The organism is Phenylobacterium sp. LjRoot225, from assembly GCF_964252855.1.
GTDB lineage: Bacteria > Pseudomonadota > Alphaproteobacteria > Caulobacterales > Caulobacteraceae > Phenylobacterium.
This window is the reverse complement of record NZ_CAXUPL020000001.1, coordinates 2,123,447-2,179,712: the sequence shown is the minus strand read 5'-3', so window position 1 is coordinate 2,179,712 and position 56,266 is coordinate 2,123,447. Positions and strand designations below refer to the sequence as shown.

The 56,266-nt window shown below is 69.6% G+C and carries 47 protein-coding genes and 1 tRNA gene (2 of these 48 cut by a window edge); 29 read left to right on the top strand and 19 right to left on the bottom strand.

Features of this window, described 5'->3' with window-relative positions; translation table 11 throughout:
* Window positions 1–1,534 carry the 3' portion of a PQQ-dependent sugar dehydrogenase gene (locus tag ACSQ2B_RS10155; RefSeq protein WP_436049475.1) on the top strand. 281 nt of this gene lie to the left of the window's left edge, so the window shows 1,534 of its 1,815 coding nt (coding positions 282–1,815); its start codon lies off the left edge, out of view; it ends in the stop codon at window positions 1,532–1,534.
* Between the two features lie 57 nt (window positions 1,535–1,591).
* On the opposite strand, the gene ACSQ2B_RS10150 is transcribed toward ACSQ2B_RS10155, so the two are convergent.
* The 3 genes from ACSQ2B_RS10150 to ACSQ2B_RS10140 all read right to left on the bottom strand — a co-directional run bounded on the left by ACSQ2B_RS10150 (window position 1,592) and on the right by ACSQ2B_RS10140 (window position 6,118).
* Window positions 1,592–1,666, bottom strand: a tRNA-Trp gene (locus tag ACSQ2B_RS10150).
* Between the two features lie 89 nt (window positions 1,667–1,755).
* Window positions 1,756–2,754, bottom strand: a complete 999-nt coding sequence (locus tag ACSQ2B_RS10145) for a hypothetical protein (protein ID WP_436049474.1) — start codon at window positions 2,752–2,754, stop codon at window positions 1,756–1,758.
* A 181-nt stretch (window positions 2,755–2,935) separates the two neighbouring features.
* A complete protein-coding gene (locus ACSQ2B_RS10140; protein WP_436049472.1) occupies window positions 2,936–6,118 on the bottom strand; it encodes an autotransporter outer membrane beta-barrel domain-containing protein in 3,183 nt (1,060 codons plus the stop codon).
* A gap of 252 nt (window positions 6,119–6,370) precedes the next feature.
* On the opposite strand from ACSQ2B_RS10140, the gene ACSQ2B_RS10135 reads away from it, so the two are divergent.
* Both ACSQ2B_RS10135 and ACSQ2B_RS10130 read left to right on the top strand, forming a co-directional pair.
* Complete coding sequence (locus tag ACSQ2B_RS10135) at window positions 6,371–7,093, top strand: response regulator (RefSeq protein WP_436049615.1); 723 nt, start codon at window positions 6,371–6,373, stop codon at window positions 7,091–7,093.
* A 95-nt stretch (window positions 7,094–7,188) separates the two neighbouring features.
* Complete coding sequence (locus ACSQ2B_RS10130; RefSeq protein ID WP_436049471.1) at window positions 7,189–8,295, top strand: methyl-accepting chemotaxis protein; 1,107 nt, start codon at window positions 7,189–7,191, stop codon at window positions 8,293–8,295.
* 21 nt (window positions 8,296–8,316) lie between these two features.
* On the opposite strand, the gene ACSQ2B_RS10125 is transcribed toward ACSQ2B_RS10130, so the two are convergent.
* Window positions 8,317–9,336 (bottom strand): DUF535 family protein, encoded by a 1,020-nt coding sequence (locus ACSQ2B_RS10125; protein WP_436049469.1) that lies wholly within the window; start codon window positions 9,334–9,336, stop codon window positions 8,317–8,319.
* 669 nt (window positions 9,337–10,005) lie between these two features.
* On the opposite strand from ACSQ2B_RS10125, the gene ACSQ2B_RS10120 reads away from it, so the two are divergent.
* Genes ACSQ2B_RS10120 through ACSQ2B_RS10105 form a run of 4 tightly spaced genes read left to right on the top strand, consistent with a single transcriptional unit; the run spans window position 10,006 to window position 14,076 of the window.
* Complete coding sequence (locus ACSQ2B_RS10120; RefSeq protein ID WP_436049468.1) at window positions 10,006–10,488, top strand: spore coat protein U domain-containing protein; 483 nt, start codon at window positions 10,006–10,008, stop codon at window positions 10,486–10,488.
* 27 nt (window positions 10,489–10,515) lie between these two features.
* The gene (locus ACSQ2B_RS10115) at window positions 10,516–11,235 is read left to right on the top strand and encodes a fimbrial biogenesis chaperone (RefSeq protein ID WP_436049467.1); all 720 of its coding nucleotides are present in this window, start codon (window positions 10,516–10,518) and stop codon (window positions 11,233–11,235) included.
* Complete coding sequence (locus tag ACSQ2B_RS10110) at window positions 11,219–13,573, top strand: fimbria/pilus outer membrane usher protein (protein ID WP_436049466.1); 2,355 nt, start codon at window positions 11,219–11,221, stop codon at window positions 13,571–13,573. Before ACSQ2B_RS10115 ends, ACSQ2B_RS10110 begins: the two co-directional genes overlap by 17 nt.
* A 17-nt stretch (window positions 13,574–13,590) precedes the next feature.
* Complete coding sequence (locus tag ACSQ2B_RS10105) at window positions 13,591–14,076, top strand: spore coat protein U domain-containing protein (RefSeq protein ID WP_436049464.1); 486 nt, start codon at window positions 13,591–13,593, stop codon at window positions 14,074–14,076.
* Window positions 14,077–14,102: 26 nt separating this feature from the next.
* On the opposite strand, the gene ACSQ2B_RS10100 is transcribed toward ACSQ2B_RS10105, so the two are convergent.
* Complete coding sequence (locus ACSQ2B_RS10100) at window positions 14,103–15,584, bottom strand: PLP-dependent aminotransferase family protein (protein ID WP_436049463.1); 1,482 nt, start codon at window positions 15,582–15,584, stop codon at window positions 14,103–14,105.
* A gap of 215 nt (window positions 15,585–15,799) precedes the next feature.
* Between ACSQ2B_RS10100 and ACSQ2B_RS10095 the strand changes: the two genes are divergently transcribed.
* Window positions 15,800–16,420 (top strand): FMN-binding negative transcriptional regulator, encoded by a 621-nt coding sequence (locus tag ACSQ2B_RS10095; RefSeq protein WP_436049461.1) that lies wholly within the window; start codon window positions 15,800–15,802, stop codon window positions 16,418–16,420.
* A gap of 45 nt (window positions 16,421–16,465) precedes the next feature.
* Here ACSQ2B_RS10095 and ACSQ2B_RS10090 read toward each other — a convergent pair whose 3' ends face one another.
* From ACSQ2B_RS10090 to ACSQ2B_RS10080, 3 genes are all read right to left on the bottom strand, one after another.
* Window positions 16,466–16,960: an OsmC family protein gene (locus tag ACSQ2B_RS10090; protein WP_436049460.1), complete on the bottom strand. Its 495-nt coding sequence runs from the start codon at window positions 16,958–16,960 to the stop codon at window positions 16,466–16,468.
* A gap of 12 nt (window positions 16,961–16,972) precedes the next feature.
* Window positions 16,973–17,212: a DUF2188 domain-containing protein gene (locus ACSQ2B_RS10085; protein ID WP_436049458.1), complete on the bottom strand. Its 240-nt coding sequence runs from the start codon at window positions 17,210–17,212 to the stop codon at window positions 16,973–16,975.
* 144 nt (window positions 17,213–17,356) lie between these two features.
* Window positions 17,357–17,827 (bottom strand): Lrp/AsnC ligand binding domain-containing protein, encoded by a 471-nt coding sequence (locus ACSQ2B_RS10080; RefSeq protein WP_436049457.1) that lies wholly within the window; start codon window positions 17,825–17,827, stop codon window positions 17,357–17,359.
* Window positions 17,828–17,908: 81 nt separating this feature from the next.
* Here ACSQ2B_RS10080 and putA point away from each other — a divergent pair, with 81 nt between their 5' ends.
* The gene (putA, locus tag ACSQ2B_RS10075) at window positions 17,909–21,037 is read left to right on the top strand and encodes a bifunctional proline dehydrogenase/L-glutamate gamma-semialdehyde dehydrogenase PutA (protein ID WP_436049455.1); all 3,129 of its coding nucleotides are present in this window, start codon (window positions 17,909–17,911) and stop codon (window positions 21,035–21,037) included.
* 23 nt (window positions 21,038–21,060) lie between these two features.
* On the opposite strand, the gene ACSQ2B_RS10070 is transcribed toward putA, so the two are convergent.
* Entirely contained in the window at window positions 21,061–21,336 is a 276-nt protein-coding gene (locus ACSQ2B_RS10070; protein WP_436049453.1) for a hypothetical protein, read from the bottom strand.
* Between the two features lie 419 nt (window positions 21,337–21,755).
* On the opposite strand from ACSQ2B_RS10070, the gene ACSQ2B_RS10065 reads away from it, so the two are divergent.
* The 6 genes from ACSQ2B_RS10065 to ACSQ2B_RS10040 are packed head-to-tail and all read left to right on the top strand — an operon-like array spanning window position 21,756 to window position 25,916.
* The gene (locus ACSQ2B_RS10065) at window positions 21,756–22,586 is read left to right on the top strand and encodes an MlaA family lipoprotein (protein WP_436049451.1); all 831 of its coding nucleotides are present in this window, start codon (window positions 21,756–21,758) and stop codon (window positions 22,584–22,586) included.
* Between the two features lie 25 nt (window positions 22,587–22,611).
* Complete coding sequence (locus ACSQ2B_RS10060; protein ID WP_436049449.1) at window positions 22,612–23,253, top strand: MlaC/ttg2D family ABC transporter substrate-binding protein; 642 nt, start codon at window positions 22,612–22,614, stop codon at window positions 23,251–23,253.
* Between the two features lie 30 nt (window positions 23,254–23,283).
* Entirely contained in the window at window positions 23,284–23,826 is a 543-nt protein-coding gene (gene mlaD, locus ACSQ2B_RS10055; RefSeq protein ID WP_436049447.1) for an outer membrane lipid asymmetry maintenance protein MlaD, read from the top strand.
* A 1-nt stretch (window position 23,827) separates the two neighbouring features.
* Complete coding sequence (locus tag ACSQ2B_RS10050; RefSeq protein WP_436049445.1) at window positions 23,828–24,637, top strand: MlaE family ABC transporter permease; 810 nt, start codon at window positions 23,828–23,830, stop codon at window positions 24,635–24,637.
* A complete protein-coding gene (locus ACSQ2B_RS10045) occupies window positions 24,634–25,446 on the top strand; it encodes an ABC transporter ATP-binding protein (RefSeq protein ID WP_436049443.1) in 813 nt (270 codons plus the stop codon). Before ACSQ2B_RS10050 ends, ACSQ2B_RS10045 begins: the two co-directional genes overlap by 4 nt.
* Window positions 25,443–25,916: a hypothetical protein gene (locus tag ACSQ2B_RS10040; protein ID WP_436049441.1), complete on the top strand. Its 474-nt coding sequence runs from the start codon at window positions 25,443–25,445 to the stop codon at window positions 25,914–25,916. The genes ACSQ2B_RS10045 and ACSQ2B_RS10040 overlap by 4 nt, the downstream gene beginning before the upstream one ends.
* Before the next feature lie 12 nt (window positions 25,917–25,928).
* On the opposite strand, the gene ACSQ2B_RS10035 is transcribed toward ACSQ2B_RS10040, so the two are convergent.
* The 3 genes from ACSQ2B_RS10035 to ACSQ2B_RS10025 form a co-directional block, all read right to left on the bottom strand.
* Window positions 25,929–27,188, bottom strand: coding sequence for a sugar MFS transporter (locus ACSQ2B_RS10035; protein WP_436049439.1), 1,260 nt, complete (start codon window positions 27,186–27,188; stop codon window positions 25,929–25,931).
* Window positions 27,189–27,327: 139 nt separating this feature from the next.
* Window positions 27,328–28,623 (bottom strand): L-rhamnose catabolism isomerase, encoded by a 1,296-nt coding sequence (gene rhaI, locus ACSQ2B_RS10030; protein ID WP_436049437.1) that lies wholly within the window; start codon window positions 28,621–28,623, stop codon window positions 27,328–27,330.
* A 39-nt stretch (window positions 28,624–28,662) separates the two neighbouring features.
* On the bottom strand, window positions 28,663–30,774 hold the full coding sequence (locus ACSQ2B_RS10025; RefSeq protein WP_436049435.1) for a bifunctional rhamnulose-1-phosphate aldolase/short-chain dehydrogenase: 2,112 nt from the start codon (window positions 30,772–30,774) through the stop codon (window positions 28,663–28,665).
* Window positions 30,775–30,856: 82 nt separating this feature from the next.
* Between ACSQ2B_RS10025 and ACSQ2B_RS10020 the strand changes: the two genes are divergently transcribed.
* The 3 genes from ACSQ2B_RS10020 to ACSQ2B_RS10010 all read left to right on the top strand — a co-directional run bounded on the left by ACSQ2B_RS10020 (window position 30,857) and on the right by ACSQ2B_RS10010 (window position 34,314).
* The gene (locus ACSQ2B_RS10020; protein ID WP_436049434.1) at window positions 30,857–32,284 is read left to right on the top strand and encodes an FGGY-family carbohydrate kinase; all 1,428 of its coding nucleotides are present in this window, start codon (window positions 30,857–30,859) and stop codon (window positions 32,282–32,284) included.
* Window positions 32,281–33,429, top strand: a complete 1,149-nt coding sequence (lldD, locus tag ACSQ2B_RS10015; RefSeq protein ID WP_436049433.1) for an FMN-dependent L-lactate dehydrogenase LldD — start codon at window positions 32,281–32,283, stop codon at window positions 33,427–33,429. Before ACSQ2B_RS10020 ends, lldD begins: the two co-directional genes overlap by 4 nt.
* 99 nt (window positions 33,430–33,528) lie before the next feature.
* The gene (locus ACSQ2B_RS10010) at window positions 33,529–34,314 is read left to right on the top strand and encodes a DeoR/GlpR family DNA-binding transcription regulator (protein WP_436049431.1); all 786 of its coding nucleotides are present in this window, start codon (window positions 33,529–33,531) and stop codon (window positions 34,312–34,314) included.
* A 96-nt stretch (window positions 34,315–34,410) separates the two neighbouring features.
* Here the strand turns inward: ACSQ2B_RS10010 and ACSQ2B_RS10005 are convergent, their stop codons facing one another.
* Complete coding sequence (locus ACSQ2B_RS10005; RefSeq protein WP_436049429.1) at window positions 34,411–36,705, bottom strand: TonB-dependent receptor; 2,295 nt, start codon at window positions 36,703–36,705, stop codon at window positions 34,411–34,413.
* Here ACSQ2B_RS10005 and ACSQ2B_RS10000 point away from each other — a divergent pair.
* The 6 genes from ACSQ2B_RS10000 to ACSQ2B_RS09975 all read left to right on the top strand — a co-directional run bounded on the left by ACSQ2B_RS10000 (window position 36,647) and on the right by ACSQ2B_RS09975 (window position 44,977).
* Entirely contained in the window at window positions 36,647–37,636 is a 990-nt protein-coding gene (locus ACSQ2B_RS10000) for a TetR/AcrR family transcriptional regulator (protein WP_436049428.1), read from the top strand. The two genes, ACSQ2B_RS10005 and ACSQ2B_RS10000, sit on opposite strands and share 59 nt — an antisense overlap.
* Before the next feature lie 159 nt (window positions 37,637–37,795).
* Window positions 37,796–38,095: a hypothetical protein gene (locus ACSQ2B_RS09995; RefSeq protein WP_436049426.1), complete on the top strand. Its 300-nt coding sequence runs from the start codon at window positions 37,796–37,798 to the stop codon at window positions 38,093–38,095.
* Complete coding sequence (locus tag ACSQ2B_RS09990; protein ID WP_436049424.1) at window positions 38,092–40,578, top strand: glycoside hydrolase family 2 TIM barrel-domain containing protein; 2,487 nt, start codon at window positions 38,092–38,094, stop codon at window positions 40,576–40,578. The genes ACSQ2B_RS09995 and ACSQ2B_RS09990 overlap by 4 nt, the downstream gene beginning before the upstream one ends.
* 70 nt (window positions 40,579–40,648) lie before the next feature.
* Entirely contained in the window at window positions 40,649–40,840 is a 192-nt protein-coding gene (locus ACSQ2B_RS09985) for a hypothetical protein (protein ID WP_436049422.1), read from the top strand.
* A gap of 41 nt (window positions 40,841–40,881) precedes the next feature.
* Window positions 40,882–41,214 carry a hypothetical protein gene (locus ACSQ2B_RS09980; RefSeq protein ID WP_436049421.1) on the top strand — a complete coding sequence of 111 codons (333 nt, stop codon included), beginning with the start codon at window positions 40,882–40,884 and terminating at the stop codon, window positions 41,212–41,214.
* A 397-nt stretch (window positions 41,215–41,611) separates the two neighbouring features.
* Complete coding sequence (locus tag ACSQ2B_RS09975; protein ID WP_436049419.1) at window positions 41,612–44,977, top strand: glycosyl hydrolase; 3,366 nt, start codon at window positions 41,612–41,614, stop codon at window positions 44,975–44,977.
* Between the two features lie 20 nt (window positions 44,978–44,997).
* Here the strand turns inward: ACSQ2B_RS09975 and ACSQ2B_RS09970 are convergent, their stop codons facing one another.
* Window positions 44,998–45,864, bottom strand: a complete 867-nt coding sequence (locus ACSQ2B_RS09970; RefSeq protein WP_436049417.1) for an alpha/beta fold hydrolase — start codon at window positions 45,862–45,864, stop codon at window positions 44,998–45,000.
* 235 nt (window positions 45,865–46,099) lie between these two features.
* On the opposite strand from ACSQ2B_RS09970, the gene ACSQ2B_RS09965 reads away from it, so the two are divergent.
* Genes ACSQ2B_RS09965 through ACSQ2B_RS09955 form a run of 3 tightly spaced genes read left to right on the top strand, consistent with a single transcriptional unit; the run spans window position 46,100 to window position 48,516 of the window.
* On the top strand, window positions 46,100–46,924 hold the full coding sequence (locus ACSQ2B_RS09965; protein ID WP_436049415.1) for an SDR family NAD(P)-dependent oxidoreductase: 825 nt from the start codon (window positions 46,100–46,102) through the stop codon (window positions 46,922–46,924).
* 34 nt (window positions 46,925–46,958) lie between these two features.
* On the top strand, window positions 46,959–48,125 hold the full coding sequence (locus ACSQ2B_RS09960; protein ID WP_436049413.1) for an LLM class flavin-dependent oxidoreductase: 1,167 nt from the start codon (window positions 46,959–46,961) through the stop codon (window positions 48,123–48,125).
* A gap of 31 nt (window positions 48,126–48,156) precedes the next feature.
* Window positions 48,157–48,516: a cupin domain-containing protein gene (locus ACSQ2B_RS09955; protein ID WP_436049411.1), complete on the top strand. Its 360-nt coding sequence runs from the start codon at window positions 48,157–48,159 to the stop codon at window positions 48,514–48,516.
* On the opposite strand, the gene ACSQ2B_RS09950 is transcribed toward ACSQ2B_RS09955, so the two are convergent.
* Window positions 48,513–49,400: an IclR family transcriptional regulator gene (locus ACSQ2B_RS09950; RefSeq protein WP_436049410.1), complete on the bottom strand. Its 888-nt coding sequence runs from the start codon at window positions 49,398–49,400 to the stop codon at window positions 48,513–48,515. The two genes, ACSQ2B_RS09955 and ACSQ2B_RS09950, sit on opposite strands and share 4 nt — an antisense overlap.
* 136 nt (window positions 49,401–49,536) lie before the next feature.
* On the opposite strand from ACSQ2B_RS09950, the gene ACSQ2B_RS09945 reads away from it, so the two are divergent.
* On the top strand, window positions 49,537–50,430 hold the full coding sequence (locus ACSQ2B_RS09945) for an alpha/beta hydrolase (protein ID WP_436049409.1): 894 nt from the start codon (window positions 49,537–49,539) through the stop codon (window positions 50,428–50,430).
* A gap of 55 nt (window positions 50,431–50,485) precedes the next feature.
* Here the strand turns inward: ACSQ2B_RS09945 and ACSQ2B_RS09940 are convergent, their stop codons facing one another.
* The 4 genes from ACSQ2B_RS09940 to paoA form a co-directional block, all read right to left on the bottom strand.
* A complete protein-coding gene (locus tag ACSQ2B_RS09940; protein WP_436049407.1) occupies window positions 50,486–51,469 on the bottom strand; it encodes an aldo/keto reductase in 984 nt (327 codons plus the stop codon).
* Window positions 51,470–51,630: 161 nt separating this feature from the next.
* Window positions 51,631–53,838, bottom strand: a complete 2,208-nt coding sequence (gene paoC / locus ACSQ2B_RS09935; protein WP_436049405.1) for an aldehyde oxidoreductase molybdenum-binding subunit PaoC — start codon at window positions 53,836–53,838, stop codon at window positions 51,631–51,633.
* Window positions 53,839–53,842: 4 nt separating this feature from the next.
* On the bottom strand, window positions 53,843–54,793 hold the full coding sequence (locus ACSQ2B_RS09930; protein WP_436049403.1) for an FAD binding domain-containing protein: 951 nt from the start codon (window positions 54,791–54,793) through the stop codon (window positions 53,843–53,845).
* The gene (gene paoA, locus ACSQ2B_RS09925; RefSeq protein ID WP_436049401.1) at window positions 54,790–55,452 is read right to left on the bottom strand and encodes an aldehyde dehydrogenase iron-sulfur subunit PaoA; all 663 of its coding nucleotides are present in this window, start codon (window positions 55,450–55,452) and stop codon (window positions 54,790–54,792) included. The genes ACSQ2B_RS09930 and paoA overlap by 4 nt, the downstream gene beginning before the upstream one ends.
* Window positions 55,453–55,670: 218 nt before the next feature.
* Between paoA and ACSQ2B_RS09920 the strand changes: the two genes are divergently transcribed.
* Window positions 55,671–56,266, top strand: partial view of a LysR family transcriptional regulator gene (locus tag ACSQ2B_RS09920; protein ID WP_436049399.1) — the 5' portion only. The gene runs 298 nt beyond the window's last position; only the first 596 of its 894 coding nucleotides appear in the window; its start codon is at window positions 55,671–55,673; its stop codon lies off the right edge, out of view.

Here is a 56,266-nt window from a genome sequence, read left to right as displayed (position 1 = left end):
CCTCAACACCGGCCAGTTGAACGGCGACTCCTTCCTGGATCTTCCCGACGCCAGCCTGGCGCAAGGCGGCGAACAGGGCCTGCTGGGGCTGGCGTTCCATCCGAACTATGCCGAAAACGGCCTGTTCTACGTGAACCTGACCAACGCGGCGGGCGACACCGAGGTGCGCGAGTACCGGCGGACGGACGGCGATCACGCCGATGCGGCGTCCGGCCGGCTGATCCTCGGCTATGACCAGCCGTTTGCGAACCACAACGGCGGTTGGCTGGGCTTCGGTCCGGACGGCATGCTCTACATCTCGAGCGGCGACGGCGGCTCGGCGGGCGACCCGCAAAACAACGCCCAGAACCTCGACAGCCTGCTGGGCAAGATCCTGCGGATCGATGTGAACGGCGACGCCTTCCCTGCCGACGCCAGCCGCAACTACGCCATTCCCGGCGGCAACCCGTTCGCCGGCGCAGCTGCGGGCGCCGACGAGGTCTGGGCATACGGGCTGCGCAACCCCTGGCGGGCCAGCTTCGACACCGCCACCGGCGACCTGTGGATCGGCGACGTCGGCGAGCGCGCGCGAGAGGAAGTCGACGTGATCCCGGCCGGGCAGTCCGGCCTGAACTTCGGCTGGCGTTTCAAGGAAGGCTTTCAGCCCTTCAGCGGAACAGCGCCGGCCGGCCTCACGGATCCGATCCTGGATTACGACCGTACGACGCCGCTCTACAGCGGCCAGGCGGTGACCGGCGGCTATGTCTATCACGGGCCAGGCGGCATGGACGGCCTCTATCTGTTCGCCGACGTCTACACCGCGAACTTCTGGTCGGTGCGGCGGGTGGACGGCCAAGCCCAGGATTTCCAGAACCGCAACGATCAGCTCGCCCTCTCCGCCGGGGACTTCGACCAGCTGGTCTCCTTCGCCGTGGACGGCCGCGGCCGGCTCTACGCGATCGAGCTTGACGGCGAAGTCCATCGACTGACGCCTGGCGCCTCCGCGGGCGACGGGGCGGACTTCCTGCGCGGCGAGGAGGGAAACGACCAGCTGTGGGGCGGTCTCGGGCCCGACGACCTGCAGGGCAATACGGGCGAAGACACGGCCAGCGGCGGGCTAGGCGGCGACTGGGTGGTCGGCGGCCAGGGCAATGACCAACTGTTTGGCAACGCCGGCGACGACATCGTGCTGGGCAACCTGGGCCAGGACACCTGCGCAGGCGGCGCGGGCCGCGACACCGTCCGTGGCGGCCAAGGCAATGACGTGGTGCGCGGCGGCCTGGGCGACGACTTCGTCTCGGGCGATCGCGGCGACGACACCGTGACCGGCGGTGCAGGGGCCGACGTCTTCAACAGCTTCGCCCAAGCGGGGCTGGACCGGATCGAGGACTTCAACCGCGCGGAAGGCGACCAACTGCAGCTGGAAGACGGCGCCGCCTACACCCTGGCACAAGAGGGCCTCGACGCCGTGGTGACGCTGAACGGCTCGGCGCGCGTGGTCCTCGTGGGCGTCCAGGCGGCGAGCCTCGCCGGAGACTGGATCCTGGTGGGCTAGTTTTCGCCGCCGGACCCGTCAGAGGGCTCGCTCTGGCGGGCCGCCGACCGCGGCGATTGGTGGACGGGGCAGGGATCGAACCTACGGCTTCCGTGATTGGACCACGGCACTCTACATCTGAGTTACCCGTCCGTCGTCTTGCAGGGTGACGCGCCTTGACGCCCTCGCCGCGCCAAATGGTTGTCGCGCGCACCGATTGTGACGCCTCGACGAACCACCCTCTAGGTCAGGATGAAGTCCGCTGAGTGAAGCTGGTTCAAGCCGACGTTCCGCACGAGGACGCCGTTGTCGGCGTCGAAGCTGATCAGCACGCCATCGGGAGTGCTCTGGAAGTGCGTGGCGAGAGCCTGGAAGTCGCTGAAGCCGAAGCCGTCGAGCTGGATGAGATCCTTCCCCGGCTGAAAATCCATGATCTGGTCATCGCCGTTCTGCGGTGCGAAAACGTAGCGGTCGGCGCCTGTTGTCGCGTGAGGCCCCACCACGGCGGCGTCGCCCCACATCTGGTCATTCGCACGCTGTCCGCTGATCAGCACATCGTCGCCGCCTCGCGCGCGACCGGCCAGTGTTTGGCCGTCGCCGTACATGAACGCCACGGCGAAGGAGGGCGTCGACGACGGGGCCGTGAGGGTGTCGTCGCCGCCTTGAGCCCGGTCCGTCAGGGTCTCTGCGTCCCCGTAGATGGCCGCCCCGAAGCCGTTGACGCTGAGCAGGTCATCGCCGCCTCGGGCGCTGCCGCTCATCGTCGCGGCGTCACCGAAGGAGCGACCCGCGAAATCGCCGCTGAAATTGGTGATCGTGTCATCGCCGCCGTGGCCTTGGTCGGTGATCAGGTAGGCGTCGCCATAGCCAAATCCGGACGCCAGGACTTGGTCGTCGCCGCCCCACCCCCGTCCGGAGATGGTCCTGGCGTCGCCGATGGCGGTGGCCGGTCCAGGCGCGCTCGCCGACACCACATCGTCGCCCCCGCGCGCGCAATCCGTAATGGTGAAGGCGTCGCCCACAGCTTCTGCGAAGAGGGCGGTGGCGGTCACCGTGTCGTTCCCGCCTGTCGCCTGTCGCAACAGCGAATCGGCGTCGCCGACGGCGACGACACTGAGAATGTCGCCGCTGCCTGTGACGGTGAGGACGTCGGCATCGCCGCGGGTGCGGCCGGAAAGATTTCCGCTCGTATTGCCGTAAGTAATCGCAGAAAATTGATCGATGTACACAGTAACTGGCATCGTATTTCCCCTTCTGGTTGAGTTTTGCGCTCACCAGGAGGGTCCGGCGACCCCTCATCTGGGGTAGCCGCGTAGAAAACTTTGCCGTCGCGGCGGCGAACGTCTGGCGCGGGTCGCCGACCGGCCCTTCATCCCTGCCGGGAGGCGGGCACTGGGGAACGTCAGGCCGCCGCGACCTCGCTCAGAAGCTGAAGTGGCCGGCGATCTTGGCGTCGAAGACGGTCAGGCCGTCGCGCCTCTCGGCGCCGCCCTCGAAGGAGAAGGCGGTCGGTCCGCTCTCGCTTTTCAGGGCGAACCGCGCGACCAGCCCCTGGTCGCCGTAGTCCACCGGCCCGACGGTGAAGGTCTCGCCCGAGCTGAAGGCCGCGGTGGTCGAGCCGCCGCTGCGGCTGAGCACGTTGCGATATCCAATCAGCAGCTCAGGACTCCAGAACGAGGCGTCGTCGCCGATGATGGCGCCGAGGGTGATCCCGGCGAAGCTGGTCAGCTCGGAGGTGTCTCGGGACTCCACCTTGAGATCCAGCGCGTCGCTGCCGCCCTCCTGGTAGCCGCCCTCACGCAGCTTCAGATAGTCGAGCCCGACCTGCGGACGCAGGTAGAGATTGCGCCAGCTTCCCTCATAGGCGACCCGCATCCGCGAGGTGACGCCCCAGCCGGACCAGTGGCCGCTGGCGGTCTCGGAGAACAGGGTCTGGTCGTCGCTGATGAGGTCGACGGCGCGCCGGCTGGTGGCGTTCAGATAGTCCAGGCCCAGCCGGGCGTTGGCGGAAAACCGCCCGTAGGAGGCGCGCCAGTAGCCGCCGGCGTCCACCAGATTGGTGCTGACCTGGGTCGAGGCCGAGGTCTCGTGCGGGCGCATCTGCGTCGACAGGACCCCGAGCGACACGCCGAACACCCCGGCCCGGGTCGCCGGGAGCTCGTAGCCGCCGACCAGGCCGACTCCCCAGCTGCGGTAGCCGAGCATGTCGCCCTTGTCGTCGGCCAGGGCGGCGTAGTTGACCTCCTGCAGCCAGCCGCCGCCGTCCCCGCCGCCCTGCCGTTCGTCGAGCGGCCGGCCAAAGGATTCGACCCCGGCCGAGACCATCCGGAACACCCCGCCGGAGTGCTCCGGCAGGAGCTGGTTGTAGACCGAGATGAAGCTGGCGCGGTCGGTCTGGGCGAGCACCGCGGCGCTCAGGCCGGCGTTGGCGCTGGCCGCGGCGATCACCGGCTCGTAGCCGCCGGAGAGGGCGGCCGGCAGGGCGAGCTCGCTGGCCGTCTTGCGCGCCAGGTCGAGGGAGACCGTGCCCGCCGCGGCGTCGGTCGAGATGCTGGCCGAGTAGATGTAGGGCGAGCTGCCGAGCAGGCTGCCGTCGACGCCGGAGGCGGTCAGCTGGTCGGCGCGGATCAGGGTGTAGGAGGCGGCGCCCGTGGCGAAGGAGGCCAGCCGGACGTCGATCTTGGCCCCGCTGGCGATGGTCGCCGCGCCGGCGACGTCGAACTGGGTCGCCGACCCCGACGCCGGATCGGCGGTGAAGACGACGGACGAGCCCGCGCCGAGGTTCAGGCTGGTCAGGTTGACGAAGCTGGTGCTGGTGATGGTCAGCGAGCCGTCGTCCACCGACAGCGCCAGGGTCCCGCCGTCGGCGGTCAGCCCGCCCGCGACCGTCGCGCCGCCGGCGATCGTCAGGGTGTTGGCCCCGGCGCCGAAGGCGAGGTCGCCGGTGAGCGAGCCCGCCTCCATGTCGACGCTGTCGTTTCCCGAGCCCATCAGCACCGAGCCGTTGATGGTCGCCGCCGTGGTCGCGCCGCTCGGCAGGTAGTTCAGCAGCGAGAAGCCGGTGGTGTTGGCCGAGACGTCGATGGCGACGGTCGAGCCGGTCGGCGTAGTGGTCGATCCGCTCGCCGCAGCGGTCTGCGCGTTGATCGTCCCGATGTTCTCCAGGCGGACGAGCGTCCCGGACTTGTCGACGATGGCCGCCGCATCGCCGGTGGAGCCCACCACCACGGCGTTGATCGTCGCGGCGTTCTGGATCACCGGCAGCGAGGCGCCGGCTTCGATGACGATCGCTTGCGCCGACTGGGCGCCTTCGCCGGTCATCGCCGCGCTGATCACGCCGGTGTTGTAGAGCGACGCCACGTTCGCCCCGGAATAGAGGTGCAGGGTGGAGGCGTCGCCGCCGTAGGCGACGGCCGACAACGTGCCGCTGACGTGGACGCCATGGCTGATCGTCACGGCGCCGCCGCCGTCGACCCCGATCTGCAGGCCGGCGGCGGAGATCCCGTCGCGCAGACCCTGACCCGAGACCGTCCCGCCGATGACGACGCCGTAGGCGCTGTCGCCCGTGCCGACGTCGCCCAGGGAGATGTCGCGCCCGACCGCGCCCAGCTGGATGGCCGACGCGCTTCCGTAAGAGATCACTGAGCCGGTGGTCTCGCTGGCGTCGGCGATCCCGTCGCCGTTGACGTCGGTGACCGTGGACGAAAGGGTGCTCGGCGGGGCGGAGATCAGCAGGCCGCCGCCGAGGCTGCCAGCCACGCTGATCGCCGGCCCGCCCTGGGCGATGTCGCTGGCGTTCTGGTCGGCCAGGACGCTCGCCGTCGTCGACCGGCTTGCCGTGTGGTAGCCGGTCGAGGTCACCGTGCTCTCGACGATCAGGCCGCCGCCGACGTCGCCGCCGATGGCCACGGCCTGGGCGCCTTCGCCGGAAGCCGACACCGAACTGGCGAGGGTCACCGCGCCGCCCACCGCGCCCGTCGTGTGGATCCCGTAGCTGCGTGAGCCCGCCACGGCGATGGCCCCGGAACTGGTGATTGAGCCGCTGAGGGCCGATTCCAGCGAAATGCCCGCCGAATCCTCGCCCTGCACCGAGATGGTTCCGGTGTTGATGATGTCGCCGGTGAGGGTCCCGGCGCCGGTGACGCGGACGCCGTAACGGTTCGAGCCGGTGGCGAAGGGGCCGGTCACCACGCCGGTCGAGGTGGTGGTCGTCGTGGTCGCGCTCTCGCTGATGCTGATCGCGCCGCTGTTGGTGATCGTGCCGGTGTGGCCGGCCTGGGCCAGGACGCCGGTGACGTCGCTGACGTCCTTGAGCTGGATCGTCCCGCTGTTGGTGACGGAGTTGTCGCTGTCGAGGGTGATCGCCGCGCCGGAGGTGACGCTGAGCGTGCCCGTCTGCACGATGTCGTCGGCCGAGCCGGACGCCGCGGTCGAGGTCGCCACCGCCGTCGAGCCGCCCGAGACCGTGGTCGCCGCCCAGGCCGGGCCGGTCGAGACCAGCGCCGCCAGGGTCGCCGCCGAGGCGCTCAGGGCGAGGGCCGATTTGCGGCGCAGTCGGGCGTCGCGACCCGTCGTCGTGGCGCGGGCGCCGGCAAGAACAGACATTGCAATCCCCAGGACAAGCTCAGCTGGTCCGGTGCGACTCCAATGTGGTTCGGCAAGGGCCGCTTCCTATCGGCAAGGTATCGAACCTTGCGCCTTTGTATCGAGGGCCTGGGGGCGGCGGCAAACCTTCGTCTGCTCCTGACGCCGGAAGTGCGCCCGAGCTCCGTTCAACGAAGCGTCGCCGCCACATTCGTCAGGCCCGAAGGTCGTCGGGCCCAGAAATCATCAGGCAAGGAACAGGCCGTGATTCCGATGCAAAGCTTCCTGCCCGCCCGCCAGATCCTGGTCGTCGACGACGACGCGGGCCTGCGCGAACAGATCGCCGGCTACCTGCGGGAGCATGGCTATGTGCTGCACCTCGCCGGCGACGCCCGGGCCATGGAGGCGGTCCTCGCCGCGAGGTCGATCGACCTGATCATTCTCGACCTGATGCTGCCCGGCGAGGACGGCCTGTCGATCTGTCGCCGCGTCGCCGGCGCCGGCGGACCGGCGATCGTCATGATGAGCGCCATGGGCGACGAAGTGGATCGCGTGCTGGGCCTGGAGCTCGGCGCCGACGACTATCTGTCCAAGCCCTGCAGTCCGCGCGAGCTGTTGGCCCGGGTGCGCGCGGTGATCCGGCGGCTGGACGAGGCGCGCAGCGGCGCGCCGGGGCGGGCCAAGGTCTATGAGTTCCTCGGCTTCATGGTGGACGCCCACCGCCGCCATGTCCGCACGCCGAGCGGCACGACCGTCCTGCTGACCGCAGGCGAATTCGCCCTGCTTCAGGCCTTTCTCGACAACCCCCAGCGGATCCTCTCCCGCGACCAGCTGCTCGAACACGCGCACGGCGGCGAGCCCGATCCCGCCGGCCGCGCCGTCGATGTCCAGATCAGCCGGCTCCGGCGCAAGCTGCACGCCGAGGCCGACGGCGAAATCATCCGCACCATGCGCGGCGCCGGCTACATGCTCGACGCCAAGGTGAGCCGCGCCTGACGGCGGCCCGAATTGGGCAAGTATTTGTAAAGCAATTCCTTACGGATCGGGCGGACCATAACCCGAGAAACGGGCATCGATTCGGGGAAACAACCGTGGCGGAAGCCGAGACCGACCCGCGGCCGGAAAGGATACTGGAGCTCTCCGAGCGGCTCAGCAAAGTGGCGGGGCTGCGCATTGGCGAGATCTCCACCGTCAACCGCATGGCCAAGATGCTGTCGGTCAACGCCCTGATCGTCGCGGCGCGAGCTGGCGAAGCCGGCAAGCCGTTCGCGGTCGTCGCCGAGGAATTCAAGAAGATCTCAAACGAGATCGACGTCATCGCCGCCTCGATGGAAAGCGAGGTCGCCGCGGACCTGGCCGAGCTGACGGCGGTCGGCGGGGGGATACTGGAGCATCTGCGCGGCCAGCGTTTCGTCGACCTGGCGCTCAACGCCATCGAGATCGTCGACCGCAACCTCTACGAACGGACCTGCGACGTGCGGTGGTGGGCCACCGACGCGGCTGTCGTCGAATGCCTGCAGAGTCCGTCGCCCGAGAAGGCCAAGCACGCCAGCAAACGCCTCGGAATCATCCTGGACGCCTACACGGTCTATCTCGACCTGTGGATCTGCGACGCCGCCGGCAAGGTGGTGGCGACCGGGCGTCCGACCCGCTACCCGAAGACCGCCCAGCTGTCCGCAGCCCAGGCCCCGTGGTTCCTGCAGGCGATGCGCACGGCCTCCGGCGCGGACTTCGCCGCCTGCGACATCCAGCAGGAGCCGGCGCTGAACGATGCGCCGGTGGCGACCTATGCGACCGCGATCCGCACCGGCGGCGACGCCGACGGCAAGGTCATCGGCGTCCTGGGCATCCACTTCGACTGGCGGCCGCAGGCCCAGGCGGTGGTCGACGGCGTGCGGCTGAGCGACAGCGAGAAAGCGCGGTCGCGCGTCCTGATCCTCGACCAGGCGCATCGGGTGCTGGCCGCCTCGGACGGACGCGGGGTGCTGACGGAGACCGTCCGCCTGGATGTCTCGGCCGGCCCGATGGGCTGCTACACCGACAAGGGCCAGACGATCGGCTACGCCCTGACGCCGGGCTACGAAACCTACGCCGGCATGGGCTGGTACGGCTGCGTGCAGCAGCTGGCCGAGCCCGCCGTCGGCGCGGAGCCGGAAGCGGTCCCGGTGGTTGTCTCGCGAACCGACCGCGCCGCCTAGACCTGCGAGCGTCCCGCGCGTTCAGGCGGGTTCGAGGATCTCGGCCTCGACGCTTGCGGCAGGCTGAGTCGGGAGCCATGTCGGGATCGCGTCGTTCGGCTGAGCCCAGGCGTCGGCGAAGGCCGGCTCCGCGTGCCGCGGCGCGGCGGGAGCGGCCTGCGGCGCAAAGTCCGGCAGGCTCTTCATGACGGCGTCGAGCCGGCTCTCCCAAAGGTTCAGCAGCAGATATCGCGACGCATAGAGCTTGCGCTTCTTGGCCGGGATCTCGGCGGAGGCGCGACGCCGGGCGGCGACCGGAAGCTCGAAAAAGGCCGTCGAGATCTGAAAGCCGCCCCGTTCCAGCCAGGCGTCGTTGTAGCGGAGGCGAGGCGCCTCGGCGGAGACGGGCGAATTGCGCCGCGCATAATCGCTCGTGAGCGAGTGGCGCTCGTCGCTGACAGCCTTGATCAGCGCGACGCCGAGCTGGCGGCACAGGGCGCAGAAGAGCTCGAAGAGGAGATCCCGCGGCCGCAGGCCGTAGGCCGCCTTGGTGATCTCCCGATAGTGCTCGAGGGCCGCGGGGCTGTGCAGGCCTTGCAGCCCGCCGACATAGCCGACCAGACCTTCGTCTTCGCCGACGAGGCTGAAGGACAGCGAGAACAGGCGTTGGCTTCCGTCGAAGAGGCTGAGCGTGAGCGGTCCTTCGCGCAGCATCCATCCGACCTGGTGCAGCACGAGACGGCAGGAGGGGCCGAGCTCCTCGAGCCGCATCAACTCGACCTCGGTCTCCACCGCCTGCGAAAGCATCGCAGGCAGCTGGTCCACGCGCCGACAGTGCTCGACGAGGGTGCTGATCCGCTGGGGAACGGTCCAGTCGGCGCAGACGAACGGGGTGACGGCCATGCCCCACAGCTCGGGGCGGGCGCGCAGCTGGCGGCCCAGCGTGCTGTCCCGCGGGGCGAGGAAGAACGGAAGGAAGTCGGGCGCGTGCGCAGCGACACCGGCCAGGCTGAGCGCCTTCTTCTGAAGGGCTCGGAAGATCTTCGTCGTCGAGGTTCGCATGGGAGGTCCGGGAAGCCTTGCGTTGATCCAGTTGCGCGTCCGAATTGAACCAATCCGGGGCCGACAACCTCGAGTGTCGCAAGGCCTGTACCAATGCGCCGGATTTGGAGGCGGCAAGGTCGTTCCAACGCCGAACCACAGCGATGAGATGTCTCTGATTTTACCGGAAAAAGAGGCGTCTTGGGCCGTCTTTGCGGCCTGGCGCGTAGATCCGTAGAACCACCTCGTTGAACGATTGTGGCACGCACCAAATGCGGACATCAGCGAAGTCCGCGCCGGGGCTGGCCCGCTTTTCCGCGCGGGCCGGCTGGGGCGCCGGCCATCCCGCCATCGACCCGCTGGCGATCCCCCCAGCTACTCGGCCCGAGCTCGCCGAGCGGACCCGCTGCGCGTCGGGCCGGTCCGTGGCGTAAGATTTCAATGCTCGCTTCGACGAATCCAGCTGGATATCTGGGGAGCTAGGCAGTTGTTGAAACGCTATATTTGACCGATTTGCGTAGAACGGCAGAGGTTGAAATCGAACTTAAATAATAAATAATCCCAATCGTCAACTTATAGGTGTATACTATTCGATATTGAGTGGATGCAAAGGCGGTCATTGGCGGAAATTACCGTCGATAATAAGTATTCAAGGCCCTGCGTCACAATGTCCGCTCAAAAGGTAATTCGATGAAAATCGCGCTTCTTCTTGCGACCACCGTCCTTGGCGTGGCGGCCGCCCAGGCCGCCTCGGCGGCGACTGCGACATCCAACATGAGCGCCAGCGCCAGCGTGTCCAGCGTCTGCACCATGGATTCCACTCCGCTGGCGTTCGGCGAAGTCGCGCTCACCGGGGCCACGCCCGGGACGGCCACTATCAACGTGACCTGCACCGGCGGCGGCGGCTACACCGTCGGCCTGGGCAACGGCCTGCACAATGTGGCGGCCCAGCGCAATCTGGTGAGCGGGTCCAATATCCTGGCCTATGACCTCTTCAAGGAGGTCGGTCGCACCACGCGCTGGGGCGATGCTGGCGCGGGCCTGGTTTCCGGCACCGGAACGGCGGTGCAGCAGACCTTGACGGTGTACGGAGAGGTCACCACCGGCCAGACCCTCGTTTCCGGCAATGGGACCCCCTACACCGACACGGTTCTGGTCACGCTCACCTACTGAGGCCGTCGGCGCCGAAGGAGACGCGTGATGCGACCTATGCCTGTCCTGGCGGCGCTGCTGTCCGTGGGGCGCCTGCTCTCCGGAACGGCCCAGGCGGCCGTTCTGGAGATCTCGCCCGTCACCATCAGCCTCGCTGACGGCCCAAGCGCAGCGACAATGGAGATCAGGAACCGCGGCGACACGCCCGCCGCGGTTCAGGTCCGCGCCTATGCCTGGGCGCAGGCCGGGGACGAGGACGTCCTGACGCCCACCCGCGACCTCATCCTGTCGCCGCCGGTTTTCACAATTCCTGCGGGCGCGTCTCAGACCTTGAGACTGTTGTCGCGCGGCGGGACCTCGACCGCGAACGAGCGCAGCTACCGGCTGCTGGTCGATGAGGTCCCGACCGCAAGCCCACGTGATCAGCAGATCGTCATCGCGATGCGCGCCTCGCTGCCGGTCATTGTCGCGGCGGCGGCGCCGACCCCCAACGGGCTCCAATGGCGGGTCGATCGCGCGCCCGGCGGGGAAATCGTACTGTCGGCGACCAATGCCGGACGGGGCTACGACGCCGTGCAGGCGATCGTGGTGACTCTGGCCGACGGCAGTCGCCGGTCCGCGGTGGCTCGCGGCACGAATCCGTACGTCCTGGCCGGCGCCGAGCGCCATTGGGTCGTCGATGGCGGCCGTGCGCCGGCGGGCGCGCTGCGCCTCAACGTCACCACCCGCAATGGCAAGAGCGAGCAAACGCTTGCGCTGGCGCCTTGAGCCGAAGGTCGGCCTGGGCGCCGTCGCCCTGCTCGCAGCCCTGCTGGCGGCAGACGCGGCGTTGGGCGCCGAGCGCACCCTGGTCCTGGAGGTGGTGATGAATGGTCGCGCGACGGGCCGGGTCGGCGAGTTCATCGACCGCGATGGCGCGCTCTACGCCAGACCCTCGGAATTGCGTGAGCTTGGCTTCGTTGTCCCGCGGGGCGTCCCGGCGGACAGCGCGCCGATCCCGCTCACCTCGCTTCCCAATGTCCGCGCAAAGGTGAATGAGGCGCAGCAGACGCTGGTGGTGGTGGCCGGCGACTCCGCCCTGCAGCCCGCCGAGCTTCGCGGCCGAACGCCGCCGCCTCTGGCGCCGCTGTCGCGCCCTGACTACGGCGCGGTGCTCAACTACGACGTCGTCGGAACGTTCAGCTGGGCGCGGGCCACTGGCGGCGCCCTGCTCGACGGGCGCGCCTTCAGCCCGTACGGACTGTTTCAGAGCACGGGTTTCGTCAACGTCGCACCGAACGCTGGCGAGAAGCACGTCGTGCGCCTCGAGACCACCTACACGAACACCCAATCTGACAAGCTGCGCCGGTGGCGAGTCGGCGACGTCGTGTCGGGAGCCCTGCCGTGGACGCGGGCCGTGCGGCTCGGCGGCGCCCAGGTGGCCAGCGACTTCGGCCTGCGCCCCGACCTGATCACCTATCCCCTGCCGCAGATCAGCTCTACTGCCGCGGTGCCCTCAACCGTCAACGTCTTGGTGAACGGGGTTCGCCAGCTTAGCGAGTCTGTGCAGGCCGGTCCCTTCAACGTGCGGACGCTCCCCGTGGTGACGGGCGCAGGCGAGGTGGCGGTCACGGTCGTGGACGTGCTCGGCCGGGAAACCCTCATCAGCCTACCCTTCTACGCCAGCACCGCGCTTCTGGCCCGAGGGCTGGGCAGCTATTCCGTCGAATCCGGCGGCGTGCGGCGAAATTTCGGCCAGGCCGGTGATCGGTATTCGGGATGGGCCGCGAACGGATCGGCCCGCTACGGCCTGACCGAATGGCTGACGCTGGAAGGCCATGGCGAGGCCACGGGCGAATTGGCGCTGCTCGGCGGGGGCGTCACCTCGCTGATCGGAACGCTCGGCGTGGTCAACGTGGCGACGGCAGGCAGTGTCGGCGGAAAACCCGGCTCCGCAAGGCCGGGCGGCGCCATGGGGTGGGCGAGCGTGCAACGGGTTTCGCGACGCGCCAGCTTCGGCGTCAGCGGCGGGTTTTCCACCTCAGGTTACCAGGACATCGCTGCTGAGAACGGGTCTCCGACGGCGAAATCGACGCTGGACGCGAACCTTGGCTATCGGCTCGGAGGGTGGGGAAATATCGGCGTCGCCTACAGCCGCCGAACCTCGCGAATCCAGCCGGCGAGGTCTGGGCAGGGGCGACTCGACGAAGGCGTGGTCGCCCATCAACGGGTCGAGATCATTACGGCGAGCTACAGCGCAAGTGTCGGTCAAGCTTCCCTCTACGCCACCGGCTTCAAGGATCTTCGCGATACGCGGGCCTTCGGCGTGGGCATCGGCGTCAGCTTCCCGTTCGGCGGCTCGACCTACGGGTCGGTCGAGGCTTCGCAGGAGGGCGGGCGTTCCAGATTATCGGCGAACGTCGCCAGGTCCGCCCAGAGATCGGGTGACTACGGTTACCGGCTGCAGGCCTCGGAAGGCGCCGCCGCTCGACTGTTGGCGGAAGGGGAGTTGCTTCGCGGCTGGGGTCGCCTGTCGGCCGGCCTTGACCGGTCCGCCGGACAGGTCGCCGGTCGCGCCGGCGTCAGGGGCGCGCTTGTCCTGGCCGGCGGCCGCGTGTTCGCCAGCGATCAGATTTTCGACAGCTTCGCCGTGGTCAGCACCGGCGACATCGCGGGCGTACCTGTGCTGTACGCGAACCGGCCTGTGGGCAGGACCGATGCGCACGGGAAGCTCCTGGTTCCTTCGCTGCTCTCCTACCAGAACAATCGGCTCGCGGTCGACGTCACCCGACTGCCTCCAGACATTGAGGTCGGACGAACCTTCGTGCTGGTGCGTCCTGCCGACCGATCCGGCGTGATGGTCGATTTTCACGTACGAAAGGTGGCCGCGGCCCTGCTGACGCTGCAGGACCGCGCGGGTCATCCGTTGCCCCTAGGCTCGGTCGCCAGGGTAGATGGCGCGGAACCCGAACCGGTGGGCTATGACGGCGCGGCCTATGTGACCGGCCTGCAGCCGAAAAACCGCATGAAGGTGGTTTTGCCGGACGGAGCGACCTGTGGCGTGGTCTTCGACTACAAGCCGGTGAAGGGGGATATTCCGCTCATCGGCCCGCTGGTGTGCCAGTGACGCTTCAGCGCCGGTCAATGCGTGTTCGACTTGCCTGGCTGACGGTTCTGGGGCTGTCGACGGCGCTGGCCGCTGCGCCGGGCCCGGCCGAGGCCAGTGCAGTTTGCACCCTCTCCGCCACGCCGCTCATGTTCGGCCAATACGGGCCCTACGAGGATGCGCCGACGGACTCCACCGCGACGATCACCGTGACCTGCACCAGTTCCAACGGGGTTCCTGTCGTAATCAACGGATCGATCAGCTTGACCGGGCCAGGCGCCCCCTCCGACCGCGAACTCACCGATGGGCCAAACGGTCTACTCTATCAGCTGTTTCTGGATCCTTCGAGAACGACCCTTTGGGGGGACGGCGGCAGCGGCGGCGCCAAATCCATCGCCGGGACCGCCAGCCTCGCCGGCTCCTTCCAGGAAACGGTCACCGTCTACGGGCGCATCCTGGCGCGGCAGTCCGGAGCCATGGTGGGCGCCTACACCGCTCAGATCGGGGTCGTCCTGGACTACTGAGTCAGAAGCCGCTCCAAGAACGCCGGTTACTCCGTGCAGGCGGGTTCGCGCGCCGCCGCCTGGGCCATCAGCTTGAGGGCGGCGTCGGCCTCGGCCTCGCGCAGGCTGGCGAAGCCGATCCTCAGGCCCCGCACGGCGTCGTCGCTGGCGGCGAAGGAGCGTGAATCGGCCATGCGCAGGCCAAGGCCCGGCGCGCGCGCCTCGATCCGGTCGAGGTCGGCCGTGTCGCGGAAGCGCAGCCAGAAGGCGAGGCCGCCGTCCGGCATGCGCATGTCGATCATCGCGCCCAGATGCCGCTGCAGCGCCTCGGCGAAGGCCAGCCGGCGTCGGCCATAGATCTGGGCGACTTTGCGCGCGTGGCGGCGCAGCTCGCCGCTGTCGAGCAGCTCGGCGGCCGCCTCCTCGGTGATGGTGTTGCCCATGCCGTCGGTCACCGAGACGTTGTGGGCCACGGCGTCGATGAAGCGGGCGGGGGCTGCGATATAGCCGATGCGCAGGGCCGGCAGCAGCAGCTTCGACAGAGAGCCCACATAGATCACCCGCTCCGGCGCGTAGCTGGCCATCGGCAGCAGCGGCTGGGACTCGAAGTGGAACTCGTGGTCGTAGTCGTCCTCGATCACCGCGAAGTCGAACTGCCGGGCGAGCAGCAGCAGGCGCAGCCGCCGGTCGGGCCGCAGCGACACCGTGGTGGGGAACTGGTGGTGCGGCGTCAGGAAGATGGCGCGCACGCGGTGGGCGCGGCACTGGCGCTCGACATCCTCCACGTCGATCCCCTGGTCGCCGGTCCGGACCGAGACCACCCGGGCTCCGCAGGCCTGGAAGGCCGCTGCCGCGGGCTCGTAGGTGAGGCTCTCGACGAGCACGGCGTCGCCGGGCGAGAGCAGGGTGCGCGCGGCCAGAAAGATGGCGTTCTGGCTGCCGCGGGTGACGCAGATGTTTTCCGTCCCGACGCTCAGGCCCCGCTCGGCGGCGAGCATGGCGGCGAGGCTGCGGCGCAGGCCGGGCGCGCCGCGCGGGTCGCCATAGAGCAGGCGGTTGCCCCGCGAGGCCTGCTGCACCGCCGTGCGATAGGCCCGCGCCAGTATGTCCTCCGGAAACAGCCGGCCGTCGGGGGAGCCTTCGTCCAGGCGGATGCGTGCGTCCGAGGGCAGGGCGAGCGGCCGTTCCGGCGGGGCGTGGAAGCGGTAGGCCGGCGCCTTGTCGGTCATCGGCGTCGGCGCGGCCGGCCTGCCGCGGGCGGCCGGCAGCTGGTCCGAGACCATGGTGCCGCGCGTGCTGCCGGAGGTCAGCCAGCCCTGGGCGATCAGGTCCTCGTAGGCCAGAACGACCGTCTTGCGGTTGACGCCCAGGAGGTTGGCCAGGTCGCGGCTGCTCGGCAGGTAGGCGCCCGAGACCAGCCGTCCGCGCTCGATCTCATGGATCAGGGCGTGGGCGATCTGCAGATAGACCGGAGTGGCGCGGGCGGGATCGATCATTCCGCCGAGAGACAGCTTCCACGGTCGCGGCATTGGTCCCGTTCCTGGGCTTTCAAGGTCTAGGTTGGCCGGGCCAAGGTAGCGGGCCGCGCCACGGCCGCAATGGCCGGCGCCTTGGCCCCATGGGTTTGTCGGTATTGGCGCTTGTCGCTCGCAGGCGGCGGACCGATCCTGCCGGGAGAAAGCAGATGGATGGCCGCGGTGCTGCGTGAAGATCGAGGACCGCCGGTGGCGTCGAGGACCAGCCGGTGAGCGCGTCGGCGCCCGGGTCGCCCTTCGAGACCTACCTCCCCGAGGACGTCGCCCAACTGATCGCGGAATTTCCGCTGGCCTGGGTGTGCCCGCGCGCCAGCGGGGCCGAGCCGCCGGCCCTGCTGCCGTTGCTGGCCGACGTCGATACGGCGGGCCAGGTCACGGCCCTGGTCGGACACATGTCCCGGCGCAATCCGCTGATGGCCGCGCTGCAGGCGTCGCCGGAGGCCGTGATCCTGTTCACCGGGCCGCAGGCCTATGTCTCCCCGGCCCGGGTCTCGGAGGCCAACTGGGCGCCGACCTGGAACTACGCCCAGGTGCGCATCGAGGCGCGCCTCCGCTTCGAGCCGGAGGTCAGCGGCGCCTTGGGCCGGCTGGTCGCGGCCATGGAGACCGCGGAGCCGACGGGCTGGACCTCCGAGCGGCTGGGCGCCCGCTACGCCCCGATGGAGGCGGCGATCATCGGCTTCCGCGCCGAGGCGCTGGCGGTGCACGCCCGCTTCAAACTGGGACAGGACGAGCGCGTCGCAGCCCTGCGCGAGATCCTCGAGCGCCACCCGGATCCCGCCCTGGTGCGCTGGATGCGTCGGATGAACGCCGCGCGCCTAAGCGCCTGAAGTTCGCGCGTTGCCCAGCCGCCCCGCGGGGGCGGCGATGCGCTCTCAGTCCTGGCAGGCCTCGATCATGTCGTTGGCATGGTCGGTGGGCTCCGGGTCCAGGCGGCCGGGAAGGGGCTGTTCGGCCAGGACGGTGATCACGTCGACCCCCCGCGTCAGGGTCTGGTGGACCGGACAGCGGTTGGCGATCTCCAGGATCCGGAGCCGCTGGTCCGGCGTGAGATCGCCGTCCAGCACGATTTCGCGCGCCAGACGATCTTTCGCCTCCAGTCCGTCCCGGCGGTGCAGCACGCGGACCGTCACTGCGTCGAGGGGCCACTGTTTCCGCGTCGCATAGAGCCTGACCGTCATCGCCGTGCAGGCGCCGAGCGCCGAGGCGATCAGGTCATAGGGGGTGGGGCCGGAGCCCAGGCCGCCGACCGCAGCCGGTTCGTCGGCGAGGAAGGTCACGCCGCCGGCGCGGACCTCCACCTGGAACTTGCCCCCGCCGGTCTCCCGGACTTCGACGCCTTCGGCGACTCTCTCATCCTGACTCGACATTCGCGGCTCCGTTCAGTCGTCGACCCTGGTGTCGGGGCGGTCGTCGCCGGAGTCGATTTCGGCGTGCCAGCGGCCGGAGGCGTCCTCGTAGACGATGTCGGCGGTCTCGCCCGGCTGGCGCTGCTCGGCTGCGGCGCGGACGGCCGCGCGGTGCGCCGCCTCATGCGTCGGGAAGGTCTCCGAGAAGGAGCCGTCGACCTTGTAGGCCCAACCGCCGTCATGCTCGACGACCTGATAGACGACTTCCGTCATGCGCGGGTTCCCTGAATTCAACCGCTGGCGGAGCGCTGCAGCGGCATGGGCGACGACGATCCCCAGCTCGAGGATGGCCTCGTCTGCATAGCACCATCCGCAAGGTCGTGGGACGACTCCGCTGCCTGGGAGCTGCTAAGCGTCTCAGATCGGCAGGGCGGCGCCGGCCTTGATCTCCTCCAGGACGGCGTAGGTGCGGGTCTCGCGCACGCCCGGCATCTGCACCAGCACCTCGCCCAGGAAGGCGCGATAGGCCTCCATGTCGCGGACGCGGGCCTTGATCAGATAGTCGAAGCCGCCGGCCACCATGTAGCACTCGAGCACGTCGGGCGCGCGCCGGGCGGCGGCGGCGAAGGCGTCGAACACGTCGGCGGTGGTGCGGTCGAGGACGACCTCCACGAAGATCAGCAGAGAGCGGCCGATCTTCGCCGGATCGACGAGGGCGGCGAAGCCTGTGATGTAGCCCTGCTCGCGCAGCCGCCGGACCCGCTCCGAACAGGCCGAGGGCGAGAGGTTGCAGCGCTGGGCCAGCTCCTGGTTGCTGATGCGGCCGTCGGCCTGCAGGACGCGGAGCAATCGGCGGTCGGTGGCGTCCAGTCGAAGTTCGTCCGGCATAGGCGTGATTCACCCAGATATTGTGCGGCATTTGGATCATATATCCGCAGCCTATCCGGAGAAAGGTGAGGTATCCCGTAGATGCGCCGGTCAGTCGGCGTCGGGGTCGCCGCCATGTCGCTGGATCATCTGGACGCGCTGAAATTCACCGACGAGCGGGCCGCGCTGGCCCAGCTTCTCGCCGCCGAGCCCCTGTCGCCGGACGCCCGCGAGGCGGTGCGCGCCGATGCGCTGGCCCTGGTCGGCGCGGCCCGGCGCGGCGACCGCCGCCAAGGCCTGGTCGAGGATTTCCTGCAGGAATTCAGCCTTTCGACGCCCGAGGGCCTGGCGCTGATGTGCCTGGCCGAGGCCCTGCTGCGCACGCCGGACGAGGCGACCCGCGACCGGCTGATCGCCGAGAAGATCGCCTCGGCGGACTGGGCGAGCCACGTCGGCCGCTCGGGCTCGGTGCTGGTCAACGCCTCGACCTGGAGCCTGATGCTCACCGGCCGGCTGATCGATCCGGACGAACAGGCCGAGAAAGACCTGCCGGGCTTCCTGCGCCGGCTCGCGGGCCGGCTGGGCGAGCCGGTCATCCGCCACGCGGTGGGGGTGGCCGTGCGCATCATGGGCGAGCAGTTCGTGCTGGGCGCGACGGTCGAGAAGGCGCTGAGGCGGGCGGCGGCCGAGGGCTTCGTCTGCTCATTCGACATGCTGGGGGAGGGCGCTCGCACCGAAGCCGACGCCGAGCGCTACGAGGCGGCCTACGCCGTGGCGATCGCCAAGGTGGCGCTGGCGGATCCGGGCCGCGGGCCGGAGGCCGGCCACGGCGTCTCGGTCAAGCTCTCGGCGCTGTCGCCGCGCTACGAGGCGCGCGAGGCCGAGCGGGTCTGGGCCGAACTCTATCCCCGCGTCCTGCGGCTGGCCGTCCAGGCCGCCAGGGCCGACATCAACCTGACGCTGGACGCCGAGGAGGCGGACCGGCTGGTGATCTCTCTGGAACTGCTCGACCGGCTGGCCGGCGAGGCCGAACTCGGCGACTGGCGTGGCCTCGGCCTGGCGGTGCAGGCCTATCAGAAGCGAGCTCCGGAGGTGATCAACGCCGTGGCCGGGATCGCCCGGCGCCGCGGCCGGCGGCTGATGGTGCGGCTGGTCAAGGGCGCCTATTGGGACAGCGAGATCAAGCGCGCCCAGGTGGCCGGACTGCCCGGCTATCCGGTCTGGACCACCAAGGCCGCGACCGATCTCTGCTACCTGGTCTGCGCGCGGGCGCTGATCGCGGCGGCGCCGGATCTCTACGCCCAGTTCGCAACCCACAACGCCCACACCCTGGCGGCTGTCCGGCAGATGGCGCAGGCCGCCGGGCTGAAGGTCGAGCACCAGCGGCTGCACGGCATGGGCGAGGCGCTCTACGCCGCCGCCCGCGAGCGCTACGGCGCGTTTCCCTTGCGGGTCTACGCGCCGGTCGGCAGCCACGAGGACCTGCTGCCCTATTTGGTCCGGCGGCTGCTGGAGAACGGCGCCAACACCTCCTTCGTCCACGCCCTGCTGGACGAGAAGACTCCGGTGGAGAAGGTGGTCTCCGACCCGGTCGAGGCGGTGCGGGCGTCCGGCGGCGGGCCGCACCCGCGCATCCCCTTGCCGCGCGACCTCTACGGCGCGGCGCGGCGCAACAGCGAGGGGCTCGACCTCTCGATCGCCGAAACCCGCGCCCGGCTGGCGGCGGCGGTCGCCGCCCTGGACGGCGACGACCTGAGCGCCGGGCCGATCGTCGGCGGCCGCGAGACCGCCGGCCGCGCCGGCCAGCCGCGCTGCGCGCCCGCCGATCTCGGACGGGTCCTGGGCGAGGCGGGCGACGCGAGCCTGGACGACGTGAACGCCGCCTACGCCGCCGCCCAGGCCGCCCAGCCCCACTGGGACGCGCTCGGCGGAGACGGCCGGGCGCCGGTGCTGCGCGCCATGGCCGATGCGCTGGAGGCGAACCGCGACCGGCTGATCGCCCTTTGCGCCCGCGAGGCCGGCAAGACCCTGGCCGATGGGATCGCCGAGGTGCGCGAGGCCGCCGACTTCTGCCGCTACTACGCCAGCCTCGCCGAACGCCAGTTCGCCTGGCCCGAGACGATGAAGGGGCCGGTGGGTGAGACCAACCGGCTGTCGCTGCACGGCCGCGGCGTCTTCGCCTGCATCAGCCCGTGGAACTTCCCGCTGGCCATCTTCACCGGCCAGATCGCCGCCGCGCTGGCCGCCGGCAACGCGGTCCTGGTCAAGCCCGCCGAACAGACCCCTTTCATCGCCGCGGCGGCCGTGCGGCTGTTCCACGCCGCGGGGCTGGATCCGGACCTGCTGCACCTGCTGCCCGGCGAGGGGGCAAGCGTCGGCCAGGCGCTGGTGACTCATCCGGCCTGCTCCGGGGTGGCCTTCACCGGCGGCACCGAGACGGCCTGGGCGATCAACCGGGCGCTGGCGGCGCGCAACGGCCCGATCATCCCCTTCATCGCCGAGACCGGCGGGCTCAACGCCATGTTCGTCGACACCACGGCGCTCCGCGAGCAGGTGATCGACGACGTCATGACCTCGGCGATCGGCTCCGCCGGCCAGCGCTGCTCGGCGCTGCGGCTGCTGTTCGTCCCCGACGAGACCGCGGACCTCTTGATGGAAGGGCTGGTCGGGGCGATGCGCACCCTGGTCGTCGGCGATCCGGCGGATCCCGCGACCGATGTGGGTCCGGTGATCGACGAGGAGGCGCGCGCCGCACTGGAGGCGCATAGGGAGCGGCTCGGGCGCGAGGCCTGGGTGCTGGCCGAGCTCGAGGCTCCGCCGGGCGGGCATTTCTTCGGGCCGGTGATCGCGGAGATTTCCGACGCAAGCTTCCTGCAGAAGGAGGTGTTCGGGCCGATCCTGCACGTGGTGCGCTACGATCCGCAGAACCTGGACGCCGCCGCCGGGGCGTTGAAGGCGGCGGGCTATGGGCTGACGCTGGGCATCCATAGCCGCATCGAGGCCTTCGCCGAACGGGTGCGCCGCGCGGTCCCGGCCGGCAATGTCTACGTCAACCGTTCGATGACCGGCGCCGTCGTCGGCGTGCAGCCGTTCGGCGGGGAGGGGCTCTCCGGCACCGGCCCCAAGGCCGGCGGCCCGCACGCGCTCCTCCGGTACGCCGTGGAGCGGGCGGTCAGCGTCAACACCGCCGCCCAGGGCGGCGACCCGGCCCTGCTCAATCTCGGAAGCTGAGCCGGGCGGGACCGCGGCGCGACCTATTCGGCCGGCTTGTCCTTGACCGGGGTGCTCATCACGAACGGCAGGTCGGGCGAGGTGATGGTGGACTGGCGTCCGTTCTCGTGGATGACGGTCACGCGGCCGAGGGCCGGATTGACCACCACCGCCTTCAGGCCGTCGATCCATTTGTGAAGGGCCGCACGCGCGGTCTCCAGGGCCGCGCCGCCGAGGGTCGCCTCTGCGGAGGCCTCGACCTCTTCGGCCAGCTCCAGAACGCGCTCGGCGGTCGCCTTGGTGATGTCGTCTTTGCTCACAGCTGCTCCTGGATGCTCTGCTCGAAACTCGACCGAACCCATACGCTTTGCAAGGCGTCGGCGCAGCCGCCTTGCGGCGGCGGCGGAGACCCGTGCCGGAAATGCGCCACTGGGCGAAGGAGATCCCGCGCCGGGCGCCGCAAATCGGGTGAGACAGCTCCAAGCGGCGCTGTGCGAGGATAGGGGCGCCACGGATGAGACCCGTGTCCCCGCGTGCGCGTTCCTGCGGAAACTTCGGAGTAACGAGGGTGGCGAGGGCGTGACCAGGCTGATAATTCATCGGGCGCGTGAATGTGCAACCTGCAGAGCACAGGGGCCCAGGGATTTGGGCGTCGAGCGCTGGGCTGCGCTGAATACCTGACGCGTGGGCTTGATCCTGAGCACGGTATAGCTACGTGGCATCAGTCTACGGAGTGAGCATGACTCGACCCAGCAGAATGATCGAACGCCGGTTCGCGGCCTGGCGACATGTCGGCCTTGGCCTGGCGGGCGCGCTGATCGCGACTGCGGCGGCCGCACAGCCGGCGGCGGAGCCGGCGATTGCGCCGTCGGCGGCCGCAAACACGCTGACCGCCGCCAATACGCCGATCGCCTATGACCCGTGGCAGCCGGTCAACCGCGGCCTGTTCGCCGTCGGCATGGGCCTCGACCGCGTCCTGATCGGCCCGATCGCCCACGGCTACATGTACGTGACGCCGAAGGTCGTGCGCAAACGGGTCAGCTCGGTGGTCTTCAACCTCGGCGAACCCTCCACGGCGCTGGAGGACCTCCTGCAGGGACATGCCGGGCGCGCGGGCCGCACGGGGGTGCGCTTCGTCGTCAACAGCACGGTCGGCCTGCTTGGCATGTTCGACGTGGCCAGCGGCTGGGGGCTGCGCGGCCACGAGTCGGACTTCGGCCAGACCCTCGGCCGCTACGGCGCCCAGACCGGTCCCTACGTCTATCTGCCGGTGATGGGACCGTTGAACCTGCGCGACGGCGTGGGCCGGGTGGTCGATGTCGTCACCGATCCCATCGGCTTCGTCACCGGTCCGATCACCTCCACCTCGGGCGCGATCCGCACCGGCGTCACCGCCCTCGACCTGCGCGCCTCGGGCGACGCGGCGTACAGGGCGCTGGAGGACGCCACCGATCCCTATGTGACCACCCGCTCGGCCTACAGCCAGTATCGCGCGGCGGTCATCGACCGGGCGACGGGCGAAACGGCGACGCTGCCCGACTTCGACCCAACCCCAACCCCGTCTGAATGATCCGTACTTCGAAGACCTGGAATTGATGATGCCTCAACTGAAGCGGCGCACGCTGTGCGCCACCGTTTTCGCCGCCGCCGCGCTCAGCGTCATCGGCGGAGCCGCCCAAGGCGCACCCGGCGTCCGCGATCCGGGCGCAGAACAGTTCGTGCAGATCGGCGCCCAGCGGGTGATCACCGTCCTCGCCGACAACCGCATGAGCGAGTCCCAGAAGGCGGCCGTCTTCCACCGGGCGATCGACGACCTGGCCGACGTGCCGAGGATCACCAACTTCGTCCTCGGCAAATACGCCCGCACGATCACGCCGGCCCAGCGCGCCCAGTTCGCGCCGACCTTCCGCACCTATGCGGAAAGCGTCTACCGGAACCGGATCAGCGACTACCATGGCGAGACCCTGCGGGTGACCGGCTCGACCGTCCGCAAGCCCGGGGACGTGATCGTCGCCACCCAGGTGACCGGCGGCCAGCTGTCCCAGCCGGTGGTGATTTCCTGGCGGGTGCTGGGCGCCGGCGGCGCCTGGAAGGTCGTCGACGTGCAGTTCAAGGGCGTCTGGCTGGCGATCACCCAGCAGCAGGATTTCGTCTCCACCATCGACAACGCCCACGGCGACATCGACGTGCTGATCGCCCAGCTGCGGCGCGACGCGCAGCAGCCGGCGCCGCGCTGAGCCGGCTCGGACGAACGGAGGCGGTCGGAAATGCGCGAACAATGGGCTGAAACCTTGGTGGGCCTGGTGGTGGTCGCCCTGGCCGCCGTCTTCCTGGTCTATTCGCTGACGGTCGGCGGCGTGGATCGAAAGGCGGGGCAATACGAGGTCACCGCCAAGTTCGGCGAAGTGGGCGCGCTGACGCCTGGCGCGGTGGTCAGCGTCGCTGGCGTGAAGATCGGCACGGTCTCGACGATCACCCTGGATCCCAAAACATATCTGGCGGTGACGAAGCTGAGCCTCGACGAGGACGTCAAGCTGCCTTCGGACTCCACCGCCAAGGTGACCAGCGACAGCCTGCTCGGCGGGGCGCACATCGTGATCGCGCCCGGCGGGGCGATGGACGACCTCAAGCCGGGCGGCGAGATCGAGAACACCCAAGGGTCCGTCGACCTCTTCGGCCTGATCGGCCAGGTCATCCGGCCGCAGCCGTCGGTTGAAGGAAATGCGGCGGCGCCAGCCCCTGCCGCGACGACCCCGTCCTCCGGCGTCGGGGCCGCCGCCGGCGATCCCGCGGCGCTGCCGGATTTTTGAGATGACGGCTCCGACCTTGGCGTCGCCGCCCGCCGGGTTCGCCCCCGTGCGCCTGCTCGGCCGCTCGGTTCTGGCGGGGCTGCGGAAGGTGGGCTCGGTGGCGGCCTTCGCTGGCCGTGGCGTCATCGCCGTGGTGAGCCCGCCCTGGTTCCCGGGCCGGCTGCTGCGGCAGCTCGCGGCGATCGGCTACTTTTCCCTGCCGGTCGTGGGGCTGACCGCGGTCTTCACCGGGGCGGCGCTGGCGCTCAACATCTACACCGGAGGAGGGCGGTTCAACGCCGAGCAGGTGATGCCGCAGATCGTCGCTCTGGGCATCACCCGGGAGCTGGGTCCCGTGCTGGCGGCTCTGATGCTGGCGGGGCGGGTGTCGGCGGCCATCGCGGCGGAACTCGGCGCCATGCGGGCGACCGAGCAGATCGACGCCATGCAGACCCTGTCGACCGATCCGTTCCGCTACCTGGTGGCGCCGCGCCTGCTGGCCGGCGTGCTGGTCCTGCCCCTGCTGACCGCGGTCGCCGATCTACTCGGCGTGGCGGGCGGCTGGCTGGTCGCCACCCGGGTGCTGGACTTCAATCCGACCGTCTATATCCGCAATACGATGGACTTCCTGCAGGTCGGCGACGTCGGCACGGGCCTCATCAAGGCCGCCGTGTTCGGCTTCCTCGTCACCCTGATGGGCTGCTATCACGGCTACAACGCCAAGGGCGGCGCGCGCGGCGTGGGCCGCGCCACCACCCACGCCGTGGTCTCCGCCTCGGTCCTGGTGTTCGCCGCGGACTATCTGCTCACCTCGCTGTTCGCCCACACATGAGCGCACCCCCGATCAGCGCGCCCGCAACCGGCGCTCCCCCAATCGGCGCGCCGGCGAAACTCGCCTGGAAGGGCGTGGTCAAACGCTTCGGCGCGACGTCGGTCCTGGACGGCCTGGACCTCAGCGTCGAGACGGGGCGCTCATTGGTGATCATCGGCGGGTCGGGTCAGGGCAAGTCGGTCACGCTCAAGATCGCGCTCGGCCTGATGCATCCCGACGCCGGCCAGATCGCCCTCGACGGGCAGGATGTGAGCGGCCTCAGGGCCTCGGCGCGGCGCAAGCTGTTCTCGCGGTTCGGCGTCCTGTTCCAGGGCGCGGCCCTGTTCGACAGCGTCACGGTCTGGGAGAACGTCGCCTTCCGCCTGATCAACGCCGACGGCGTCGGCCGCAAGGCCGCGAAGGCCCGCGCGATCGACGCCCTGGAGCGCGTCCGCCTGGATGCGAAGGTCGCGGACCTTTTTCCGGGCGAGCTCTCCGGCGGCATGCAGAAGCGGGTCGGCCTGGCGCGCGCCATCGTGGCGACGCCGGAGATCCTGTTCTTCGACGAGCCGACCACGGGCCTGGACCCGATCACGGCCGCCGCCATCAACGACCTGATCATCGAACAGGTCCGGCGCCTGGGCTGCACGGCGGTCTCCATCACCCACGACCTGGCCTCGGCGCGGACCATCGGCGACGAGATCGCCCTGCTGCACGAGGGCAAGATCGTCTGGAGCGGCTCGCCGGCGGATCTCGACGCCACCACCGATCCGCGGGTGCGTCAGTTCGTCGACGGCCGGCCGGAAGGTCCGCTGACGGCGAACCTGTGACGCGGGCGGCGCTCATCCGGCGCGGCCTTGGGCTGGCGGCCCTGTTCGTCGCCCTGTCGGGCCAGGCGCAGGCGCAGGCCTTCGTGAATCCTCTGTGCCGGAGCTACGTGTCTCCGGCGGACCTGCGCTTCGACACCGCCGAACACGCGCGGTGGTACAAGCGGTTCTGGACCGGCGAGTGCGACCACCTGCTGGCCTGCCTCCCTGGCAAGCCGAACTGGAACGATATCGCCGCCCAGCTTGTCGCCCACGGCGGCGCCGTCGAGCGGCTGGCGCTGCAGCCGAAGGTCTGCACCCTGGGCCAGAGGATCGGCCTGGAGTGGTCTCGCGAGCACAAAGTACGGCGCGTTTCGACCGCGGACCTGCATCGCTACTACGACATGCTGCGGCGCGACGGCGACCCGTTGCACGGCGTCGAGGCGGTGGCCCGGGCGGTCGACGGGGACCTCAGGCGCCCGCCGCCGCGGTGACGTCCGCCGCGCTCATCTGACGGCGTGCGGACGCGCGGCGCCGCGCCAGCCATAGGCCGCCACGACGGCGAAGCAGGCGGCGGGCAGCAGGAAGGCGGCGGGCGTGCCGTAGGCCTCGGCGATCCGGCCCATCGGATAGGGCAAGAGAACCCCGCCGCCGATCGCCATGACCATGAGCGAGGCGCCGCGCTTGGTGGCGGCGCCGAGGTCGGCGACGCCCAGGGTGAAGATGGTCGCGAACATGGTCGACATGAAGAAGAAGACGGCGATCAGCGCCACCGCTGAGACCTTGGCGATTCCGGCGGCGACCACTAGGCAGAGCGCCAGGTTGATCAGGCCATAGGCCGTCAGCACGGCACGGGGGCGAACCCGCAGCAGCAGGGCGGTGGTGGCGAAGCGGCCGACCAGATAGGCGGCGGCGGCGATCGATAGCAGGAAGGCGCCGTCGCGCGAGGTCAGGCCAGGCCAGGTCTCGGTGACGAGGTTGATGAAGAAGGCGCCGATGCCGACCTGGGCGCCGATGTAGAGCGCCTGGGTGATCACTCCGAAGACGAAGTGCGGTTGCGCCAGCGTCGTCGGCCCGGCCGCTGCGCCCGCGGGGGCGGCGTGCAGGAGCTCGACGCCATGGTCGGCGCCCAGCTCCGGAAGGCGCGCGCGCGCCACGATGGCGGCGAAGACCAGCACGGCGATGGCGATGGCCAGATAGGTGGCCTGCACCGCCTGCTGCGCGCCGTCCGCCGCGCCCTCCCGGAAGAACAACGCGCCCCCGATCACCGGGCCGAAGAAGACCCCCAGCGCATTGAAGGACTGGGCGAGATTGAGCCTGCGCGAGGCGTGCTCCGGCGGACCCAGCACGTTGACATAGGTGTCGGCGGCGGTCTCCAGGAAGCAGAGCCCCGAGGCCATGACGAACATCGAGCCCACGAAGAAGGGAAAGCTCGCCGCCTGGGCCGAGGGGATGAACAGCAGGGCGCCTGCAGCCGTCACCACCAGGCCGAAGACGATGCCGAACTTGTAGCCGCGCGCCTGCAGCAGCATGCCGGCGGGCAGGCTCATGAGCAGATAGGCGCCGAAATAGGCTATCTGCAGCCAGGTCGACTGCGCCTTGCCGACGTTCAGCGTCTCCTGGAAGTGCTTATTGAGGACGTCGAGCAGACCATAGGCCAGGCCCCAGACCACGAAACAGGCCACCGCGAAGGCCAGCGGACCGCGTAGGCTGCGCAGGTCCGGCGGGCTCAGGCCGGGGGGCGCGGCGTCGATTTCGATGGCCATTGTGGGCTTCCTCCAGATGGCCGCGGATCAGCCGATTGTCGTTCTTCGATGGGGTGGGCCCGGCGCGATCTCGAGTCGCGCCGGGCCCCGCCGCCCGCCGACCGGGATTACGGGTGGATCGGCGGGCGGCTGTTGCGGATCAGACGATGCCGGCGCCCAGGCCGACGGGTCGGCGCTGCTGCGCCTTACGTTCGCGCCATCCGGCGTCTCGATAGGCGGCGAGCACGTCGATCGCTCCGCCGGCCTCGACCCGGGCCATGGCCAGGATCGGAGCGACGTCGACGTTGTAGGCGCGGCGCAGGGCCTGAAACGCCATCATCGTGTCGTTGGCCTCCTGGGCGGCGTGCAGGGCGTCGCGGTCGACCAGCACGGCCTTGGCGTAGGCGCCGACGATCGCCTCGGCAGAGGACAGCATGCTCTCGATCGGGTCGGTGACGTTGTGCGACTGGTCGATCATGTAGGCCGGGTCGAAGCCGTCGCGCGGGTTGAGCTCGGCTTCCACCAGCTCGTTGAACACCAGGTAGAGCTGGTGCGGATTGATCGAGCCGCTATCGAGGTCGTCGTCGCCGTACTTGCTGTCGTTGAAGTGGAAGCCGCCGAGCTTTCCGAAGCGGTGCAGCCGGGCGACGATCTGCTCGATGTTGACGTTCGGCGCATGGTGGCCGAGGTCGACCAGGCATTTGGCCTTGGGACCCAGCGTCTGGGCGGCGAGGATCGACGAGCCCCAGTCGGAGATCACCGTCGAGTAGAAGGCGGGCTCGAACATCTTGTGCTCGAGCAGCATTCGCCAGCCGTCGGGCAGGGCGGCGTAGACCTGGGCGGCGGCCTCCAGGTAGCGGTCGAGCGAGCGGGCGAAATCCTGCTGGCCGGGGAAGTTGCTCCCGTCGCCGACCCAGACGGTGAGGTCGCGGGCGCCGAGCTTCCGGCCGATCTCGATGCACTCGATGTTGTGCGCCACCGCCTGCTGGCGGGTCGCCTCGACGGTCGAGGAGAGCGAGCCGGTGGCGTAGGTCTGGGCCTGGCCCGGCTGGTCCTGGAAGGTGTTGGAGTTCACCGCGTCGAAGCCCAGGCCCAGACTCTCGGCCTCCTCGCGCAAAGCCTTGTAGTCGCTGACCTTGTCCCACGGGAAATGCGGCGAGACCCGCGGCGTCGCGCGGCTCAGCTGGTTGATGACCGCGCAGTCCTCGAGCTTCTCGTGGATGGTGGTCGGCTCGCCGGGGATCGGGAACTTGGCGAAGCGGGTGCCGCCCCGCCCGGCGCCCCAGCTGGGCACGGCCACGGTGAAGCCGGCGACCTTGGCCTTGACGGCGTCGATGTCGAGGCCGCGGCGCGCCAGCTGGCGGCCGAGGCTGGCGTAGTCGTCCTGCAGCGCGGCCATGCGCTCGGCGTTGTGCGCGTCGATCTGGTCGGTCGAGAGCGGTAGCGAGGTGGCCATGTCGTTCCTCCAGCGGCTCTGCGGCCGCTTGTGCGTGGTCTAGCGGGTAAAGGCCTGGGCGTTGCCGGCGTCGACGTTGAGCATGTTGCCGGTCGACTTGGCCGAGGCCTCCGAGGCGAAGAAGAAGACTGCCTCGGCGACGTCCTCGGGCAGCACGTCGCGCTTCAGCATCGAGCGCTTGCGGTAGTGCTCTTCAAGCTCGGCGCCAGGGTCGACGCCATGGGCGCCGGCGCGCTCCTTGCGCCAGTCGCCGTCCCAGATGCGCGAGCCGCGGATCACCGCGTCCGGATTGACGCTGTTCACCCGGATGCCCATCGGCGCGCACTCCAGCGCCAGGCAGCGGGCCAGGTGCAGGGCCGCCGCCTTGGCCGAGGCATAGGCCGCGGCGCCGGTCGCGGCGGCCAGGCCGTTCTTCGAGCCGATGAAGACGATCGAGCCGTTCTTCTGCGGCTTCATCAGCTTGATCGCCTCGCGCGAGGTCAGGAAGTAGCCGAGCGCCAGGACGTCATAGTTCTTCGTCCAGAGGGCGACCGTGGTCTCCTCGATCGGGGCCGAGGAGGCGATGCCGGCGTTGGCGACAAAGACGTCGAGGCCGCCGAACTCGCGGGCGCAGGCGGCGAAGGCGGCGATCACCTGGGCCTCGTCGGTGACGTCGCAGACCGCCGAGCGGACCAGGTCCTTGCCGTACTGCTTCTGGAAGCCGGCCTTGACCTCTTCCAGCACGCCGGCGTCGCGGTCGACCAGCATGACGCAAGCGCCGTCCGCCATCAGTCGAGCCGCGGTCGCCGCGCCGATGCCGCCGGCGCCGCCGGTGACCAGGGCCACCTTGCCGACCATCGGCTTGGGCCTGGGCATGCGCTGCAGCTTGGCCTCTTCCAGCGCCCAGTACTCGATGTCGAAGGCTTCCTGTTCGGGCAGGCCGACGTAGCCGCCGATGGCCTCGGCCCCGCGCATCACATTGATGGCGTTGCCGTAGAACTCGCCGGCCAGCCGCGCCGTGGTCTTGTCGGCCGCGAAGGTGATCCGGCCGACCCCGGGGACCAGCACCACGACTGGATTGGGGTCGCGCATCGCCGGATCGCGCGGGCCAGCGCAGCGGCTGTAGTAGCCGGCGTAGCCGTCACGGTAGTCGGCCAGGGCCTGGGCCAGATAGGCCTCGTCGTCCAGCTTCGCCGGGTCGAGCGTCAGCGGGGCGATTTTGGTGCGCAGGAAGTGGTCGGGGCAGGAGGTGCCGATGGCGGCCAACCGCAGGAAGTCTTTCGAGCCCACGAACTCCAGCGCCTCGGCGTCGTCGGAAAAGTGGCCGACCTTGCCGCGCGCGCCGGTCATCAGGCCGCGCAGGCGGGGCATCAGGCTTGCGGCGACCGCCGCGCGCTCGTCGGCCGGCAGCGGGGCGACCCGCGGGCCGCCGAAGGCCGGCTTGCCCGCCAGCCTGCCGTTCAGGTAGCGCGCCGCGTCGGCGATCAGGGCGATGGTGTTCTCGTAAGCCGCCTTGGCGTCCTCTCCCCAGCAGATGATCCCGTGGCCGGCGAGCATGACCCCGCGCAGGCCGGGGGTCTTCGCCACATAGTCGCGGATCTGCACGCCGAGCTCGAAGCCCGGACGCTTCCACGGCAGCCAGCCGATCTGCCCGCCCCAGATCTCCCGGGTCGCCGTTTCGCCACCGGCCGAGGCGGCGAGCGCAATGATGGCGTCGGGGTGCACATGATCGACATGAGCGAACGGCAGCAGCCCGTGCAGCGGGGTGTCGATCGAGGCCGCGCGCGGGTTCAGGTTGAAGGTGCAGTGCGGCAGGTAGCCGACCATCTCGTCTTCATGTTCGACGCCGCGGTAGAGGGCCTCGGTCGCACGGAACTTGTCGAGGTAGAGGGTCGCGAAGCCGTCCAGCTTCATCGAACCGATGTCGCCGCCGGAGCCCTTCACCCACAGCACCTTCACCGTTTCGCCGGTCAGCGGATCGCGCGCATCGAGCTTGGCCGAGGTGTTGCCGCCGCCGAAGTTGGTGACCGTCAGGTCCGAGCCCAGCAGGTTCGAGCGATAGAGCAGCAGGTCCTCGGGCGACTTGGCCGCGGCGTCCGTGTCCGACCAACGGCTGGTGGGAACCGCAAACAGCAGGGCGCTGGCCGTCGCCGTGGGGGACACGTCGTTCATTCGCCTTCTCTCCCGAGATGAGGTGAGCAACCCTATCCTCGGGGCTGGCGTCAATCAATCATCTTCGATAATAAATGATCAAATGAAGTCGAGCCGAGACGATCTGATTGTGGTGCTGGACGTCGGCAAGACGCTGGCGAAGCTGAGCCTGTGGACCCCCGCCGGCGAGCTGGTCGCGCGCGACGCCCGCGCCAACCAGAGGGTCGACGCCGGAGCCTATGTCGCCCTCGACGCGGCCGGGATCGAGGACTGGATCGCGGCAACCCTGAGCGACTTCGCCGGCAGGGGCCGGGTGGGCGCCATCGTGCCGGTCGGCCATGGCGCGGCGGCGGCCATCGTGCGTGACGGCGCGCTGGCGGTCCCGCCGCTCGACTACGAGGAGCCGATCCCGCCAGCCGACCGCGAAGCCTATGACGTCGGGCGCGACCCCTTCGCCCAGACGGGCTCGCCGGCCCTGCCCGACGGGCTCAATCTCGGGGCCCAGCTGGACTATCTGGAGCGGCTTCATCCGGGCCTGCTCGAGGGCGCGCAGATCCTGCCATGGCCGCAGTACTGGGCCTGGCGGCTGTCCGGCGTCGCTGCCAGCGAGGTGACCAGCCTGGGCTGTCACAGTGACCTTTGGCGGCCCAGCGCCGGCGCGCCGTCGGACCTGGCGCGCCGGCGCGGCTGGGCGGAGCGGCTGGCGCCGCTGGCCGCAGCCGGCGACGTGCTGGGCATGATCACCGAGGATTGGGCGCGCCGCACCGGATTGCCGGCGGACGTGAAGATCTACTGCGGCCTCCACGACTCCAACGCCGCCCTGCTGGCGGCCCGCGGCTTTCCGGAGATCGCGGGGAATGAGGCCACAGTGCTGTCCACCGGCACCTGGTTCGTGGCCATGCGCACACCGGCCGACGACAGCCTCGTCGAGATCGCCGACCTGCCGGAGGCGCGCGACTGCCTGGTCAATATCGACGCCTACGGCCGGCTGATCCCCAGCGCCCGCTTCATGGGCGGCCGCGAGATCGAGGTGCTGACCGGCGTCGATGCGCGCCGCATCGACATCAAGCCCGACCAGCCCGCCCTGGTGCAGGCCGTGGCCGAGGTGGCGGCGGGCGGCGTGTGCGTCCTGCCGACCTTCGCGCCCGGCGTCGGCCCCTTCCCAGGCCAGCGCGGCCACTGGATCGGCACGCCGACGGATCAGGCCGCGCGACGCGCTGCGGTCTCGCTATATGCTGCCCTGATGGCGGACGTTTCCCTCGACCTGATCGGCGCCCGATCGCGCATTCTCGTCGAGGGGCGATTCGCCGAGGCCGAGGTCTTCGTGCGCGGCCTGGCGAGCCTGAGGCCCAACGATCGGATCTACGTGTCGAACGCCCACACAGATGTCTCCTACGGCGCCCTGCGCCTGCTGAATCCCCACCTGCAGCCGACCAGCGAACTTGTGCGGGTGAAGCCGCTGGAGGTTCCGCTCACGGCCTACCGGGACGCCTGGCGCCGCGACGTCGAGCGAGCGGAGCCGTCGGCATGAAGGCGGCCTCGGCGCTCGACTACCGAGAGCTGGCGCGCCGGCGCCTGCCGCGCTTCCTGTTCGACTACATCGACGGCGGCTCCTATGCGGAGGTCACGCTGCGGCGGAACGTCGAGGATCTGGAGCGGATCGCGCTTCGTCAGCGGGTGTTGAGGGACGTGGCCTCGCTCGACCTCTCGACGGAGATCTTCGGCCAGAAGCTGGCCATGCCGGTGGCGCTTGGGCCGGTCGGTCTCTCGGGCATGTACGCACGACGCGGCGAGGTGATGGCCGCCCGGGCGGCGGAGGCTGCAGGCGTGCCCTTCTGCCTCTCCACCGTCGCGGTCTGCCCGCTGGAGGAGGTGGCCAAGGCGGTCGAGCGCCCCTTCTGGTTTCAGCTCTATATGATCCGCGACCGGGTGTTCATGCGTGACCTGCTGGCCAAGGCGCGGGAGCTCGGCTGCTCGACCCTGGTGTTCACCGTCGACATGCCCGTCGCCGGCTCGCGTTACCGGGATTTGCGCTCGGGCCTGAGCGGCGCGGACAATGTCGCCGGGTCGCTCGACCGCTTTTGGCAGGCGGCGCAGCGGCCAGGCTGGGCCTGGGATGTCGGGCTGCATGGCAGGCCGCATACGCTCGGCAACGTCGCCCCGGTGCTGTCCGGAAAATCCGGCATCGGCGATTTCTTCGCCTGGCTGGGCGCCAATTTCGATCCGGGGATCGCCTGGAAAGATCTCGATTTCATTCGCAGCGAATGGACCGGCCCGCTGGTCATCAAGGGCGTGCTCGACGTCGAGGATGCGCGCGAGGCGGTGAAGCTGGGCGCCGACGGCCTGGTGGTCTCCAACCACGGCGGCCGCCAGCTGGACGGCGTGCTCTCGACCGCCGAAGCCCTGCCGCCGATTGCGGACGCCGTCGGCGACGACCTCACCGTCCTGGTTGACGGCGGCGTGCGCTCCGGCCTGGACGTCGTGCGGATGCTGGCCCTGGGCGCCAAGGGGGTGTTGCTCGGTCGGGCCTGGGCCTATGCCCTGGCGGGGGGCGGCCAGGCCGGGGTGACGCACATGCTGCAGCTTATCGAGGCGGAGATGCGGGTCGCCATGGCCCTGACCGGCGTCACCAGCGTAGCGGGGATCGATCGCCAGGCGCTGGCGGGGCGCCCGTAGCCGGCGTCCACCTCGGCTTTGCCGGTGAGCGTTTCTGGTTGTATGTCGTCACGGCCGCGTGAAATCTGACGGCAGGTGCGGCTGGGGAGCTTCCGTTTCATGCATGCGAACGAACGCGAGCGGCTCATCGTCGAGATGATGCAGGGCCGTGGCTTCGTCTCGTTTCAGGAGCTGGATTCCCGTCTCGACGCCTCGCCGGCCACCATCCGCCGCGACCTCGAGCGCATGGCCCAGCGGGGCCAGCTCAAGCGGGTGCGCGGCGGGGCGCGGCTGGTCGCCCGCGACGAGGCGCCCGCAGGCGGCCAGGGCCATCTGAGCGGGGTCCCCTTCCACGAGAACATCGGCCGCCATCCGCTGGAGAAGTCGGCGATCGGCAAGGCCGCGGCCGCGCTGTGCCGTCCGGGCGAGGCGGTGATGATCGACGGCGGCTCGACCACCCTGCAGATGTGCCCGCACCTGGCGGGGCTCAATCTTCAGGTGCTGACCAATTCGCTGCACATCGTCAGCGCCCTCCTGCCGCAGCCTGGGACCCGGATCCTGGTGCCGGCCGGGACGGTGTTCCGCGAGCAGAACATCATTCTCTCCGCCGCCGGCGACGACAGCATGCCGCGGTTTCATGCGCCGCGGCTGTTCATGGGCGCCGCGGCGATCGGGCCGCAGGGGGTGATGCAGGCCGACGTGGTGCTGGTCGCCGCCGAGCGGCGCCTGATCGAGCGCGCCGACGAAATCATCATCCTGGTCGACAGCTCGAAGTTCAGCGGGCCCTCGGGCCACATGGTCTGCGACCTGGCCGAGATCGACACCGTGGTCACCGACCCGGGGGTCTCGCAAGCCGATCGCAAGATGCTCCGCGACCGGGGCGTCAATCTCGTCATCGCCGCGTAGCGGCGCCGACGGGGCAAGGATCCGCCGGAGTCCAAAAAAATGCGCCGGACGACGCGTGTCGTCCGGCGCCAGGAGGAAGGTTCGCGGGCTGCAGGCCTAGCGCGACCCGAAGGCGTAGCGGACGTTGACGCCGAACTCGCGCACCGGGGTGAGCCGGACGTCGCCCAGATAGGAGCTGGCCGAGTTGCCGCTGACCACGGAGGTGAAGGTCGGGGGCTGCAGCGCCTGGAACTGAGTGGTGACGACGCCATTGGCGCGGTTCAGCGTCTTCTGCGTCTTGGTGATGTTCTTGGCGTACAGCGACACGTCCCAGGCGCCGTCCTTGCTGCGAACGCCGCCGTAGAGGTTAAGCAGGCCGTAGTCGGTGACATTGTCGTAGGTGTTGTACGGGTCCTGCCTGTTCTTCGGATAGTAGGAGAGCAGGCCGCGCACATAGCCGTCGACGCTGTCCGAGATCGGCTTGGCGTACTCCGACTGCAGCACGAGGCTCCATTTCGGCGTGAACGAGATTGGGTCGCTGACCTGACACTGCGCGAGGGCTTCGCCTCCGGTCGAGGCCTGCAGCTGCGCCAGCGTCGGCGTACCGGCGTTGATGTCCGGGACGCCGTCCCGGTTGAGGTCGTTGCAGGCGACGAACTGGTTCTTGATCTTGCTCTTGGCGTAGCTGAACGCCGCGGTGATGTTGAACCCCTGGGCCACCTGGAAGGCCGCGTCGATGTCGACGCCGTCGATCTTCGCATCGACGCTGGAGCCGAAGTTCGCCGTGTTCACCCGCGGGCCGAGCTGGTTCAGGTCGATATAGGCGACCGAAGGCCCACGATAGATGAAGTTCTTGAAGTCCTGGTGGTAGGCCGCGACGTTCAGCAGGACCCGCTTGTCGAGGAAGGTCGATTTGAAGCCGAGCTCGTAGGACTTGGATTTTTCGTTCTCGAGCTCGGTGTATTTGGTGATCAGCGGCGTTGGCGGACGGAAGATGCCAATGATCGAGGGGCCCGGACGGAAGGCGCTGCCGGTGTTCGCATAGACCAGGAAGTCCTGGCTGAATTTGTGCGACAGCGAGACGTTGTAGATCGTCGCCTCGTCCTTGCTGTGCAGGTTGGACAAGGTGGCGCCGTTGACCTTCAGCAGGCCGCTGTCGTCGTACCAGATATGCCGCAGGCCGCCGGACAGTTCGGTCGCCTCGCCGATGTGCCAGGTGGCGTTGCCGAAGATCGAGCGTTCCCTGGCCTTGCTGCGCCGCTGGATCGGCGTGTCCACGACGGACACCAGCCGGCCGAAGAGGGTGATCGCGCTCTGGTTGGTCAGGTCGCTCGGCGGGTTGAAGTGGCTGAGGTAGGCGCCGACCGTATAGTCGAACTGGCCGAACAGCCGGTCTTCCGAGGCCAGGCGGATTTCGTTGGTCGCCTGCTTCGCGCGGGAATGCAGGGTCTGGCCGTATTCCCGGTCCGGGAAGGCGTTGGCGGTGTCGCCCGGTGTGAAGGCCAAGATGTCCTGTTTGCTCCAGGAGCCCACATAGCTCAGCTTCTGCCCGGCGAACCGATAGTCGACGTTGCCGGTGACGATGTCCTGCTTGGTGTGGTTGCTCAGCGGCTCGTCGGTCAGGCCGAGGCGGTCCTGGGCGTGGATGATCGGGTTCACGACCGGGGCTGAGGGATCGTTGAGCGACAGCGACTCGACCGGATTGAACGACGTCAGCTTCCGGTCGAAGTGCTGGTACATGAGGTTGACCGCGAGGTTGTCGTTCGGCTCGAACCGCACGCTCGGCCGCACGCCCCAGGACTGCTGCGAGGGGTGCAGCGGGTTGTTGAGGCTGCGGACCTGGTCGTACCTGTTGTCGTCGATGATCCCGGCGAGGCGGAAGGCGAGAACCTCCTTGATGACGGGCAGGTTGACCGCGCCGTTGAGGTTCCGCCCGTGCTGGTCGTTGACGCTCAAATTGCCGACGCCGCCGAAGTCGCTCAGATTCGGACGCTGCGTGGTGACGGTGATCGCGCCCGACGGCGAGGAGACGCCGCGCAGCGTGCCCTGCGGGCCGCGCAGCACTTCGATCTGGCCGACGTCGAACATCGACTGGAACAGGTAGCTCGACTGGATGGTGGCTTCGTTCAGGTAGAAGGCGACGGTCGGCGGGGCGCCTGACTCGACCTGGAACGAAGCGCCCCGGACGGTCGCGGCCGTGGTGTAGCCGGTGTTGCCGGAGGACAGGTTCAGGCCTGGCACGATCGCCTGGACATCTTCGAAGCGTTGGATGTTGAGCTTGGTGAGCGTCCCGCCGGTCACCGCGTTAACGGTCTGCGGAACCGCCTGCAGGCTCTCGGCCTTGCGCCGCGCGGTGACGACCACTTCGCTGAGCATCGTGTCGTCGGACGAGGTGGCGGCGGGCTGCGCCATCGCCGCTGATGCGATTGCGAACACGCTCGCGCTGGCGAGCGTGGCGGAAATAAGCGCTTTCATTGATCCCTCCCGATCCTTCTTTATTACTCTGAGTAATTCGATCGGGGTGGCGGTTTGTCAACGAAATAATACCCTATCGTATGTTTATCGGCGGCCGCGCGGCTCGGGGGCGGCGCCCTCAGGATTGATCCCGGTGCGGCGAAGCTTCTACGGTCGCCCTGCGTCGCGGATGTCCGTCTTCGCGTCCGCCAACCGTTGTCTTCAGGCCATGCCCGCGAAACGTGAAACCAGCGATCCGGTCCAGCCGCGCCGGCCCCGAGGACGGCCCAGGGCGGACGATCTGGCGGCGCTGGAGGCGCGGCTTCTGCTGGTCGCTCGCCAGCTCTTCTTCCGGCACGGATACGGCGCCACCACCATGTCCGCCGTCGCCCGCGCGGCGCGCGCGTCCAAGACCACGCTCTACGCGCGCTTTCCGTCCAAGGCGGCGCTCTTCCGAGCCATCGTCGCGGACCAGATCCGGAGCTGGGACACGGGCCTCCATCACACGCCGATGCCCGACTACGACACCCTGGGCGAGACGCTGCTGTTCTATGGTGACATCGTGCTGCGCGCCGGAATGACCGCCGACTTCCTGCAGCTCAATCGGCTCCTCTACAGCGAATCCGGACGCTTCCCGGAACTGGCCGAGATCGCCGACGCGCGCCTGCGGATGGGCATCGACTACATCGCCGATCATATCCGCCGTTTCGCCGAGCCCGAGGGCGCGCCGTGCCGTGATCCTCAGGCTGCCGCCGAGTTCTTCCTGATGACGCTGAACGGCTGGTGCATCGCGGTCATCGTCGGCGACCGCAAGGTTTCGCCGGCTGCGCGCAGGGCTTGGCTGCAGAACATGGTGCGGATCTTCATCGCCAGCCGATCGAGCTGGTAGCGCGCCCGAACCTACCTTCGTCGCCGACGGCAGAAACAGTACGAATGGGTACTATTCATTCGAAGGTGGACGCGGTAGTACGGATTCTGAAATGGCGGCGCCCAGGCGGCCTGCGCGCCGCGTTCTGGAATTCAAGCTGTCCGCAATCCGAGGTGAGCCATGGACGCCCCGACCTATCCGCCCGCGGCGGCTTATGAGCCGCCAGCCGCCGCGCCCTATGAGCTCACGGTGGCGACGGCGTCGCTCGCCGAGTTAATGAGCGCGCCTGCGGCCTGGGCGATCGTCCTCAAGCACGCGCCGATGTACAAGATGGTCGTCAGCGCGCCGCACACCAAGCCGTACCTGACCAACTTCACCGTCGACAGTTTCGTCACCTACGGGGTGATCAATCAGAAGACGATCGACGCCATCGACGCGGACCTGCGCCAGCTGCCGCGCAGCCAATGGCCGGCCCTATGAGCTCGATCTCCGACATCCGGCCGGACCGTCGCCAGATGCTTCTGACCACCGCCGGCGCCGCGGTTCTTTTCGCCTCGCCGCTCGCGGCCCCGGCGGCGAAGGCCGGGCCCGCCCTGGCGCTCGGGCGCGGCCAGGGCTTCGACCTCGGCTGGAAATTCCGTCGCGGAGAGGGGGAGGGCCTGGAGGCTCCGGGCCTCGACGACAGCGGCTGGCGCGCGGTGGACCTGCCGCACGACTGGAGCCTCGACGATCTGCCGCCCGAAGCCGGCCAGACGCGCATCGGGCCGTTCGACAAGGCTGCGGTCGGCGGCAGGGACACCGGCTTCGCCGTCGGGGGCGACGGCTGGTACCGCAAGCGCTTCCGTCTGGCGGCGCCCGCCGGCGGTCGCGTCGAGGTGCTGTTCGAAGGCGTCTACATGGCCAGCGACGTCTGGCTTAACGGTCATCACCTGGGCGCCCACCCCAACGGCTACACCCCCTTCGCCTACGACCTGACGCCCTACCTCTCGGCCGACGGCGACAACCTCATCGCCGTGCGGGTGCAGAACCGCGGGCAGAACAGCCGCTGGTATTCGGGCTCGGGCATCTATCGCCATGTCTGGCTCGACGTGCACGCCGAGCCGGCGCGGATCGCCCGCTGGGGCGTCGGCGTGGCGACGCGCCGGATCACGGACGCGGGCGCGGCCATCGAGGTCGACACCCGCCTGGAAGATGTCGGGCCGGGCCTGACGCTCGTCTCGCGCGTCAAGGACGAGACCGGGCGCACGGTCTGGCAGGCCGAGGCGCCGGCGCAAGGCGAGGTTCGCCAGGCGACGACCCTCGCCGCGCCGCGGCTCTGGTCGCCGGAAACGCCCAGCCTCTACACGCTGGAGACCGAGCTTCGGCGCGACGCCACGGTGATCGACCGCAACGCGACCCCCTTTGGCGTGCGCGTCGTCACCTTCGACACGACCCGGGGCATGACGCTCAACGACAAGCCGATCAAGCTGCGGGGCGGCTGCATCCACCACGACAACGGCCTGCTGGGCGCGGCGGCCTTCGATGCGGCGGAGGTGCGCAAGGTCGAGCTGCTGAAGGCCCGCGGCTTCAACGCCCTGCGCCCGTCGCACAATCCCTATTCGCCGGCCTTCCTGCGGGCCTGCGACCGGCTGGGGATGATGGTCATCGGCGAAGCCTTCGACGCCTGGCGGGCGCCGAAGCTGCCGCAGGACTACTCCGTTCATTTCGAGGATCACTGGCGCAGCGACCTGGCGGCCATGGTGCTCAGCGCCCGCAACCATCCCAGCGTCATCATGTGGAGCATCGGCAACGAGATCCCGGCGCGAAATCTCCCGACCGGGGTCGAGGCCCAGTGGCTGCTGGCCAACGAGGTCCACCGGCTCGACCCGACGCGGCCGGTGACGGCGGCGATCAACGACTTCCCGGGGCGACTGGTGACGGCGTCCGACAAGACCGCGCGTCCGGGCCGGGCCGGCGTTCCCGACGAGGCCAGCGCTGTCTTCCTCGACGTGGCCGGCTACAACTACAAGCTCCGCAAATACGAGGCCGACCACCAGCGCTTCCCCGACCGGATCATCTACGGCTCGGAGAGCTTCCCGAAGGACGTCTTCGCCATCTGGGAGCTGACGGACCGCTCGCCCTGGCTGCTGGGCGACTTCGTCTGGACGGCGATGGACTATCTGGGCGAGGCGGGCATCGGCGGCGTCAGCTATGGCGCGGGCGGCATGGGCGCGCTCGGCGCCTGGCCGTGGGTGGTCAGCGACTGCGGCGACATCGACCTGATCGGCGCCCAGAAGGCGGCCTCCCTGGCGCGCGACGTGGCCTGGGGGCTGAGTCCGCTGGAGATCGGCGTCCAGAAGCCGCCGCCGCAGGGCAAGAAGGAGATCGTCCGCCCGTGGGGCTGGTCGGACGAGCGGCGGAGCTGGACCTGGCCGGGCTCCGAAGGCCGGCCGCTCGCCGTGCGGGTCTATACGGTCGGCGACCGCGTCGAGCTGCGGCTGAACGGTAAGACGATCGAGAGCAGGCCGGTCACCGCGGCGGATCTCAAACAGGTCGAGTTCAAGGTCCCCTATGCGCCCGGGACGCTCGAAGTTGTCGCCTTCCTGGGCGGGGCGGAGATCGCCCGCCGCAAGCTGTCGACCGTCGGCGCGCCGGCCGCGGTGCGCCTGACGCCGGAGCGCAAGACCGGCGGCGCGGGTCGCGGCGACGTCGCCTACGTCGGGATCGAGGTCGTCGACGCCCAGGGCCGGGTCACGCCCGACCTGATGAAGCCGCTGCAGCTTTCGATCTCCGGCCCGGCCGAGCTGGCCGGCTTCGGCAGCGCCAATCCCTTGGCCGTCGGCAGCTTCCGGTCGACGTCCGCCCAGACCTGGGACGGGCGGGCGCAGGCCATCCTGCGCGGCCAGGGCCGGGCAGGGCGCGTTCGGATCGAGGCCCGCGGCGAGGGGCTGAAGGCCGGGGTCGCCACCCTGCGCCTGGCCTGACGCAGACTGCGATTTCGAGGAATGACGAAACGAACATGCGCCGCCTGAAACGAGCCCTGGCGTCGGCCTGATGGCCGGGACCTGCCTGTCGCTGTCGCCATTGACGCCCGCTGCGGAGGTGGCGCGGGAACAGGTCCGGGCAGCGCCGCCCAGCGACGCGGCGGTGCGCGCCCGCGCCAAGGCGGGCGCCATCCTCGACGTCGGGGTCGGGGGCGACTCCAGAGCCGGCCTCGCCGCCAGCTTCAAGGTCAAGGCCGCGTGAGTTCGAAGCCAACCTCAGTTCAACCCAAGGAGATCTCGTCCATGCGTTTTGTCACTCTGGCGTCCGCCCTGGCGCTCGCGATGGCCTCGACCGCCGCCTTCGCCCAGTCCGCCCCCGCCGCGAGCGCGCCCGCCGCAGCGTCCGCGGGCGAACACTACAGCGTCGCCAATACGACGATCGGGACCCTGCTGGAGGACCCCGCCGCCAAGGCCGTCCTGGTCAAGCGCCTGCCCGAGATCACCAAGAGCGACCAGATCGACATGGCGCGCGACATGACGCTCAAGGACATTCAGCAGTATGCGCCCGACATGGTGACGGACAAGGCGCTGGCCGACGTCGACGCCGACCTCGCGACGCTCACGCCGAAGAAATAGCCGGCCGGGACTGGCCCCCGATCCTCGGTCGGGGGCGGCCCACTTCGGTTGGACGGCAGGAATGCAGCCGGATCTGTCACGGCTGCGGTTCAAGGACGGAAGCATGCGAGACGCCAAGGCCTCGCAGCCAGACTCCGCCGGGTCCGGCGTCCGCCTCGACCTGCACCTGCCGCGGGAGCTCTACGACGACCGACAGCCGGCGCCGTGGGCGCGCTCGTCGCGGGCTGCACCGCCCTGGCCGGGCTGGCCGACCGCCCGGCGGCGCCTGCGGATAGATCCGCGGCCTAAACCGCTGAGGAAAGCTCAAGCAGGCAATTGACGGCGCGCGTAACTGCCCCATACTGATCGAAAATGATCAAAAGTGACGGATGGCTCGAGGGCCTGGGGAGGAAACGAGATGCAGGGGCGTAAGATGAAGGTCCTCGCCGCCGCGCTGCTGGCGAGCACGGCTTTGGCTGGCGCCGCCCGTTCCCAGGGCGCGCCCGCCGAGGCCTCGCTGCAGGCCGGCTTCCAGAACCCGCCGAACAGCGCGCGGCCGCGCGTCTGGTGGCACTGGATGAACGGCAACATCACCCAGGACGGCATCCGCAAGGACATCGAGTGGATGTCCCGCGTCGGCATCGGCGGTTTGCAGAACTTCGACGCCGAGCTGATGACGCCGAAGGTCGTCGAGACCCGGCTGGCCTATATGACGCCTGCGTGGAAGGAGGCCTTCCGCTACGCAGCGGAGCTGGCCGACCAGCACGGCCTCGAGCTCGCCATCGCCTCGTCCCCCGGCTGGAGCGAGACCGGCGGCCCCTGGGTCGCGCCCAAGGACGCGATGAAGAAGCTGGTGTGGAGCGAAACCGTCGTCGACGGCGGGCGTCGTTTCGTCGGCGTCCTCGCCCCCCTCCCGCAGGTGACGGGGCCCTTCCAGGACATGCCCCGGCTGGCCGGCATAGACGCCATGTTGGGCGGGAAAGCCGCGCCGTCGCCGACCTTCCATGGCGACGCCTCGGTCCTGGCCTACCGTCTGCCGGCCGCCCGCGCGCTTCCCACGCCCAAGTTCAGCGCCGGCGCGGGCGAGGCGCTCGACGCCAAGCTGCTCGGCGACGGGGACGTCAAGACCGTGGTGCAGGTCGCGCGCCAGTCCGCGGACCAGCCCACCGTGATCGTCCTCGACTATGCTGCGCTGCAGACGGTGCGTTCGGCCGACGTCTACATCCCCTCGGCGCAGACGCTCTTCGGCGAACCGGCCCTGGAGGCGACCCTCGAGGCGCAGGACGGCGCGGGCTGGCGCAAGGTCGCCGAGGTTCCCTTGAGCAATGTGCCCACCACGGTGAGCTTCGCGCCGGCGACGGCGGCCAGGTTCCGGCTGGTGATGAAGCCGCCGGCCGGCCCGACGCTCATGTCCTCATTCATGAACGCCGCACCAGGCGTCGCCATGGCGCTGCCCATGCCGCCGGCGCCCAAGACCGTACGCGTGGCCGACCTGCGCCTGAGCGGCGAGGCGCGGGTGAACGCCTTCGAGATGAAGGCCGGGTTCGCGGTGGCGCCGGACTACTACGCCCTCGACGGCGATGCAGGACCCGAGATCGCAGGCGTCGCCCCGACCTCGATCGTCGATCTCACCGGCAAGATCGGGCCGGACGGCAAGCTCGATTGGACGCCGCCGCCGGGTCGCTGGAAGGTGCTTCGCTTCGGCTATTCCCTGGTGGGCACGACGAACCATCCGGCGACGGCCGAAGCCACCGGCCTGGAGGTCGACAAGTACGACGGCGAGGCGGTGCGCCGGTACATGGAGACCTATATCGCCAGCTATGCGGCCACGACCGGGCCCGAGCTGATCGGCCAGCGCGGCCTGCGCGCCATCCTGACCGACAGCACCGAGGTCGGCCCGTCCAACTGGACGCCGGACATGGTCGCCCAGTTCCAGCGGCTGCGCGGCTACGATCCGCGGCCGTGGATGCCGGCCCTGGCCGGCGTCGTGGTGGGCTCGCGCAAGGACAGCGACGCCTTCCTCTACGACTTCCGTCGGACCCTGGCCGACCTGCACGCCAGCCAGCACTACGGCACGGTGGCCGATGTGGCCCACAAGCATGGGCTGAAGGTCTACGGCGAGGCGCTGGAGGCCCATCGCCCCGTGCTCGGCGACGACATGGCGATGCGCAGCCATACCGACGTGCCGATGGCGGCGATGTGGACCTACAACCCGGACCAGGGTCCCAAGCCGACCTATCTGGCGGACCTGAAGGGCGCGGCCTCGGTCGCCCACATCTATGGCCAGAACCTGGTGGCGGCGGAATCGCTGACCTCGGCGATGTCGCCCTGGGCCTTTGTGCCCTCGGACCTGAAGCCCTTCATCGACCTGGAGTTCGCCAGCGGCGTGAACCGGCCGGTGATCCACACCTCGGTGCACCAACCGCTGGACGACAAGGTTCCCGGCCTGTCGCTGTTCATCTTCGGCCAGTACTTCAATCGCCACGAGTCCTGGGCGGAGCTGGCCAGGCCCTGGGTCGATTACATGGCCCGCAGCAGCTACCTGCTGCAGCAGGGCCGTAACGTCGCCGACGTCGGCTATTTCTACGGCGAGGAGGCGCCGCTCACGAGCCTCTATGGGGACAAGCCGGTCGCCGACGCCCCGGTGCGCTACGCCTATGACTTCGTTGGCGCCGACGCGCTGATGAACCACCTCAAGCCGGACGGCGGCGAGCTGGTCGCGACCGGCGGCGCGCGCTACCGCGTGCTCTATCTGGGCGGATCGAGCCGACGCATGACGCTGGCGACCCTGCGGCGCCTGGCGGAGCTGGCGGACGCCGGCGTCACCATCGTCGGACCTGCGCCGGAGGGCTCGCCGAGCCTGAAGGACAATCCCGCCGAATATCAGGCCCTGGTCCGCAGGCTCTGGAGCGGGGCGCCCGTCACCCAGGTCGGCAAGGGCCGGGTCTTCGCCAGCCAGGACGTCGAGGCGGCGCTGGGCGCAGCCGGCGCGACACCGGACTTCCGGGTCAGCGGCGCGGCGGACGCCGACGTGCCCTTCGTGCACCGCCGGCTGGCCGACGGCGACCTCTACTTCGTCAACAACCGCAAGGCTCGGGCGGAGACGCTTGAAGCCCGCTTCCGGGTGAGCGGCAAGGCGCCGGAGATCTGGCGCGCCGACACCGGCAAGGCGGAGCCCGTGTCCTACCGCATCGAGGGGGCCGAGACGGTCGTGCCGCTCGACATGCTGCCGCAGGACGCCTTCTTCGTCGTCTTCCGCACGCCCGCGACGGCGCAATCCGTCAGCGTTCCCGCGCGGACCTGGACCTCGGTCGGCAAGGTCGACGGCCCCTGGACGGTCGCCTTCCAGCCGGGCCGCGCCGCGCCGGCGTCCGCCAGGTTCGACAGGCTGCAGTCGCTGACCGAGAGCGCCGACCCGGGGATCAAATACTTCTCCGGCGTCGCCGCCTATCGCCAGACCTTCATTGCGCCGCGCGGCCTCAGGCCGGGTGCGCCGGTCATGCTCGACCTTGGCCAGGTGGCCGACATCGCCCAGGTGTTGGTCAACGGCAAGGAGGTCGGCTACGCCTGGAAGGCGCCCTATCGGGTGGAGGTCACCTCGGCGATCCGTCCGGGCAAGAACACGCTCGAGGTTCGCGTCGCAGATCGCTGGGTCAACCGCCTGATCGGCGACGCCCAGCCCGGCGCGAAGCCGATCACCTACACCACCATGAAGGCCTACAAGCCCGACGCGCAGCTGCGGCCCTCAGGCCTGCTCGGCCCCGTCACCCTGCTGGCGCAATAGGAAACGCGGACTGCTGGCCGCTAGATCGACCGGAGCGGTTGCTGCAGCAGGTCGAGGGCGGTGCGGTTGAACGCCTCCGAGCGCTCGTACATCGCCCAATGTCCGGCGCCGGAGATGACCCGGAACGCGAGCTCGCGCCGAACGCTGCGAAGAGCGGCTTCCTGGACCGGCGGGTTCGGGTGCGGGCGGTCGAATTCGCCCCAGATGGCGTCCACCTGCGCACCCACGCGCGGCAGGACGTCCAGCAGCCTGTCGGGCAGGACGAGCGGCGTCGGCCTCAGGCGTCCGCGCGCGCTGTTCACCTCCTGCAGGTGCAGGGCCAGCTCGTCCACGGAGGCGGGATCGTGCAGCATGATGGCCAGCAGGTTGCCGCGGTGCGCCGCCCGCCGCGCCTCGCCCGTCAGGCCGCGCACGCGATGGGACTCGACGACTCCCATCGGCGTCGCCAGGCCGCCCGTCCCGACCAGGATCACGCGCCGCACGAGCTGCGGATGCAGGGCCGCGAGATGGGCGGCGACCACGCCGCCGAGGGAGAAGCCCAGGATGTCGAGGGGCGGTCCCGGCGCCAGCTGGCGCAGTCCCGCCGCCAGGGCCTCGGAGATGTCGGCGTGGTCCGGGCGCTGGGGCAGGGCGGATTCGCCGTAGCCCGGAAGGTCCGGCGCCCAGACGGTGTAGCGCGCCGCCAGGGCGTCAATGTTGCGGATCCAGTGGGACCAGGCGCCATGGGCGCCGTGGGTGAGCAGGAGCGGCGGGCCCTCGCCCCAGGTGCGCCAGGCCATCACGCCCTTACCGCAGGGCGTCTCGTAGCGCCGGGCGCGGCGTTCGAAGTCGGCGACGACGGCCCCGGGGTCGCCAACGGCCGGAACGGCGCTCGCGCGAGTGTCCATGACGCGTCCTCGACCTGCGCCCGTGAGCCGGGCTCTCAGCTCTCTCAAGACAACGACAGCGCGCCGTCCGCAAGCCGGTGACGCAAACGGGGTTTGACAGCCCATCTTATCCGGCTCACCATCGATATTACATCAACGGTTTCTATATTGCAAAAAAAACTAGGGCGAGGCCGTTTCATCTTTCGGCGCGGAGCCCGCGGCCGAGAGGGGCCGAACCCATCGCGGGAGGAAGATCATGTCCCTGTCCATCGATCTCGAAGGTCGCGTCATCCTTGTGTGCGGCGCCGCGTCAGGCGGCATCGGCGGGGCGACCGTGCGCCAGGCCGCCGCGGCTGGAGCGACCGTCTTCGCCGTCGACAACAACCAGGCCTTCATCGACGAGACGATCGCGGAGGTCGAACGGGCGGGCGGACGCTGCCAGGGGATCGTCGTCGACCTGATGGATCCGGCGCAGACCGATTCGCTGATCGAGACGGTGGTCGCCCGCCTGGGTCGGCTGGACGGCGTGGTCAATGTCGCCGGCGGGACCACGGCGGAGGAATGGAAGCCGCTGGAGCAGACCTCCACGGAGATGTTCCGCAACACCCTCAACTTGAACCTGGAATACGTCTTCCGCATCTGCCGCGACGCCGCCGCCTCGATGATCAAGCGGGACGCGCCGGGCTCGCTGGTCAATGTGGGCTCGGTCAGCGCGCTGACGTCCGCGCCGTTCCACGGACCCTATGGCGCCGCCAAGTCCGGCATCACCGCGCTCACCCGCACCATGGCCTTCGAGTGGGGCCGCTACGGCATCCGCGCCAACACGGTGCAGCCCGGCGCGGTGATGTCGCAGCGGGTGCTGTCGCGCGCCAACACGGTGGCGGCGGGCGGGCGGGCCGGGGGTTCGTCCGACATCGTCGTCACCACCATCGACGAGCTCGCCAACGCCATCGTCTTCCTGCTGAGCGACCTGGCCTCAGGGATCTCGGGACAGACCATTTCGGTGGACTCCGCGCTGAGCACCAAGTTCTGCGGCGGCGCCCGCCCGTTCGAAATCAACAAGCGCAACCCGCAGGTCTGAGAGCCGCCGGTCGCCGCCGATCAGGAGCGAAATCATGGAACTGGGCCTGTTGTACGAGATCGAGGCGCCACAGCCCTGGGCGGGCGACCATCCCTGGGGGCAGCGGACCGCGGAGCGCACCGCCTACCGCGAGAGCCTCGAGCAGATCGTGCTCGCCGACAAGAAGGGCTTCGACACCGTCTGGTGCGTGGAGCACCACTTCCGCGAGGGCCGCTCGCACATGCCCTGCAACGAGGTGGTGCTGGGGGCGCTGTCGCAGATCACCAAGGACATCAAGCTGGGCTTCGGCGTCGCCCTGATGCCGCACGAATTCGGCCATCCGGCGCGCGTGGCCGAGAAGGTCGCCACCGTCGACCTCTTGTCGGGCGGACGCGTGCAGTGGGGCATGGGCCGCTCCACGCCGATGGAGCAGATCGCCTTCGGCGTCGACCGGACGCGCAGCAAGGAGAAGATGTGCGCCGCGGCGCGCTCCGTCGTCGGCATGTGGGAGCAGGAATACTACGAGGAGCACTCGGAGTTCCTCGACTTCCCCAAGCGGATGGTGACGCCCAAGCCCTACCAGTATCCGCACCCGCCGGCCTGGATGGCGGCCTCGTCGGAGGACACGGCGCGCATGGCCGGCGAGAACGGCCTGGGTTTGCTCTGCTTCAGCATCCTGCAGCCGCTCAGCAAGCTCCAGCCGCTGGTCGAGGTCTACCGCCAGGCCCAGGCGCGGGCGACGCCGCTGACCAGCGTGCAGACCAACAAGGTCGGCATCTATACCCTGGTCCACTGCGCGGAGTCGCGCTCCAAGTTCGAGCAGAACCGCCTCTGGGAGTCGATGTGGTGGTGGTACGCGACCGTGGCCCAGTTCAGCATCAAGTGGGAGCTCTCCCACCTCAGCGAGGAAGATCAGAAGCGCGCCTTCCCGCTGCTCGACAAGCAGGCGCGCGGCGACTTCGACATCACTCATTTCGACGAGCAGGACATGGTCATCGTCGGCACGCCGGACGAATGCCTGGCGAAGTTCCTCAAGTACGAGGAGGCCGGCGTCGACCAGGTGCTCTGCTACACCAAGTTCGGCTACCTGCCGCACGAGGCGGTCCTGAAGTCGATCGAACTGCTCGGCGACTACGTGATCCCGGAGCTGAAGCGGTGCGGCGCGCGGCGGATGGCCGAGAGCCTAGGCGCGACGGTCCGGCTGCGCGCGGCGGGCGAATGACGGGGTCAACCCGACGAAGGAGGCGTGATCGATGAGCGTGACAGTCATGCGCGACGCGGACAGCGACTGGCGGGAGGTCTCCGGCGACTGGCCCGGCAAGGCCAAGGCCGGCGAGCCCCGGGTCCTCTACAAGATGCTGCTGCCGATGGCGCCGGGGCGGCCCAACGTGCAGCGCAGCCGCTACGAGCCGCACCACTTCGAGCCGCCGCACAGCCATCCGGAAGACGAGGTGATCTATCTGCTGGCCGGCGGCCTGACCTTCGGCAGCGAGGCCCTGGGCGTCGGCGATGCGATCTTCGTTCCAAAGGACACCCGCTACAGCCTGCGGGCGGGCGACGCCGGCGCGGAGTTCGTGCGGGTGGGGATGGGGACGCCCGCGGAGCCGTCCTAGCCCTGACTGCGATCCTCGCGCATGATCTGCACGCAGGTGCGCACCAGCCGATCCGCGTAGGTGTAGATCATCGCCCCGGTGACCTTCTCGGAAAAACCGCCGAAACAGAGGCTGAAGGCGGCCGCTCCGGCCTGGTCGAAGATCGGGGCGGCGATCAGCTGCAGGTCGTAGAGGGCGTCGGGCAGGACGGCGTTCGAGTGCAGCATGCGCCGGTCGAGCGAGCCGATCAGGCCGATCATCTTGTCCTTGTAGTCGGTCGCCTGGCGGCCGGAGGACATCTCCGCCATCAGGGCGGCGAGCTGGTCGTTCTCCGGCAACTGTAGGGTGACCTGATAGCCGCGCTTGCGGATCAGGGCGAGCGCGTCGCGCCACTCGTGGATCAGGGCGGCGTCCTTCGGGTCGGCGCATTTCGCCAGCCAGGCCTCGATGGCGGCCGGCGAGGCCCAGGCGACGAAGGCGGCGCCGATGGGCGGGACGAGCGGCATGCGTTCGCCGACCCGCAGGCCCGCGTCGCGGCCAGCGGCGTCCGTCACGGACACCACGCCAAGGATCTCGTCCTCGATTGCGGCGCTGAGCAGCACCGGGATGCCGAATTCCCGATACAGCTCCTCGGCGGCGTCGCGGGCGCGCGCGACCAGGGGCTGGCTCTTGAGCGCGGCCTGGCCGGCGGCGATCAGGGTGGGGCCCAGGGTATAGGTTTTCTGCTTCGCTGAACGGCAGAGGTAGCCGCGATCGGTCAGGGCGCTCAGAACCGCGTGACAGGAGGCGACGTTGATCTTGGCGGCGCGGGCGATCTCGGACAGCGTGAAGTCGCGGCCCGGAAACGACGCCAGGAAGTCGATCACATCCAGGCTTCTCGAGGCCGACAGGGCGGGTCTTGGCACGCATCCTCCAGGTAGGCGGCGTTTGACAGCCGAAGCCCCAACGCACATTATCGGCATTACATAAGTATTTTCGACATTGCAATATATGGCGCGCGACGGCGCGTCCGAGCCGCCGAGCAAGAGGTGAAGTCCGGCCATGAAGGAAGGACGTTCCAAGACCACTGAGCGCCGATCGCTGCGGCTTCTGGAAGCGCGCGCAGGGCGATCCGCGCCGCTCGAGGTGGTGGAGCGCCGCAAGGCCATGCTGGGGGCAGTCGACGGCGGCGTCTGGCGCACGGAGCGGGCCCCGATCGTCGAGACCCTGGGCGGGGTGCGTGTGCTGCGCTTTCAGCCGCCGGCGGCGCGGCGTGGCGTGGTGCTGCACCTGCACGGCGGCGGGTTCCGGCTGGGCTGCCCGGAGATGATCGGGCCGTTCTCCGCGGCGCTCGCCGAGCGATGCGGCGTCGAGGTCGTGCTTCCGGCCTACAGGCTGGCGCCCGAACATCCGTTTCCCGCCGGGCTGGTCGACGCCCGGGCGGTGCTCGCCGCGCTCCGGCGCGAGGGCGCCGGGCCCATCGTCATTTCCGGGGACTCGGCCGGCGGCGGCCTCGCCGCGGGACTGACCGCGCTGAGCCTGGACGAGGGGCATGGGCCGTCAGGTCTCGTGCTTCTGTCGCCCTGGCTGGATCTCACCTGCGAGAGCGCCTGCTACCAGGCGAACGCCGACACCGACCCGCTCTTCTCGCTCGGGGCGGCGCAGCTGGCGGCCGAACTCTACCTGCAGGGCCTATCGCCGCGCGATCCGCTGGTCTCGCCGCGCTTCGCCGACGTCGCCGGCTTCCCGCCGACCTTCGTCAGCGTGGGATCCGGGGAGGTGCTTGCGGACGACGGCCGCGGCTTCCACCAGGCCCTGCGCGCCGCCGGGGTGGAGGCGTCCCTGCTCGCCGTCGACGGCATGGACCATGTGGCGGTCACGCGCGGCCTGACGCTGCCGGGCTCTGCGGAGACGTTCGAAGCCCTGGCCGGCTTCATCGACCGGTTCACGCGTTAAGACCGCATCATCGCGCGGTCGGCGCGATCGCCAGGCTCGCGCCGCGAGAGTCCGATCAGCGGTTGATCAGCTGCTGCATCTGCGCCGGGTAGCGGTCCCCTTGCACGGTCACCTCGGAGAGGGCGCATTCGATCTCGCGCAGGTCGTCGGGCGTCAGCTCGACGGCGGCGGCGGCGATGTTCTCTTCCAGGCGATGCAGCTTGGTGGTGCCGGGGATCGGGACGATCCACGGCTTCTGGGCCAGCAGCCAGGCGATGGCGATCTGGGCCGGCGTGGCCTTCTTCTGCGCCGCGATCTCGCCGAGCCGATCGATCAGCGCGTGGTTGGCCTTGCGGGCTTCGGCCGAGAAGCGGGGCACGACGTTGCGGAAGTCGCCGCTGTCGAAGGTGGTCGTCTCGCTGATCGCGCCGGTGAGGAAGCCCTTGCCGAGCGGGCTGAAGGGGACGAAGCCGATCCCCAGCTCCTCGAGCGTCGGCAGGATCTCCGTCTCGGGCTCGCGCCACCACAGGGAGTATTCGCTCTGCAGGGCCGAGACCGGCTGCACCGCGTGGGCGCGGCGGAGGGTCTGGGCGCCGGCTTCGGACAGGCCGAAATGCTTCACCTTGCCTTCGCGGATCAGCTCGCCGACGACGCCGGCGACCTCCTCGATCGGCACGTCGGGATCGACGCGGTGCTGGTAGAAGAGGTCGATGACGTCGGTGTCGAGGCGCTTGAGCGCGGCCTCGGCGACCTCTCGGATGTGCGCCGGGCGGCTGTCCAGGCCGACCTGCGGGCTGGCGGACTTGAAGCCGAACTTGGTGGCGATCACCACGTCCTGCCGGAAGGGCGCCAGGGCTTCGCCGACGACCTCCTCGTTGGTGAACGGACCGTAGGCCTCTGCGGTGTCGAAGAAGGTGACCCCGCGCTCGACGGCGGCTCGGATCAGCTTGATGGCGTCCTGCCGGTCCGTGGCCGGGCCCAGGCCGAAGCTCAGCCCCATGCAGCCGAGACCGATCGCCGAGACTTCGAGGCCGCTCGTTCCGAGTTTGCGCTTTTGCATTGTCTCTTCTCCAGTGCGCGGCCGACGCGGGGCCAACCCACGAGCGGCCGTCGGTGTTCGAGAACCGATATTTAGACCGGGCGCCGCTCAGCGATTAGACGAGGAAATGTGCATGAGCCTATGACCTCGGCATATCAATTGCTGTGGGTGCGGGCGGCCGGTCAGGTCATCTGCGGCAGTCGGTCGAGCAGCTTGTCGAGGGTGACCGGATAGTCGCGTACGCGCACGCCGGTGGCGTTGTAGATCGCGTTGGCGACCGCCGCGGCGACCCCGCAGATGCCGAGCTCGCCCACGCCCTTGGCCTTCATCGGTGAGATGGCCGGGTCGGTCTCGTCCAGGAAGATCACCTCCTGGTGCGGGATGTCGGCGTGGACCGGCACCTCGTAGCTGGCGAGGTCATGGTTGGCGAAGAAGCCGACGCGCGTGTCGACGGCGAGCTCCTCCATCAGGGCTGCGCCGACGCCCATGGTCATCGCGCCGATCACCTGGCTGCGCGCCGACTTGGGATTGAGGATGCGACCGGCGGAGCAGACAGCCAGCATGCGGCGCACCCGGACCTCGCCGGTCGCCGCATCGACGGCCACCTCGACGAAATGGCCGGCGAAGGTGGCCTGGCGGTATTTCTTCTGCAGGTCGCCGAACTCGATCGTGTCCTCGGCGACCACGCCGTCCGGCCCCGCGGCCTCGGCGAGGGTCACGCTGTGGTTGCCGGAGCGAACCTGCCCGTCGGCGAACACCGCCCCGGCGGGATCAAAGCCCAGCTTCTGGGCCAGCGCCTCGCGCAGCTTGACGCAGGCGGCGTAGACCCCCGCGGTCGAGCTGGTCGCGCCCCACTGGCCGCCGGAGCCGGCGGACACCGGAAACGTCGAATCGCCCAGGCGCACGACCACCTTGTGCAGCGGCAGGCCCATCATCTCGGCCGCGGTCTGGGCGATGATGGTGTAGGTTCCGGTGCCGATGTCGGTCATGTCGGTCTCGACCGTGACGACGCCCTTGGCGTCCAGCCGGACCCGCGCGGCGGACTTCATGACCGGCGCGCCGCGGTAGGCGGCGGCCATGCCCTGGCCGATCAGCCAGCCGCCCTCGCGGGTCATGGCCGGCTTGGGATTGCGATGGCGCCATCCGAACCGATCCGCGCCCATGCGAAGACATTCGATGAGCTGACGTTGGGAGTAGGGCCGCTCGGGACGTTCCGGATCGACCTGGCTGTCATTGCGGATCCGGAACTCGACGGGATCGAGGCCGAGCTTTTCGGCCATCTCGTCCATGGCGATCTCCAGCGCCATCAAGCCGGTGGCTTCGCCCGGCGCACGCATGGCGTTGCCCTCGGGCAGATCAAGCGTCGCCAGCCGCGTGGCCGTCATCCGATGGGCGCCGGCGTAGAGGGCGCGCGTCTGGTCGACCGCCCCGTCGGCCTTGCCGCCGGCCAAGTCCCCGGACCAGCTCTCGTGGGCGATGGCGGTGATCTTGCCGTCCTTCGTCGCGCCGATGCGGATCCGCTGGATGGTCGCTGGCCGGTGGGTGGTGTTGTTGATCATCAGAGGCCGCTGCAGCGCCACCTTCACCGGTCGCCTGGCCGCGCGGGCGCCGAGCGCCGCCAGCAGGGCGTCGGCCCGCAGGAACAGCTTGCCGCCGAAGCCTCCGCCAATGAAGGGCGAGCTCAGCCGGACCTTCTCCTTCGGAATGCCCAGCGTCTTGGCCATGTCGCCCCGGCACCAGTCGATCATCTGGTTCGAGGTCCAGAGCGTCAGCTCATCCCCGTTCCAGGCGGCGATGGTGGCGTGCGGCTCCATCATCGCGTGCGATTGGTCGGGGGTGGTGTAGGTCGCGTCGAACTGCACCGGGGCTGCGGCGAAGGCGCCGGCGAAATCGCCGACCGCGGTGTCAGGCGCGCCGCCGGTGATCCTGGCCGGCTTGACCGCCGTGTCCTTGCTGGCGGCCAGGTCGTAGGCGCCCTCGGCCTTCACATAGCTGACGCGGATCAGCTGGGCGCCGGCCCGGGCCTGTTCGAAGGTCTCGGCGACGACCAGGGCGACCGCCTGATGGTAGTGCTGGATCTCCGGGCCGCCGAGCAGCCTGGCGGTGTTCAAGGAGCCCTTGGTGAGCGGGCCGGCGTTCTCGGCGGTGACGACGGCGATCACGCCGGGCGCGGCCTTGGCGCGGCTGACGTCCATGGCGGCGATCCGCCCCTTGGCGATGGCCGAGCCCAGCACATAGCCATAGGCCTGGTTGCGGACGACATCGTGCCGCTCATAGGCGTAGGCGGCCGTGCCGGCGGTCTTCATGGGGCCGTCGATCCGGTCGGTGGGTTTGCCGACGACCTTCAGCTGGTCGATGGGGTTGGCGCCCGCGGGGGTGTCGAACTTCATCGGTTCAGGTCCTCGCTTGCGCCAGCACCGCGCCGAGCGTGCGCTCGGCCAGGGTCAGCTTGAAGGCGTTTTCCGGCGTCGGCCTGGCGCCGGCCAGCAACTGGGCGGTGACGGCCTTGGCGCCGTTGGGCATCTGGGTCTCAGCGGCTTCGATGCGCCACGGCCTGTGGGCGACTCCGCCCAGCGCCACGCGCCCGGTCCCGTCGGGCTGGACGACCGCTGCGACCGAGACGAGAGCGAAGGCGTAGGACGCCCGGTCGCGCACCTTGTGATAGATGTGCACGCCGCCGATCGGCCTGGGCAGGGTGACCGCGGTGATCAGCTCGCCCGGCGTCAGCGTCGTCTCCAGATGCGGCGTCTGGCCGGGCAGCCGGTGGAAATCGGCGATCGGAATTCGCCGCGAGCGGCCATCCGGCTGGACGGTCTCGACCGTGGCGTCGAGCGCCCGCATCGCCACGGCCATGTCGCTCGGATGGGTGGCGATGCAGGCGTCGCTGGAGCCGATGACCGCCAGTTGGCGACTGAACCCGCCGATCGCGCTGCAGCCGCTGCCCGGCTGGCGTTTGTTGCAGGGCTGGTTGGTGTCGTAGAAATAGGGACAGCGCGTGCGCTGCAGCAGGTTGCCCGCCGTGGTCGCCTTGTTGCGCAACTGGCCCGAGGCGCCGGCGAGCAGGGCCCGCGACAGCAGCCCATAGTCGCGCCGGACGCGCGGATCGGCGGCGAGGTCGGTGTTGCGGACCAGGGCTCCGATCCGCAGCCCGCCCTCCGGCGTCGCCTCGATCTTGTCGAAGCCCAGCCCGTTGACGTCGATGAGATGGGGCGGCGTCTCGATCTCCAGCTTCATCAGGTCGAGCAGGTTGGTGCCACCGGCGATGAACCTGGCGCCGGGGGTCTTCGCGGCGGCCGTCGCGGCCCAGGCCGGCGAGGTCGCGCGTTCGTAGGTGAAGGCCCTCATGCCGCGCTCCCGGCGACTTCGGTGATCGCCTCGATGATGTTGGAGTAGGCACCGCAACGGCAGATGTTGCCGCTCATCCGCTCGCGCAGTTCCATCTCGGTCAGTTGCGCCGGCGCCGTCAGGTCGCCGGTCACATGGCTGGGGACGCCGGCCTTGATCTCGTCGAGAACCGCCACGGCCGAGCAGATCTGCCCGGGCGTGCAGTAGCCGCACTGGTAGCCGTCATGCTTCACGAAGGCGGCCTGCATCGGGTGCAGGGCCTCAGGCTTGCCCAGTCCCTCGATGGTCGTGACGCTGTCGCCCTCGTGCATCACCGCCAGCGTCAGGCAGGAATTGATCCGCCGGCCGTCCGCGATCACCGTGCAGGCGCCGCACTGGCCATGGTCGCAGCCCTTCTTGACGCCGGTCAGGCGCAGGTGTTCGCGCAGGGCGTCGAGCAGGGTGGTCCGCGTATCCAGCTCGAGTTTCCGAGCTTCGCCGTTCACCTTGAACGAGACCTTGGCCATCACGGGCGCACCTGGCGGCTGGGCGGTCGCGACGACAGGCGCAGCGGTCGCCGCCGCTCCGGCGGCGCCGGCGAGCAGCACGCCGCGCCGGGACATCTCCGGCCCCGCGAAGTCTTGCATGTGCGGTTCAATTTCGCTGTCGAAGCGATCCATCGGAGCATCCATTCTCGGGATGATCGGTCGCAAGCCCGAACCCGCAGCTTGGCGGGGCGCGCGCCGGAACGACCGTCACCGGCGAGCATAACGCTCAACCGCGCATATGGATTAGGGGCTCAACCCTGCGTAAGCCTATATCGCAGATTCATGAATGCGCCGGCCTACGCGCGCCGCGACACTGCGGATTCGCGGGCTGCGGCCTCGGAGCTTGATGCATGCGGCGCGAAGAGCTGGGTGATCTGATGGCCTTCCTCGCGGTCGCCGAGGAACGCAGCTTCACGCGCGCCGCCGCCAAGCTCGGAACCTCCCAATCCGCCCTGAGCCACACCGTTCGCCGCCTGGAGACGCGGCTGGGGGTGCGGCTGTTGACGCGCACGACCCGCAACGTCGCGCCGACCGACGCCGGCGAGCGGCTGATCGCCACGCTCCGCCCGGCCTTCGACGGGATCGACAGCGAGCTGGCCGCGCTGAGCGCGTTTCGGGACAAGCCCGCCGGGACGATCCGCATCACCACGAGCGGCCACGCGGCCGAGACCATCCTTTGGCCCGTGCTGGCCCGTCTGCTGCCCGACTATCCCGACGTCAAGGTCGAGCTCTCGATCGACTCCAGCCTGACCGACATCGTGTCGGAACGCTTCGATGCGGGCGTGCGCCTCGGCGAACAGGTGGCGAAGGACATGGTCGCGGTGCGCATCGGGCCGGAACTGCGCATGGCCGTGGTCGGCGCGCCATCCTATTTCGCCAACCGCCCGCCGCCGCGGACGCCGCACGACCTGACCGATCACGCCTGCATCAACCTGCGCTTTCGGAC

Bases quoted from the DNA above. Each gene is read 5' to 3' on its own strand.
- ACSQ2B_RS09970 (WP_436049417.1), bottom strand. From the start codon at position 45,864: ATGGACACTCGCGCGAGCGCCGTTCCGGCCGTTGGCGACCCCGGGGCC.
- ACSQ2B_RS09990 (WP_436049424.1), top strand. From the start codon at position 38,092: ATGAGCTCGATCTCCGACATCCGGCCGGACCGTCGCCAGATGCTTCTG.
- ACSQ2B_RS10045 (WP_436049443.1), top strand. From the start codon at position 24,634: ATGAGCGCACCCCCGATCAGCGCGCCCGCAACCGGCGCTCCCCCAATC.
- paoC (WP_436049405.1), bottom strand. From the start codon at position 53,838: ATGAAGTTCGACACCCCCGCGGGCGCCAACCCCATCGACCAGCTGAAG.
- ACSQ2B_RS09960 (WP_436049413.1), top strand. From the start codon at position 46,959: ATGGAACTGGGCCTGTTGTACGAGATCGAGGCGCCACAGCCCTGGGCG.
- ACSQ2B_RS09965 (WP_436049415.1), top strand. From the start codon at position 46,100: ATGTCCCTGTCCATCGATCTCGAAGGTCGCGTCATCCTTGTGTGCGGC.
- ACSQ2B_RS10005 (WP_436049429.1), bottom strand. From the start codon at position 36,705: ATGGCGCAGCCCGCCGCCACCTCGTCCGACGACACGATGCTCAGCGAA.
- ACSQ2B_RS10100 (WP_436049463.1), bottom strand. From the start codon at position 15,584: ATGCCGCGACCGTGGAAGCTGTCTCTCGGCGGAATGATCGATCCCGCC.
- putA (WP_436049455.1), top strand. From the start codon at position 17,909: ATGCGCCGGTCAGTCGGCGTCGGGGTCGCCGCCATGTCGCTGGATCAT.
- ACSQ2B_RS10085 (WP_436049458.1), bottom strand. From the start codon at position 17,212: ATGACGGAAGTCGTCTATCAGGTCGTCGAGCATGACGGCGGTTGGGCC.
- ACSQ2B_RS10105 (WP_436049464.1), top strand. From the start codon at position 13,591: ATGCGTGTTCGACTTGCCTGGCTGACGGTTCTGGGGCTGTCGACGGCG.
- ACSQ2B_RS10120 (WP_436049468.1), top strand. From the start codon at position 10,006: ATGAAAATCGCGCTTCTTCTTGCGACCACCGTCCTTGGCGTGGCGGCC.
- ACSQ2B_RS10090 (WP_436049460.1), bottom strand. From the start codon at position 16,960: ATGTCGAGTCAGGATGAGAGAGTCGCCGAAGGCGTCGAAGTCCGGGAG.
- ACSQ2B_RS09995 (WP_436049426.1), top strand. From the start codon at position 37,796: ATGGACGCCCCGACCTATCCGCCCGCGGCGGCTTATGAGCCGCCAGCC.
- ACSQ2B_RS09930 (WP_436049403.1), bottom strand. From the start codon at position 54,793: ATGAGGGCCTTCACCTACGAACGCGCGACCTCGCCGGCCTGGGCCGCG.
- ACSQ2B_RS09955 (WP_436049411.1), top strand. From the start codon at position 48,157: ATGAGCGTGACAGTCATGCGCGACGCGGACAGCGACTGGCGGGAGGTC.
- rhaI (WP_436049437.1), bottom strand. From the start codon at position 28,623: ATGGCCACCTCGCTACCGCTCTCGACCGACCAGATCGACGCGCACAAC.
- lldD (WP_436049433.1), top strand. From the start codon at position 32,281: ATGAAGGCGGCCTCGGCGCTCGACTACCGAGAGCTGGCGCGCCGGCGC.
- paoA (WP_436049401.1), bottom strand. From the start codon at position 55,452: ATGGATCGCTTCGACAGCGAAATTGAACCGCACATGCAAGACTTCGCG.
- ACSQ2B_RS09940 (WP_436049407.1), bottom strand. From the start codon at position 51,469: ATGCAAAAGCGCAAACTCGGAACGAGCGGCCTCGAAGTCTCGGCGATC.
- ACSQ2B_RS10140 (WP_436049472.1), bottom strand. From the start codon at position 6,118: ATGTCTGTTCTTGCCGGCGCCCGCGCCACGACGACGGGTCGCGACGCC.
- ACSQ2B_RS10060 (WP_436049449.1), top strand. From the start codon at position 22,612: ATGATGCCTCAACTGAAGCGGCGCACGCTGTGCGCCACCGTTTTCGCC.
- ACSQ2B_RS10035 (WP_436049439.1), bottom strand. From the start codon at position 27,188: ATGGCCATCGAAATCGACGCCGCGCCCCCCGGCCTGAGCCCGCCGGAC.
- ACSQ2B_RS10125 (WP_436049469.1), bottom strand. From the start codon at position 9,336: ATGCGAACCTCGACGACGAAGATCTTCCGAGCCCTTCAGAAGAAGGCG.
- mlaD (WP_436049447.1), top strand. From the start codon at position 23,284: ATGCGCGAACAATGGGCTGAAACCTTGGTGGGCCTGGTGGTGGTCGCC.
- ACSQ2B_RS10115 (WP_436049467.1), top strand. From the start codon at position 10,516: ATGCGACCTATGCCTGTCCTGGCGGCGCTGCTGTCCGTGGGGCGCCTG.
- ACSQ2B_RS09975 (WP_436049419.1), top strand. From the start codon at position 41,612: ATGCAGGGGCGTAAGATGAAGGTCCTCGCCGCCGCGCTGCTGGCGAGC.
- ACSQ2B_RS10025 (WP_436049435.1), bottom strand. From the start codon at position 30,774: ATGAACGACGTGTCCCCCACGGCGACGGCCAGCGCCCTGCTGTTTGCG.
- ACSQ2B_RS10080 (WP_436049457.1), bottom strand. From the start codon at position 17,827: ATGCCGGACGAACTTCGACTGGACGCCACCGACCGCCGATTGCTCCGC.
- ACSQ2B_RS10020 (WP_436049434.1), top strand. From the start codon at position 30,857: ATGAAGTCGAGCCGAGACGATCTGATTGTGGTGCTGGACGTCGGCAAG.
- ACSQ2B_RS10065 (WP_436049451.1), top strand. From the start codon at position 21,756: ATGACTCGACCCAGCAGAATGATCGAACGCCGGTTCGCGGCCTGGCGA.
- ACSQ2B_RS09985 (WP_436049422.1), top strand. From the start codon at position 40,649: ATGGCCGGGACCTGCCTGTCGCTGTCGCCATTGACGCCCGCTGCGGAG.
- ACSQ2B_RS09980 (WP_436049421.1), top strand. From the start codon at position 40,882: ATGCGTTTTGTCACTCTGGCGTCCGCCCTGGCGCTCGCGATGGCCTCG.
- ACSQ2B_RS10135 (WP_436049615.1), top strand. From the start codon at position 6,371: ATGCAAAGCTTCCTGCCCGCCCGCCAGATCCTGGTCGTCGACGACGAC.
- ACSQ2B_RS09945 (WP_436049409.1), top strand. From the start codon at position 49,537: ATGAAGGAAGGACGTTCCAAGACCACTGAGCGCCGATCGCTGCGGCTT.
- ACSQ2B_RS10010 (WP_436049431.1), top strand. From the start codon at position 33,529: ATGCATGCGAACGAACGCGAGCGGCTCATCGTCGAGATGATGCAGGGC.
- ACSQ2B_RS10145 (WP_436049474.1), bottom strand. From the start codon at position 2,754: ATGCCAGTTACTGTGTACATCGATCAATTTTCTGCGATTACTTACGGC.
- ACSQ2B_RS10050 (WP_436049445.1), top strand. From the start codon at position 23,828: ATGACGGCTCCGACCTTGGCGTCGCCGCCCGCCGGGTTCGCCCCCGTG.